At 64.0% G+C, this 56228-nt stretch carries 53 protein-coding genes, 1 tRNA gene and 2 rRNA genes (2 of these 56 cut by a window edge); 20 read left to right on the top strand and 36 right to left on the bottom strand.

Features of this window, described 5'->3' with window-relative positions; genetic code table 11:
- The 5 genes from LOS78_RS08450 to LOS78_RS08430 all read left to right on the top strand — a co-directional run.
- Positions 1 to 2046: the 3' portion of a hypothetical protein gene (locus LOS78_RS08450; RefSeq protein WP_230377941.1), read on the top strand. 210 nt of this gene lie to the left of the window's left edge; only the last 2046 of its 2256 coding nucleotides appear in the window; its start codon lies beyond the left edge, outside the window; the stop codon is at positions 2044 to 2046.
- Positions 2047 to 2539: 493 nt separating this feature from the next.
- Entirely contained in the window at positions 2540 to 3184 is a 645-nt protein-coding gene (locus tag LOS78_RS08445; protein ID WP_024845824.1) for a ceramidase domain-containing protein, read from the top strand.
- 138 nt (positions 3185 to 3322) lie between these two features.
- Positions 3323 to 3550, top strand: coding sequence for a hypothetical protein (locus tag LOS78_RS08440; protein WP_220180867.1), 228 nt, complete (start codon positions 3323 to 3325; stop codon positions 3548 to 3550).
- 19 nt (positions 3551 to 3569) lie between these two features.
- Entirely contained in the window at positions 3570 to 5228 is a 1659-nt protein-coding gene (locus LOS78_RS08435) for a recombinase family protein (protein ID WP_230377940.1), read from the top strand.
- Positions 5229 to 5417: 189 nt separating this feature from the next.
- The gene (locus LOS78_RS08430) at positions 5418 to 6599 is read left to right on the top strand and encodes a site-specific integrase (protein ID WP_179921932.1); all 1182 of its coding nucleotides are present in this window, start codon (positions 5418 to 5420) and stop codon (positions 6597 to 6599) included.
- A 10-nt stretch (positions 6600 to 6609) separates the two neighbouring features.
- Here the strand turns inward: LOS78_RS08430 and LOS78_RS08425 are convergent, their stop codons facing one another.
- Genes LOS78_RS08425 through LOS78_RS08415 form a run of 3 tightly spaced genes read right to left on the bottom strand, consistent with a single transcriptional unit; the run spans position 6610 to position 8609 of the window.
- A complete protein-coding gene (locus LOS78_RS08425) occupies positions 6610 to 7281 on the bottom strand; it encodes a class I SAM-dependent methyltransferase (RefSeq protein ID WP_230377939.1) in 672 nt (223 codons plus the stop codon).
- The gene (locus LOS78_RS08420; RefSeq protein ID WP_011749388.1) at positions 7278 to 8162 is read right to left on the bottom strand and encodes an NAD(P)/FAD-dependent oxidoreductase; all 885 of its coding nucleotides are present in this window, start codon (positions 8160 to 8162) and stop codon (positions 7278 to 7280) included. The genes LOS78_RS08425 and LOS78_RS08420 overlap by 4 nt, the downstream gene beginning before the upstream one ends.
- Before the next feature lie 3 nt (positions 8163 to 8165).
- Positions 8166 to 8609 carry an Rrf2 family transcriptional regulator gene (locus LOS78_RS08415; protein WP_028710141.1) on the bottom strand — a complete coding sequence of 148 codons (444 nt, stop codon included), beginning with the start codon at positions 8607 to 8609 and terminating at the stop codon, positions 8166 to 8168.
- Positions 8610 to 8721: 112 nt separating this feature from the next.
- Here LOS78_RS08415 and map point away from each other — a divergent pair, with 112 nt between their 5' ends.
- Entirely contained in the window at positions 8722 to 9471 is a 750-nt protein-coding gene (gene map, locus LOS78_RS08410) for a type I methionyl aminopeptidase (RefSeq protein WP_011749386.1), read from the top strand.
- 32 nt (positions 9472 to 9503) lie between these two features.
- Here the strand turns inward: map and LOS78_RS08405 are convergent, their stop codons facing one another.
- Positions 9504 to 9977: an SDR family NAD(P)-dependent oxidoreductase gene (locus tag LOS78_RS08405; protein ID WP_230377938.1), complete on the bottom strand. Its 474-nt coding sequence runs from the start codon at positions 9975 to 9977 to the stop codon at positions 9504 to 9506.
- Positions 9978 to 10164: 187 nt separating this feature from the next.
- On the opposite strand from LOS78_RS08405, the gene LOS78_RS08400 reads away from it, so the two are divergent.
- The 11 genes from LOS78_RS08400 to LOS78_RS08350 all read left to right on the top strand — a co-directional run bounded on the left by LOS78_RS08400 (position 10165) and on the right by LOS78_RS08350 (position 23892).
- Positions 10165 to 11394: a putative DNA modification/repair radical SAM protein gene (locus LOS78_RS08400; protein WP_230377937.1), complete on the top strand. Its 1230-nt coding sequence runs from the start codon at positions 10165 to 10167 to the stop codon at positions 11392 to 11394.
- Positions 11391 to 12818 (top strand): UdgX family uracil-DNA binding protein, encoded by a 1428-nt coding sequence (locus LOS78_RS08395; RefSeq protein ID WP_230377936.1) that lies wholly within the window; start codon positions 11391 to 11393, stop codon positions 12816 to 12818. The genes LOS78_RS08400 and LOS78_RS08395 overlap by 4 nt, the downstream gene beginning before the upstream one ends.
- A 553-nt stretch (positions 12819 to 13371) precedes the next feature.
- Positions 13372 to 14436, top strand: coding sequence for a hypothetical protein (locus LOS78_RS08390; RefSeq protein ID WP_230377935.1), 1065 nt, complete (start codon positions 13372 to 13374; stop codon positions 14434 to 14436).
- A 124-nt stretch (positions 14437 to 14560) separates the two neighbouring features.
- Positions 14561 to 16609 carry a catalase gene (locus tag LOS78_RS08385; RefSeq protein ID WP_230377934.1) on the top strand — a complete coding sequence of 683 codons (2049 nt, stop codon included), beginning with the start codon at positions 14561 to 14563 and terminating at the stop codon, positions 16607 to 16609.
- Between the two features lie 332 nt (positions 16610 to 16941).
- Entirely contained in the window at positions 16942 to 18486 is a 1545-nt protein-coding gene (locus tag LOS78_RS08380; RefSeq protein WP_179921942.1) for a glycosyltransferase family 2 protein, read from the top strand.
- A gap of 1 nt (position 18487) precedes the next feature.
- Complete coding sequence (locus tag LOS78_RS08375; protein WP_179921944.1) at positions 18488 to 19429, top strand: glycosyltransferase family A protein; 942 nt, start codon at positions 18488 to 18490, stop codon at positions 19427 to 19429.
- On the top strand, positions 19422 to 20456 hold the full coding sequence (locus tag LOS78_RS08370) for a glycosyltransferase (protein ID WP_179921946.1): 1035 nt from the start codon (positions 19422 to 19424) through the stop codon (positions 20454 to 20456). The genes LOS78_RS08375 and LOS78_RS08370 overlap by 8 nt, the downstream gene beginning before the upstream one ends.
- Positions 20453 to 21550 carry a glycosyltransferase family 2 protein gene (locus LOS78_RS08365; protein WP_230377933.1) on the top strand — a complete coding sequence of 366 codons (1098 nt, stop codon included), beginning with the start codon at positions 20453 to 20455 and terminating at the stop codon, positions 21548 to 21550. Before LOS78_RS08370 ends, LOS78_RS08365 begins: the two co-directional genes overlap by 4 nt.
- On the top strand, positions 21547 to 22581 hold the full coding sequence (locus tag LOS78_RS08360; RefSeq protein ID WP_179921950.1) for an acyl-CoA dehydrogenase family protein: 1035 nt from the start codon (positions 21547 to 21549) through the stop codon (positions 22579 to 22581). Before LOS78_RS08365 ends, LOS78_RS08360 begins: the two co-directional genes overlap by 4 nt.
- 65 nt (positions 22582 to 22646) lie before the next feature.
- The gene (locus LOS78_RS08355) at positions 22647 to 23315 is read left to right on the top strand and encodes a PIG-L deacetylase family protein (protein WP_179921952.1); all 669 of its coding nucleotides are present in this window, start codon (positions 22647 to 22649) and stop codon (positions 23313 to 23315) included.
- Positions 23305 to 23892, top strand: coding sequence for a class I SAM-dependent methyltransferase (locus tag LOS78_RS08350; protein WP_179921954.1), 588 nt, complete (start codon positions 23305 to 23307; stop codon positions 23890 to 23892). Before LOS78_RS08355 ends, LOS78_RS08350 begins: the two co-directional genes overlap by 11 nt.
- 29 nt (positions 23893 to 23921) lie before the next feature.
- Here LOS78_RS08350 and LOS78_RS08345 read toward each other — a convergent pair whose 3' ends face one another.
- The 8 genes from LOS78_RS08345 to LOS78_RS08305 all read right to left on the bottom strand — a co-directional run bounded on the left by LOS78_RS08345 (position 23922) and on the right by LOS78_RS08305 (position 29934).
- Complete coding sequence (locus LOS78_RS08345) at positions 23922 to 25826, bottom strand: PAS domain-containing protein (RefSeq protein WP_179921956.1); 1905 nt, start codon at positions 25824 to 25826, stop codon at positions 23922 to 23924.
- Positions 25827 to 26075: 249 nt separating this feature from the next.
- Positions 26076 to 26912, bottom strand: coding sequence for a class I mannose-6-phosphate isomerase (locus LOS78_RS08340; protein ID WP_179921958.1), 837 nt, complete (start codon positions 26910 to 26912; stop codon positions 26076 to 26078).
- A 217-nt stretch (positions 26913 to 27129) separates the two neighbouring features.
- Positions 27130 to 27324, bottom strand: coding sequence for a hypothetical protein (locus LOS78_RS08330; RefSeq protein WP_152367792.1), 195 nt, complete (start codon positions 27322 to 27324; stop codon positions 27130 to 27132).
- 52 nt (positions 27325 to 27376) lie between these two features.
- Positions 27377 to 27751: a hypothetical protein gene (locus tag LOS78_RS08325; RefSeq protein ID WP_179921960.1), complete on the bottom strand. Its 375-nt coding sequence runs from the start codon at positions 27749 to 27751 to the stop codon at positions 27377 to 27379.
- A gap of 25 nt (positions 27752 to 27776) precedes the next feature.
- Positions 27777 to 27980, bottom strand: coding sequence for a DNA-directed RNA polymerase subunit omega (locus tag LOS78_RS08320; protein WP_218927436.1), 204 nt, complete (start codon positions 27978 to 27980; stop codon positions 27777 to 27779).
- A gap of 48 nt (positions 27981 to 28028) precedes the next feature.
- The gene (locus LOS78_RS08315; RefSeq protein WP_152367795.1) at positions 28029 to 28748 is read right to left on the bottom strand and encodes an NADH dehydrogenase ubiquinone Fe-S protein 4; all 720 of its coding nucleotides are present in this window, start codon (positions 28746 to 28748) and stop codon (positions 28029 to 28031) included.
- 61 nt (positions 28749 to 28809) lie between these two features.
- Complete coding sequence (locus LOS78_RS08310; RefSeq protein ID WP_152367796.1) at positions 28810 to 29334, bottom strand: Hsp20/alpha crystallin family protein; 525 nt, start codon at positions 29332 to 29334, stop codon at positions 28810 to 28812.
- 96 nt (positions 29335 to 29430) lie between these two features.
- The gene (locus tag LOS78_RS08305) at positions 29431 to 29934 is read right to left on the bottom strand and encodes an Hsp20 family protein (protein ID WP_152367797.1); all 504 of its coding nucleotides are present in this window, start codon (positions 29932 to 29934) and stop codon (positions 29431 to 29433) included.
- A gap of 1016 nt (positions 29935 to 30950) precedes the next feature.
- Here LOS78_RS08305 and LOS78_RS08300 point away from each other — a divergent pair.
- The 3 genes from LOS78_RS08300 (at position 30951) to istB (ending at position 33465) form a co-directional block, all read left to right on the top strand.
- Positions 30951 to 31157: a hypothetical protein gene (locus LOS78_RS08300; RefSeq protein ID WP_230377932.1), complete on the top strand. Its 207-nt coding sequence runs from the start codon at positions 30951 to 30953 to the stop codon at positions 31155 to 31157.
- An 81-nt stretch (positions 31158 to 31238) separates the two neighbouring features.
- Positions 31239 to 32807, top strand: coding sequence for an IS21 family transposase (gene istA, locus LOS78_RS08295; protein WP_230377931.1), 1569 nt, complete (start codon positions 31239 to 31241; stop codon positions 32805 to 32807).
- Positions 32737 to 33465, top strand: coding sequence for an IS21-like element ISPkr1 family helper ATPase IstB (istB, locus tag LOS78_RS08290; RefSeq protein WP_024843951.1), 729 nt, complete (start codon positions 32737 to 32739; stop codon positions 33463 to 33465). Before istA ends, istB begins: the two co-directional genes overlap by 71 nt.
- On the opposite strand, the gene LOS78_RS08285 is transcribed toward istB, so the two are convergent.
- From LOS78_RS08285 to LOS78_RS08170, 24 genes are all read right to left on the bottom strand, one after another.
- On the bottom strand, positions 33449 to 33808 hold the full coding sequence (locus LOS78_RS08285) for a helix-turn-helix domain-containing protein (RefSeq protein WP_230377930.1): 360 nt from the start codon (positions 33806 to 33808) through the stop codon (positions 33449 to 33451). The two genes, istB and LOS78_RS08285, sit on opposite strands and share 17 nt — an antisense overlap.
- An 889-nt stretch (positions 33809 to 34697) precedes the next feature.
- Positions 34698 to 35753, bottom strand: a complete 1056-nt coding sequence (gene hypE / locus LOS78_RS08280) for a hydrogenase expression/formation protein HypE (protein WP_230377929.1) — start codon at positions 35751 to 35753, stop codon at positions 34698 to 34700.
- Positions 35754 to 35768: 15 nt separating this feature from the next.
- Positions 35769 to 36905, bottom strand: a complete 1137-nt coding sequence (gene hypD / locus LOS78_RS08275; RefSeq protein WP_230377928.1) for a hydrogenase formation protein HypD — start codon at positions 36903 to 36905, stop codon at positions 35769 to 35771.
- Entirely contained in the window at positions 36902 to 37186 is a 285-nt protein-coding gene (gene hypC / locus LOS78_RS08270) for a HypC/HybG/HupF family hydrogenase formation chaperone (protein ID WP_230377927.1), read from the bottom strand. Before hypC ends, hypD begins: the two co-directional genes overlap by 4 nt.
- A gap of 2 nt (positions 37187 to 37188) precedes the next feature.
- Positions 37189 to 38670: a sigma-54 dependent transcriptional regulator gene (locus LOS78_RS08265; RefSeq protein ID WP_230377926.1), complete on the bottom strand. Its 1482-nt coding sequence runs from the start codon at positions 38668 to 38670 to the stop codon at positions 37189 to 37191.
- Positions 38671 to 38673: 3 nt separating this feature from the next.
- Positions 38674 to 39597 carry a hydrogenase nickel incorporation protein HypB gene (gene hypB, locus LOS78_RS08260; RefSeq protein WP_152367888.1) on the bottom strand — a complete coding sequence of 308 codons (924 nt, stop codon included), beginning with the start codon at positions 39595 to 39597 and terminating at the stop codon, positions 38674 to 38676.
- Positions 39597 to 39938 carry a hydrogenase maturation nickel metallochaperone HypA gene (gene hypA / locus LOS78_RS08255; RefSeq protein WP_230377925.1) on the bottom strand — a complete coding sequence of 114 codons (342 nt, stop codon included), beginning with the start codon at positions 39936 to 39938 and terminating at the stop codon, positions 39597 to 39599. The genes hypB and hypA overlap by 1 nt, the downstream gene beginning before the upstream one ends.
- The gene (locus tag LOS78_RS08250) at positions 39931 to 40833 is read right to left on the bottom strand and encodes a hydrogenase expression/formation protein HupK (RefSeq protein ID WP_230377924.1); all 903 of its coding nucleotides are present in this window, start codon (positions 40831 to 40833) and stop codon (positions 39931 to 39933) included. Before LOS78_RS08250 ends, hypA begins: the two co-directional genes overlap by 8 nt.
- A complete protein-coding gene (gene hybE / locus LOS78_RS08245; protein WP_230377923.1) occupies positions 40830 to 41693 on the bottom strand; it encodes a [NiFe]-hydrogenase assembly chaperone HybE in 864 nt (287 codons plus the stop codon). The genes LOS78_RS08250 and hybE overlap by 4 nt, the downstream gene beginning before the upstream one ends.
- Positions 41690 to 42523: a hydrogenase expression/formation protein gene (locus tag LOS78_RS08240; protein ID WP_230377922.1), complete on the bottom strand. Its 834-nt coding sequence runs from the start codon at positions 42521 to 42523 to the stop codon at positions 41690 to 41692. Before LOS78_RS08240 ends, hybE begins: the two co-directional genes overlap by 4 nt.
- Positions 42524 to 42535: 12 nt before the next feature.
- On the bottom strand, positions 42536 to 42955 hold the full coding sequence (locus LOS78_RS08235; protein ID WP_152367892.1) for a hydrogenase accessory protein: 420 nt from the start codon (positions 42953 to 42955) through the stop codon (positions 42536 to 42538).
- Between the two features lie 3 nt (positions 42956 to 42958).
- Positions 42959 to 43270: a HypC/HybG/HupF family hydrogenase formation chaperone gene (locus tag LOS78_RS08230; RefSeq protein WP_011749370.1), complete on the bottom strand. Its 312-nt coding sequence runs from the start codon at positions 43268 to 43270 to the stop codon at positions 42959 to 42961.
- Positions 43270 to 43887 carry a HyaD/HybD family hydrogenase maturation endopeptidase gene (locus LOS78_RS08225; protein ID WP_028714008.1) on the bottom strand — a complete coding sequence of 206 codons (618 nt, stop codon included), beginning with the start codon at positions 43885 to 43887 and terminating at the stop codon, positions 43270 to 43272. The genes LOS78_RS08230 and LOS78_RS08225 overlap by 1 nt, the downstream gene beginning before the upstream one ends.
- Before the next feature lie 247 nt (positions 43888 to 44134).
- Positions 44135 to 44881, bottom strand: a complete 747-nt coding sequence (gene cybH / locus LOS78_RS08220; RefSeq protein WP_152367893.1) for a Ni/Fe-hydrogenase, b-type cytochrome subunit — start codon at positions 44879 to 44881, stop codon at positions 44135 to 44137.
- Between the two features lie 4 nt (positions 44882 to 44885).
- Entirely contained in the window at positions 44886 to 45470 is a 585-nt protein-coding gene (locus tag LOS78_RS08215; protein WP_230377921.1) for a HupE/UreJ family protein, read from the bottom strand.
- Between the two features lie 15 nt (positions 45471 to 45485).
- A complete protein-coding gene (locus LOS78_RS08210; RefSeq protein WP_152367895.1) occupies positions 45486 to 47279 on the bottom strand; it encodes a nickel-dependent hydrogenase large subunit in 1794 nt (597 codons plus the stop codon).
- 3 nt (positions 47280 to 47282) lie between these two features.
- Positions 47283 to 48368 carry a hydrogenase small subunit gene (locus tag LOS78_RS08205; RefSeq protein WP_147428525.1) on the bottom strand — a complete coding sequence of 362 codons (1086 nt, stop codon included), beginning with the start codon at positions 48366 to 48368 and terminating at the stop codon, positions 47283 to 47285.
- A gap of 202 nt (positions 48369 to 48570) precedes the next feature.
- Positions 48571 to 50817 carry a carbamoyltransferase HypF gene (hypF, locus tag LOS78_RS08200; RefSeq protein WP_371824719.1) on the bottom strand — a complete coding sequence of 749 codons (2247 nt, stop codon included), beginning with the start codon at positions 50815 to 50817 and terminating at the stop codon, positions 48571 to 48573.
- 20 nt (positions 50818 to 50837) lie between these two features.
- A complete protein-coding gene (locus tag LOS78_RS08195; protein ID WP_152367897.1) occupies positions 50838 to 52298 on the bottom strand; it encodes a nickel-dependent hydrogenase large subunit in 1461 nt (486 codons plus the stop codon).
- Positions 52295 to 53284, bottom strand: a complete 990-nt coding sequence (locus LOS78_RS08190; RefSeq protein WP_147428530.1) for a HupU protein — start codon at positions 53282 to 53284, stop codon at positions 52295 to 52297. Before LOS78_RS08190 ends, LOS78_RS08195 begins: the two co-directional genes overlap by 4 nt.
- Positions 53281 to 54615, bottom strand: a complete 1335-nt coding sequence (locus LOS78_RS08185; protein WP_147428532.1) for an ATP-binding protein — start codon at positions 54613 to 54615, stop codon at positions 53281 to 53283. Before LOS78_RS08185 ends, LOS78_RS08190 begins: the two co-directional genes overlap by 4 nt.
- Positions 54616 to 54946: 331 nt before the next feature.
- Positions 54947 to 55023 (bottom strand) — tRNA-Met (locus LOS78_RS08180).
- A gap of 66 nt (positions 55024 to 55089) precedes the next feature.
- Positions 55090 to 55204: ribosomal RNA gene (gene rrf / locus LOS78_RS08175) — 5S ribosomal RNA — on the bottom strand.
- 97 nt (positions 55205 to 55301) lie between these two features.
- Positions 55302 to 56228: ribosomal RNA gene (locus tag LOS78_RS08170) — 23S ribosomal RNA — on the bottom strand; it runs 1910 nt beyond the window's last position.

Genomic DNA, 56228 nt, shown 5'->3' with positions numbered 1-56228 from the left:
ACTCCAGACACAATCGGGAAAATACGAAGGACGGTTAGGCGACTTCGCGCCTTTGGAAGGGACCCTCGTAGTCTCGTGTATGCGACCAGTCAGCGTGTTCCCGTGATTGATAAGCTGGAGAACGACCTATCAGAGGAGTTTGACGTACGCATAACTATTCGAGATGGCGCGTATTTCTCCGCTCACATCAATGACTCGCCTGGTACAAAACAGGCATTTTCTTCATACCTTGCTCCATCGGTTTCTTTTCTCAAAGAGATCGGGAGCTCGCGACTCGTAGACGAGCTTTCGAGCCTTCCGGCAAGAACACTTTGTGTTTTTATTGGTCAGGAGCTGGATCGTAGGAGGGGAAAAACTGAACTTCTAGAGGCCGTGACTGACAGCCTCATCCTGTGGTCGTTAGAGGGCACTGATCCAGACAAAGGACTGTTCTTATCCCAACAACAGATCGAAGACAAAGTCATCGAGACGCTCCCGGCGGCGAAGAAGTTTTTCCGTGGTGTTTTTCCTCATCGGCTAGATTTCCTTTGTTCAAAGACGGGCAACAGTCGCCAAATTAATTTTCACAAGAAAGCCAAAGGATACTGCCTTCCGTTTGAGACACGAAAACTTATCCGGGAAGAAAACGTTGAGGATGAGACGCTTAGGCTTAAAGTCAGTGACATATTTCGGCAGAGGGCATCCAAGTCTCTGATCGGAGACACAGATAATTTGCCCCACACAGAGCAAGTGGTCGAGGTTTGCCATAAGGCAATTCACCAGACGTTCCACGCGCAGGGACTCGAGATGGCAATGTTCATGGAGAATGAGCTGGAGAGCCGACGCGAATCCGAGCTCCCGGCAATTCAGGATCACATTCATCGGGCCATGGAGAAGCTGAGTGTAAAACCCAAGGTGGCGAGTCTTATCGGCGGAACCGCACTTTCTGTTCTACCTGGAGCATTCTACGAGAGCACAGCAGAAGAACGACAGTATTTTCGGAAGTTGTGTCGAACCTATATTTTGCTCTTCATGCTTAAAAATGAGCCGAGAATTGTTGAATACTTTCGAGGGATGAGCTCGAATTTCAACCTCTATATCGGGTCCGATCTGATTGTAAGATGTCTTTCAGAGCATTTGCTCTCCAAAGATGATCAGATGACGAAGAACGCCCTCAGGATAATGAAAGACTCTGGGTCAAATCTGATTCTCACAGAGAAAGCGCTGGACGAGGTATGGCATCATCTAAAGGGAACGAACCTAGAGTATCGAAACAATTATCAAGAAATTCACAACCACCTCACTCCAGACTTGGTCAGTCAGATTGGCAAGATTCTGATTCGGGCATACTTCTATGCGCGTTTTTCTGACTTGGACGCCGGACGGAAGCCTCTGGATTGGTCGAGGTACCTCGGAAGCTTCATTACAGTTTCTGATCTTGGTAACGACAGATCGAGAGACGAACTGAGAGCGTACCTTGTTAATGAATTTGGGTTCAAGTTTGAAGATGAAAAGGAGATGCTAGCAGGAATAGACCCGAGTGAGGTTGCCCAACTTGGCGACGCCATTTTTGATGCCCGAGGCAAAGTTGGACGAGAGGAGGAAAGCGAACGTATCCTTTCTCGCAATGCTGCCGCTACCGTTCTGCGCGTCTATCAGCGGCGGTCTGTGAGCCATGAGCGCGCTGGCGAGAACCCATTTGGATATAAAACTTGGTGGCTGACGCAACAATCCCGGCTTCAAGGGGCCACAGGCAGCCTGGTTGCGCAAAAGCGAGCTCGCTATATGATGCGGCCCGAGTTTATTCTGCATTTTCTGGCGAACCTTCCATCCGCGACACAAGTCCAGATCAGCTACGATCAAGTATTCCCGTCGATTCTCGGCGTCCGACTTGGCAACCGAATGGATGAGCGGGCGTTCAAGGAAATTGTGGGCAAGGCGCTCGATGTTTATGATCAGATGGATGAATCACGCGCCAAGGTCTTCTTGTCACGAGCCTCCGAGCAACTTCAGTCTGACTTTGCAAAGCGTTACGAAGATAGTGATTTCTTTCGGCCAATTGGTTAGCGCGACAGGGCGTTTCATTGGTTTGTCAGCGGTCCGAAGGCATTTTTGATTGTAGCTTAAATAGATTTCATGGCGGCACCTCAACGCCATCTCAACCTTTGTGTGCTGCCGAGTGTGGTTTAAAATCGCTTTAACCCCATAAGATCAACCAAATAGAACGACAACTGCCTCGTTGTTTCAAAGCCGTGGAGGCTAAATATTGAAATCCGGGGAAAAAATGAAACTTCTTGCTTCTGGGCTCACAACCCGAAAGCTCGACCTGATCAGTTCTTGCGCGGGTACTACGCCCCACTGCCGACCGTCCGCTTTCCGCCCTGTGTGGCGATCCACCTTCACAACAGCGCAGCACTTACCTTCCTTCGCCTGGGTCCGTATCCTGCACGGGGACGATGAGCCTGGATGGACGACAATGGATGATCACGGATATCGCCCCGGCCTCGCGGGCACTGCGCCCCGCACAGCTGCATCCTGACCTTTGTCCGGAAGCATTCCGATGACTTGGCTTTCCCCTGTCGACGCCTATTGCGAACGGACCGGCCCGGATTACTGGTCCGAGCCGATCAATGCGCTGACCAACATGGCCTTCCTGATCGCCGCCCTGGTCCTGTGGCCGCGGCTGCGCGGGCCGGAAATGGCGATGGGCCGGGCACTGGCGGCGGTCCTGTTCGTGATCGGCCTCGGCTCCTGGCTGTTCCACACCCATGCCAACCGGCTGACCGGGCTGATGGACGTGCTGCCAATCCTCGGCTTCATCCTGCTCTATGTCTTCGCCGCCACACGCGACTATTTCGGTGCGCGTCCCTGGATCGCCGCCCTGGTGACGGCGGGCTTCATCCCCTATGCCGCCGCGACGGTGCCGATCTTCGCGATGATCCCCGGCCTCGGCTCCTCGGCAAGCTATGCGCCGGTGCCATTGCTGATCCTGGTCTATGCGGTGCTGCTGCGCAATCGCCTGCCGGAAACGGCGCGCGGCCTCGCCATCGGCGCCGGCATCCTGATCGTCTCGCTGACCTTCCGCACGCTGGATCAGCCCCTGTGCGGCACCCTGCCCTTCGGCACGCATTTCCTGTGGCATGTGCTGAACGCGGTGATGCTGGGCTGGATGATCGAGGTCTGGCGCCGGCATCGGTTGCGCTGATCCCGGATTCCGGCAAGTCATTGCACGACGCCGGAACGCGCCGCTCTACGCCACCCTGCCCTGTCGCATCCCGGCCCATGCCATTCACCGCCGATTATTCCACAGCGATTTCCATTGCTTAAGCGGATCTCTGTGCCGATGCTGGCGATTATGACCTTGCCAGCTTCCCGAACCCAGGCCACGATGACGCGGAGCGAACGCGAGGCGCTGCTCGACGCCCTGCTGCTCGGCGAGCCGGAACTCGGCTTCACGCCGCGCGGCAATCCCGACCCGCGCCTCGTCAGACTGGTGCGCCTGCTGGGCAGACAGGCCGCCAGAGACAATTTCGAGGCGCAGCGGAAAGCAAGCGAACCCGGCGCCTCCTGATCCGACAGGGAGAGCCGCCATGAAGGTTGCCGTCTACGCCCGCTATTCCTCCGACCAACAGCGCGAGGCCTCGATCGCCGATCAGTTCCGCATGTGCCGCTTGCGGGCCGAGAAGGAGGGCTGGCAGGTGGTCGAGGAATATTCCGACCATTCCATCTCCGGCGCCAGCATGATCCGGCGTCCCGGCATCCAGGCGCTTGTCATGGATTCGACGCGCGGCCGCTTCGACCTGGTGCTGGCCGAGGCGCTGGACCGGATCAGCCGCGACCAGGAAGACATCGCCGGCATCTACAAGCGCATGCGCTATGCCGACGTGAGGATGTTCACGCTGTCCGAGGGCGAGATCAGCGAGTTGCATGTCGGCCTCAAGGGCACGATGAACGCGCTGTTCCTGAAGGATCTGGCGGACAAGACCCGGCGCGGGCAGCGCGGGCGCGTCGAGGCGGGCAAGTCCGGCGGCGGCAATTCCTACGGCTACGACGTGGTGAAGACGTTCGATGGCAACGGCGAGCCGATCCGCGGCGACCGGATGATCAACGCGGCGCAGGCCGAGGTGGTGCGCCAAATCTTCCGCGACTATGCCGCCGGCAAATCGGCCAAGGCCATCGCCGTCGCCCTGAACAGGGACGGCATCCCCGCCCCCTCGGGCGGAGACTGGGGCTTCAGCACCATCAACGGCAACCCGAAGCGCGGCAACGGCATCCTCAACAACGAGATGTATGTCGGCAGGATCGTCTGGAACCGCCAGCGCTTCGTCAAGGATCCCGATACCGGCAAGCGCCAAGCCCGGCTCAATCCGGAAGAGGACTGGGTGATCCAGGAGGTGCCGGAACTGCGCATCCTCGACGACGATCTCTGGAACGCCGTGAAGGCGCGGCAGAAGACCAATACCGTCGCGCGGGACGCGCGCGGCAACGCCGACGTGCGCAAGGTGAACTACCGGCGGCGGCCCAAATACCTGTTTTCGGGGCTGACGAAGTGCGCCTGCTGCGGCGGCGGCTATTCGGCGATCTCGAAGGACTTGATCGGCTGCTCGACCGCGCGCAACAAGGGCACCTGCGACAACCGGATGAACATCCGCCGCGACGAGCTGGAGGCGCGGGTGCTGAACGCGCTGCGCACCCGCCTTGTCGATCCCGATCTCTTCGCCGAGTTCTGCGACGCCTATACGAGGGAGACCAACCGGCTGCGCATGGAAAGCGGCGCTGGCATCGACAAGGCCGAGGCCGAGTTGAAGCGGATCGCCCGCGAGGAAGAGAAGTTGATGGACCTCTATATGCGGGACGCCATCTCGATCGAGGCCGTCAAGGAGCGCGGCGACAAGCTGCGCGCCCGCAAGGTGGAGTTGCAGGATTTCCTGGCCAGTGCCGACGAGCCCCCGCCCCTGCTGCACCCCTCGATGGCGCTGCAATACCGCAAGCGGGTCCAGCAGCTCTATGAAGCCTTGCAGGACGAAGAGGAAGAGAAGCGGATCGAGGCGGCGGACATCCTGCGCTCATTGGTGGACAAGATCGTGCTGACGCCCGTCGACGGCAAGGTTGAGATCGACGTTCAGGGCGATCTTGCTGGAATCCTTGAGATTTCCGCGCAAACGAAAAACCCCGCCGGAGAGCGGGGTGGATCGCAAGTAAAGATGGTTGCGGGGGCAGGATTTGAACCTGCGGCCTTCAGGTTATGAGTTTTGGTCAGGGCGTTTTCGCCACCTTTCGCCACGGTGCGAAAAAGGCGCCAATACTCGCATAACCATCTGTTAATATTGATTTATAGCGTAGACGACCCTACCCTTCTCTTCGCCACAGCAGCACAGTGATTTGCTTCCTGTTGCTTCCGATTTGCTTCCGGAGCTTCCGGAACTGGAGGGGTGAAGATGACAAAGATCACGAAACGTTCCGTCGACGCGGCGGTGCCAACCGGGCAGGAGTTCTTCCTCTGGGACGAAGAGCTGAAAGGCTTCGGATTGCGCGTCTATCCATCGGGGCGAAAGATGTATCTGGCCCAGTACCGCGCCGGCGGCCGTTCGCGCCGTGTCAACATCGGGCTGCATGGTGCGATGACGCCGGAAATGGCCCGCACTGAGGCGATGAAATATCTGTCAGATGTGCGGCTCGGCGCCGATCCCGCCGGTGAGCGCGACCGCCGAAAGGCCTCCCCGACCATCAAAGAGTTCAGCAAACGCTTCCTTTCGGATCACGTCGCGCTGCACTGCAAAGCTTCGACTTATGGCGAGTACGAGCGATCCATCGATCTGTTCATCAATCCGAGGTTCGGCAGTCATCGCATCATCGACATCACCCGGGCCGACGTCGTCGGACTACACCAGTCCATGAAGCATATCCCCTATCAGGCGAACCGGACCCTCGGCGTCCTCTCGGTGATGTTCACCGTGGCCCATACCTGGGGCGTGCGCACCGACGGAGTGAACCCCTGCTGGAAGGTGAAGCGATACCGGGAGGAAAAGCGCGAGCGCTATCTCACCCCGGACGAGTTGGCACGCCTCGGCAAGGTGCTGAATGAGGCGAAAGACGAACCCGAGGCCGCATCCTGCATCCGGCTGTTGCTGCTGACCGGATGCCGCCTCAGCGAGATTCAGACCCTGAAATGGCGCTATGTCGATGACCGCAACGGTCTTCTCCGCCTGCCGGATTCCAAGACCGGCGCCAAGCTGGTCCCGATCGGCAAGGCGGCCATCGAGGTTCTCAAGGCGATCCCGAAGATCGACGGGAACCCCTATGTCATCACCGGCCGCAAAGAAGGTCAGCATCTCACCGACATGCAGAAGCCATGGCGGCGGTTGCGCAAGCGCGCCGGGCTGGATGATCTCCGCATCCACGATCTTCGCCATTCCTTCGCCTCGGATGCCCTGCAGCTCGGGCAGGACCTGACGATGATCGGGCGGCTCCTCGGACACACGCAGGTGCAGACCACGGCGCGTTATGCTCACCTGAAGACCGATCCGGTCCGCTCGGCGGCGGACGCCGTCTCCGATGCTGTGGCGCAGGCACTGGCGCAACCGGTCACTGAGGACGGTGATGAAATTTCCGCAGCATGATCTGGCACTGTCACGCCCGGGCAACCCATCCCTTGAAGGTGAGAGCGGCATAGAACAGCTGGACGTGGCGGAAGCCCGCCGCCGCCAGAAGCGCGGCATCCTCCTCGGGCGTCAGCACCGGCAGGCGCTCTTTCATCCTGGCCATGCCAGCGATGGCCTGCGCTTGGGGCATTCCGCCCGAGACCAACCAGGCCGCATTGCGCCGCAGCCACAGATCCTGCTGCCCGTCCGCCTTCGGAAAGCTGTGATGGGCCATGACGAAGGGCGCCGCGGGGCGCAGACGGCGATGCAGCTGGCGCAGGGTGCGCAGGCGTTCCTCGCGCGGCAGGAAATGCAGGGTCAGCAGGCAGGTCGCGCCGTCGAAGGGGCCTTCGGGGGCATCATCGATATAGCCCTGATGGAAGGTGACGCGGTAGCCCGCCGGGCCCAGGATGTCCAGCGCCTGGGCGATCATCTGAGGCGAAGGATCGACGCCGTCGAAGCGCCAGCCGGGATGGGCCGCGGCGAAGGCGCGCAGCTCCAGCCCGCCGCCGGCGCCGAGGACCAGGACGTGGCCCGTCTCGGGCACGCGCTCGGCCAGCAGCAGCCCGGCCATGCGGTGCAGGTCCTTGAGGCCCGGCACATGGCGCGCGACGCGGCCGGCATAGCTGGCACCGTCGCCCGGATGGGCCGCGCCGCTCATTCCGGCCAGACCAGCGAGCGGTGCAGTTGCGCCCCGGCCCATGCCCCGTCCCCCACCGCCAGTGACACCGAATGCGGTGCCCGCGCGACGTCGCCGCAGGCAAAGATGCCGGGAAGGCTGGTTTCCTTCGTCTCATCCGTCACGATCTGGCGGCCCATCGGCGTCTCGATCAACTCGCAGCCGGCGGCCTCGGCCAGCGGGCTGGCCGGCTCGGTCCCGGTCGCGGTGAACAGACCGGCGAAGGGCAGCACCCGGCCGTCGCGCAGTTCCACCTCGGCCTCGCCCGCGATCCGGGCGACGGGGGTTTCCTCAATGGCAACGCCGCGGCTGCGCAAGTCGTCGCGCTGCTCCGGCTCCAGTGTCAGGGCGCCGTTGGTCAGGAAGGTGACCTCGCCCCATTCCGGCAGCAGCTGCGCCTGATGAAGCGACATCGCGCCGGTGGCGATGACCCCGATCCGGCCCTGGTCCAGCTCGTAACCGTGGCAATAGGGGCAGTGGAACACCGTCCGGCCCCAGCGGTCGGCGAGACCCGGAATGTCGGGAAGCCGGTCGGCGACGCCTGTGGCCAGCAGGATGCGGCGGCCCGCGAATGTGTCGCCGGCTGCCGTGGAAACACGGAATTCGTCCTTGCCGCCGGCGATGGTGCTGGCAGAGCCCTCAACCCAGGTCACCGTCGGATAGGCCAGCAGCTGCCGGCACGCCTCGGCCCAGATGCGGGCCGGGTCCACCCCGTCCTGGCCAAGGAAGCCGTGTGAATAGCTGGCGAAACGGTTGCGCCGCTGGCCGGCATCAATCACCAGCACCTTGCGGCGCGCACGCGCCAGCTGCAGGGCGGCGGCCATCCCGGCATAGCTGCCCCCGATCACGATCACGTCCTGCATGTCCTACTCCTTCGCCGCCCGCCTCTGCGCATGGCGGCGGGCAAAATCCTCGGCCAGATCGGCCAGCGTCACCTCGGCGAAACGTTCCAGCAGCAGCGCCTCGGCCTCGGCAAAGGCACCCTCCAGCGCGGCATTGACCGATTGCTCGACCAGGCATTCCGGCGTCTCGTTGCGGTTGCCGATCGCGAAGATCGCCGGTTCCCCCAAGGCCTCGTGCAGCCGGCGCAGGCTGACCGCCGCCAGGTCGGCCGAGATGCGCCAGCCCCCGGCGTGCCCTCGCTCGGCCGTGACAAGCCCGGCCTCGCGCAAGAGGCCCATGGTGCGGCGCACCACGACCGGATTGGTGCCGAGGCACCGGCCAAGCGCCTCGGAGGTCACAGGTCCGTCCTGTTCCGCCATGTGCAGCAGGGCATGAAGGACCGAGGAAAGGCGACTGTCACGTTTCATGTAACTATATATGTTACGATTCGGAGCGGCGGTCAAGACAGTGATGCGGGACATCGCCACGCATCACCGCTATGATGTCGGTTACAGCATCAGATCAAAGCGGGCACAGGCGATGACGATCACCAATCAGGACGAACTCGACGGGTTGAAGGAGATCGGCCGGATCGTCGCCAACACCATGCAGGCCATGGCGAAGGCGATGGAACCCGGCATGACCACGCGCGAACTGGACGAAATCGGCCGCGCGCTGCTGGAGCGCGAGGGCGCCCTTTCGGCGCCGCAATCCACCTATGATTTTCCCGGCGCGACCTGCATCAGCGTCAACGAGGAAATCGCCCATGGCATCCCCGGCGACAGGGTGATCGCGGCGGACGATCTGGTGAATATCGACGTGTCGGCCTCGAAGAACGGCTATTTCGCCGATACCGGCGCCACATATCGCGTCGCGCCCGTGCGCCCCTCGCTGGATCGGCTGTGCCGCGATGGCAGGCAGGCGATGCAGATCGGTATTGCCCAGGTCGGCAGTGGCCGCCCGCTTGCGGGCATCGGCCGCGCCATCGGCAAGTTTGCAGAGCGGCGCGGCTATACGCTGATCCGCAACCTTGCCAGCCATGGCATCGGCCGGGCGCTGCACGAGGAGCCCGCGGAAATCCCGACCTGGCCCGCGCGCGGCGAAAAACGCCGTATCCACAGGGGGCTTGTACTGACGGTCGAACCGTTCTTGTCCAGAGGCGGCCTCTGGGCGACGGAGGCGGACGACGGCTGGACGCTTTACAGCGAACCGCGCGCCCCGGTGGTGCAATACGAGCATACGGTCGTCGCGACGGATCGCGGTGCCATGGTGGTCACGCTGCCGGGCTGAACCTGGCGGTCCTTCCCCCCGCCGACAATGGGTCAGGCCGCCAGCGCCACCGCATCGGGTCCGGCCGGATAGCGCAGCCGGTCGGAAGTGTCATTCGCCGCCAGGAACACCGCCTCGGCCACGTCGGTTTCCCTGGTGGTCAGGGCCGGGCTGGCGAAGGCGGCAAAGATCGGCGCAGCGAAATCGGCATAGGCTTCGGGGATCATGTCCTCAATGGCAAAGTCGATGTTCTGTGAAAACCGCGTGGTCGGGGCATAGCCCGGTTCGACCAGCTTTGCCCGCACACCGAAGGCCGCAAGCTCATGCGCCAACGATCCGGTAAAGCCCTCTATCGCCTGCTTGCTGGCGGTATAGGCAGCGGCAAGCGGCATCGGTGCCAGCGTCACGCTGGAGGTGACGTTGACGACCACGCCCGACCGCCGCGCCCGCATCTGGGGGATCACCGCCTGCACCATGACCATGGTGCCGAAGGTGTTGGTGTCGAACAGCTTGCGGACATAATCCATCGGCGCGGCCTCGAAGGCGCGAACAGTTCTGACAGCTTGCGGGTTCCCTTCAAGGAGAGGCGCTGCCATCCTATACCGCCGCACGAAAGGCAGTGGGAGGCAGTCATGTTAGAAACCGGTATTCACGTCTCAGTTAACTTCCATCACGCCAATTGAAGAACATAACAAGAACAACTATCGTGCCAGCATGGCACGGACTCTTCAGGACAAGCTGGCAATCCTTTCAGACGCCGCGAAATACGACGCCTCATGCGCCTCGTCAGGCGGAGAAAGGCGCGATGCACGCAAAGGCGGCATCGGCTCGTCCGGTGGCAGCGGCATCTGCCACGCCTATACGCCCGACGGGCGCTGTATCAGCCTGCTCAAGATCCTGATGACCAACTTCTGCATCTTTGACTGCGCCTATTGCATCAACCGGGTCTCCTCGAGTGTCGAGCGTGCCCGCTTCTCGGTCGAAGAGGTCGTCACACTGACGCTGGAGTTCTATCGGCGCAACTATATCGAAGGGCTGTTTCTGTCCTCGGGCATCATCCGTTCGCCCGATCAGACCATGGCGGATATGGCGCGCATTGCCCGCACCTTGCGTCAGGATCACGGCTTCAGGGGCTATATCCACTTGAAGACCATTCCCGACGCATCGCCCGACCTGATCCGCGAGGCGGCGCTTTACGCCGACCGTCTTTCGATCAACGTCGAATTGCCGCAAGATTCCAGCCTGCGCCGCTTCGCCCCCGAAAAGCGACCCGAAACGATCCGTTCCGCCATGGCGCAGGTGCGGCTTGAGGGCGAGGCCGCGAAAGACCGCAGCCATGGCGGAAAGCGTCCGCCGCGCTTTGCCCCGGCCGGGCAAAGCACGCAGATGATTATTGGCGCGGATGGCACCGATGACGTGACAATCCTGAAAGCCTCGACCCGGCTCTACAGCGGCTATCGGCTGCGAAGGGTCTATTATTCAGCCTTTTCGCCCATTCCGGATGCCTCGAAGGCACTGCCGCTGATTCAGCCGCCCTTGCTGCGTGAGCACCGGCTCTATCAGGCGGACTGGCTGCTGCGCTTTTACGGCTTCAGCGCCGAGGAAATCGCCACCGGCACGAAGGCCGGTCATCTTGATCTGGAGATCGACCCGAAGCCGGCCTGGGCCTTGCAACATCGCGGGCTCTTCCCGCTGGATGTGAACCGGGCGACGCGGGAAATGCTGTTGCGCGTGCCCGGCTTTGGCACGCGCACGGTGGACCGCATCCTTGTAGCCCGCCGCGCGCACGGCCTGCGATACGAAGACCTGACCCGGATGGGCGCCCTGATGAAAAAGGCGCGGCCCTTCATCACACTGCCGGGCTGGACCCCCAGTGGGCTGACTGACAGCCCCGACCTGCGGGCACGCTTCGCACCGCCCCCGCAACAGCTTTCCCTGCTGTGATCCATCGCGTCCGCCTGCCCGAAAGGGGCCTGTTCGAGGCATGGCGCAGTGCGGCCCGCATCGCCATCAGCCATCGCATCGCCCCCGAAGACATCGACTGGAGCGACACTTTCGGCCTGTTCGAAGCGGCCCCCCTGCCAGATCAGGCCGGCCCGCATCAGGCACGGGTGCCTCCGGCCTTCCTGCGGCTGGCAGGCTCGGTGATCTGGCATTCCGCACCCGAACGTCTGGGGCTGCTTTATCAGGCGCTGTGGCGCATCGACCGGCAGCAGGGCGATCCGCTGAGCCAGGCCGATCCGCTGGGCCGACGACTGAACCTGATGGCAAAATCCGTCGGTCGCGATATTCACAAGATGCACGCCTTCGTGCGTTTTCGCGAATTGCCCCGGACATCCCGCCGGCGCTTCGCCGCCTGGTTCGAGCCCGAACATGACACGCTGGAGCCGGGAAGCGCCTTCTTTGTCAAGCGTTTCGCCGATATGGACTGGATCATTGCCTCGCCGCGCCTGACCGCCCGCTACGAGGCAGGCAAGTTAAGCTTTCATCCGGGCAGCATACGCCCCGATCTGCCCAAGGATGCGTCCCAAGAGCTTTGGGCCACCTATTATGCCAATATCTTCAACCCGGCGCGGGTCAAGCTGGCTGCCATGCGCGCCGAAATGCCAAAGAAATACTGGAAGAACCTGCCCGAGACCCGGCTGATCCCAGATATGCTGAAAGACGCCGAAGCGAGGGTGGCACGGATGCACGCGGCGGCAGCTGGCACCCCGCGCCCCGGCGCTTTGCCGGTGTCCACCCGCTATCGGGCGGCGATGCCCGTCCCTGCCGATCTGCCCGACAGCCTTGATGCCGCCGGCAAAGCGGCGCTGCAATGCCGGCGCTGCCAGTTGTGCGAGGCGGCGACCCAAACCGTCTGGGGCGAAGGTGCTCCCTCGGCCCGCCTGATGCTGGTCGGGGAACAGCCGGGCGACCGCGAGGATCTGGAGGGACGGCCCTTTGTCGGCCCGGCAGGTCTGCTGCTACGCGAGGTCATGTCGGATGCAGGCATCAACCCGCACGAGGTGTGGCTGACCAATGCGGTTAAGCATTTCAAGTTTACGCCACGCGGCAAGAAACGCCTGCACCAGAACCCCGACCGGCAGGAAATCCTGCATTGTCGCTGGTGGTTAAGACTGGAGCTGTCCTTCATCCGCCCGGAGCTGGTGGTCGCGTTCGGCGCCTCAGCGGCATTCGCCCTGACCGGCAATGCGGCACCTCTCACCCCACGGCGCGGCCGGATCGAAACCGGACTGCATGGCGGCCCGGTGCTGATCACCTGGCACCCTTCGGCCATATTGCGGCAAAAGAGCGAAGCGGCAATGCAGTTGCGGCGCGAACTGGCAGGGGACCTCGCGAGTGCTGCCTCTTTTGCGCCCGCCATATGACGGGAAAGAACATCGCAGCGCATTTTCTTAAACAGAGAGCATAGCCCGGGCAGCCACGTCAAGGGCTGGGCCATGACCGGGTTTGCAAGCGATGCCGGCACCACTCCTGAAAGGCAGAACGCCAATCTGAAAACAGCAATACCCACATACGACAAGACACTGATATTGTTTTATTGCATATAAAGACCGACGCCCGGAAGATATTTCCGAATGGGAGGGAGCGCATCCGCAAGGGAACTTCCCGCGCTGCGAGATATCAAAACCTGGTGCATCAGCTGAATGCGATACTCAGTCTTGGGTAACGTAGCTTCGAACCGGCTCTTAATGGACATAACACCCAAGCACGACATGGAACCGTCACAGATGTTTTTGCGTTCCCCTGTCGGTGCGGCACATGACGCCCCCGCCGCATCTCTGGTGTTTCCTTTAGTCACCTGATCAGGCGCTTTCGGGAGGGACGTTCTTCATGCACAGCATCATCTATCTGGTCGGCCTTGTGGTCGTGGTTCTTGCCATATTGTCATTTTTTGGTCTGCGCTGAGGAGGAAAACAGATGGAACGTACGGAAACCATGACTGCCGCATCTGCACCGCGCCGCGAGACCGGTGGCGCCTATATCGACTGGGCCGCCATACTTGGCGGCGCAATTGTGGCAGCTGCCATCGGCGGTCTGTTTACCGCATTCGGGGCAGCCCTTGGCCTTTCAACGATTTCCGCCGAGCCGGGAGAAGGATCATTCAACCTCTGGATTATCGTCACGGCACTGTGGTTGGTCATTTCACTTGCGGCAAGTTATTGGGCCGGCGGCTATATTGCCGGTCGGATGCGGCGGCGTGAGGATGACTCCTCGACCGACGAGGTGACGGCACGCGATGGCATCAACGGCCTGGTCGTCTGGGGTCTTGGTATTCTGGTGACTGCCTGGATGGCGGCGGGCGCGATCAGCGGCACGGCCTCTGCCGTCGGCACGGCCGCAACGGCAGCCGGATCGGCCGTAGGCGGCGTGGTCCAGGGAGTTGGCGCCGCTGCGGGCAGCACGGTCCAGGGCGTGGCGCAGGCCGTGGGCGCCGCAATCCCCAAGGATGCCGACGAAGGGCTGATGGACTATATCAACAGCACCTTGATGCGTCCCGAGGTCGATGCCATGCGCCAGGGCGTGCAGCAGGCGGACGGCACCACCTCGCCCGGCACGCCCTCCATGGACGACGCCGAACTCGCGCGCCAAAGCGGCGTGGTGCTTGGCAACATTCTGCGCACGGGCGAAATCGCGCAGGAGGACCGCGACTTCCTTGTTGCGGCAGTCGCGCGCCGCACCGGCCAAAGCGAAGCCGAGGTCGAAACCCGTGTGGATCAGGCGGTTTCAGCCGTTCAGGACGCCCGCGCCAAGGCCGAGACCGCAGCCGCCGAAGCGAAAGCCGAGGCAGAACGCCTGGCACAAGAAGCCGAAGACGCAGCCATCGCCACAGCCGAAACGGCCCGCAAAAGCGGGATCCTGACGGCTTTCTTGCTGACTGCCGCAGCCTTGATCGCTGGCGCCGCGGCGGTTTCGGGTGCGGTGCGCGGCGGACGCCATCGTGACGAGGGCCGGATCTGGGGCGGGTTCAGCTACCGCTCATAAACGCACGGCATGAAGGGCCGGGACGCATCCATGGACGTGTCCTGGCCGATCGAAGGAACCGGCGTCACGCCTGGAGATTCCACGCCCGGCGCCATCCGCTTCCCACCTTTGAAAGGCAGGACAGATGACAACCAAAACTCCCGAGACCACCACCGGAAACGGCGGCGAAACGCAGCAGCGCGGCGGTGCGGTTCTGACCACCAATCACGGCATTCCCTTTTCCGACAACCAGAATTCGCTGCGCGCCGGAATGCGCGGCCCGACGCTTCTGGAAGACTTCTTGCTGCGCGAAAAGATTTTCCACTTCGATCATGAACGCATCCCCGAGCGGATCGTCCATGCCCGCGGATCGGCTGCGCATGGGGTGTTCACCTGCACCGATCCCATCCCCGAGTTGACCCGCGCCAGCCTGTTTGCGCAAAAGGGCAAGGAGACGCCGGTTTTTGCCAGGCTCTCGACCGTGGCGGGCGGCGCCGGTTCGGTCGACACGCCGCGCGATGTGCGCGGATTTGCGGTGAAGTTCTATACCGACGAAGGAAACTGGGATCTGGTCGGCAACAATATCCCGGTATTCTTCATCCAGGACGCGATCAAATTCCCCGACCTCGTGCATTCGGTCAAGATGGAGGCCGACCGTGGCTATCCTCAGGCGGCCTCGGCGCATGACACGTTCTGGGATTTCGTCTCGCTGATGCCGGAAAGCCTGCATACCGTCATCTGGGCGATGTCGGACCGGGCGATCCCGCGCAGCCTGCGGATGATGGAGGGTTTCGGCGTCCACACCTTCAAGTTCGTGAATGCCAAAGGCGCCGCCAGCTTCGTCAAGTTCCACTGGAAGCCGGTGCTGGGGGTGCAATCGCTGGTCTGGGACGAAAGCGCCAAGCTGCAATGGGCCGACAACGATTTCCACCGCAAGGACCTGTTCGAGGCGATTGCGGCGGGCGACTATCCCGAATGGGATCTGGCGGTGCAGGTTTTCGACCAGAAACTGGCCGACGGCCTGCCCTATGATGTGCTGGACCCGACCAAGATCATCCCCGAAGAGGTGGTCCCCTTGCGGGTGATCGGGCGTATGCAGCTGAACCGCAACCCGGACAACTTCTTTGCCGAAACGGAACAGGCTGCCTTCCTGCCCTCGAACGTGGTGCCGGGGATCGACTTTACCGATGACCCGCTGCTGCAAGGGCGGCTGTTCAGCTATCTTGACACCCAGAAGTCGCGGTTGGGCACGACGAATTTCCACCAGATCCCGATCAACGCGCCGAAATGCCCCTATGCCAACATGATGCGCGACGGGATGATGCAGACCACCGTGCCCAGGGGCCGCGCGAATTTCGAGCCGAACAGCCTTGATAACGCGGGCGAGGATCCCGGCCCCCGTGCCGATGCGCAGGGCTTTGCCACCGCGCCGCGCGAGGTCACGGGCGAGTCGCTGCGCATCCGGTCGGAAACCTTCGGCGACCACTACAGCCAGCCACGGATGTACTGGAAATCGCTTACGGAAAATGAACAGGCCCATACCGCCTCGGCCTTTGTGTTCGAGCTGTCCAAGGTGAACCTCGCCCATATCCGCAAGCGCACGGTCAGCCATCTGCGGGTGATCGACGAGGATCTGGGCGCGCGCGTGGCCGCAGGTCTGGGGATCGACCTGCCCGAGCGTGCCAGTCCTTTCCGCGAGCCTATCGACCTTGAGCCTTCGGATGCGCTGTCGATCCAGAAAAACTGGCCGGCAACGCTCAAGGGCCGCAAGATCGGGCTGCTGTTCGCGGAAGGCTCGGACAAGGCCGAAATCGACGCGCTGATCGAAGCGGTCGAGGCCGAGGGCGGCACGGTGTTCACCGTCGCGCCCAAGGTCGGGCCGCTGAAGCTGAAGGGTGGCACGATGGAGGCAGACGGGCAGCTTGCCGGCAGCCCCTCGGTGCTGTTCGATGCGGTGGCGATGGTGCTCGCGCCCCAGCAGGCTGAAAAGCTGACGAAAGAGGCCGCCGCCGTGGGCTTTGTCATGGATGCCTGGGCACATCTGAAGGCGATCGGCCATTGCAAGGCCTCAAAGGCGCTGCTCGACCGCGCCGGGATCAAGCCGGACGAAGGTGTCGGCCCCAATGACAGCCTGCCCGGGCGCGCAAAGCGACGCTATTGGGAACGCGAGCCGAGCCTGCGCGATCTGGCATGAATTTGGGGGCGGGGCGGTCACTGATCCCGTTGAGGCAGGTCTCTGCTGCGGATCCGGGGGGCGCCCTGTCGCGCCACTCCGCCCCGTTCCCCGCGCCCGGCCCACCGGTGCGCATGCCAGCCACGCCGTGACCGGACAGGGCGTCGTCATGGGCATCCGTTCCCTGCGGTCGCCGCCATTGCCGGTCCGATATAGATCGCGCGGAACGATATTGGCGATCCGGGCGTTATTTTGGAGCTCCGAGCGGCAATGCCTCTCTGCGATCAGCATAGAAAACGTCGAGGAATCTCGATCTCGTTTTTACGGGGTCGCACCGTGTATGGGAGTAAGGAATGGTTTACAGGGACACGGGTTTGCAACTCGCCATGCCGCCGGTCAGGCGGGTTCTGTTGATTGCCGTGAGTGCGGTTCTGGTAATTGTTTTCATTCTGTATCCGCTCGCGCTCGCAATAACGGCTCTTGCCGCCCAAAGCCTTCTATACGTCCTCAATGTCCTGGCTTGCGCTCTTGCGCGCGGAACCTCTGAATCTCCGGGCCAGTCGGAAATCGCGAAGATGACAGGGCCGACGATATTTTCGGTTCATGTGCCGACACATAATGAGCCGCCGGAGGTAGTCATCGAAACCCTGAAATCGCTTCGCCGTCAGGTCGGCGCTCCTGCACATGAGATCATCGTCATCGACAACAACACGGAGGACCCGACCCTTTGGCAACCTGTTGCCGAATGGTGTGCAGCCAATCCCGGCTTTCGCTTTCTGCATCGCGAGGGTGTCAAAGGTGCAAAGGCAGGCGCCTTGAATATCGCGCTGGCCGAGACGCGCCCGGATGCGACCCATATCGTCACAGTCGATGCCGATTATCAGGTGGTGCCCGGGTTCCTGTCGACAGCAGAAAAGGAACTGATCGCACGCAAGGCGGACTTCATCCAGTTCCCGCAGGCCTATCGCATGCCAAAAGCCGGTGCCGGAGAATCTGGTGGTGGAATCGCGCTCGAACTGGCGGATTATTTCGACCGACATGCCAGTGCCGCCAATCATGCCGGAGCAATGCTGCTGACCGGAACGCTCAGCGTGATCGGCAAGCCCGCGCTTGAGGCCGTCGGCGGATGGTCCTCGCGCACGGCGACGGAAGACGCCGAACTCGGGCTACGGCTGGCCGAGGCCGGATACCGGGGTGCCTACGTCCATAAAACCGTCGGATATGGCCTGCTTCCGCTGTCATCGCAGGCCCTTCACCATCAGCGCCATCGCTGGGCATCGGGAAACATGCGGACGCTGACCCTCTGGATCGCCGAACACTGGAGCGGCAGAGCCAAGCCGAAGGCCAGAAACCTGACGCGCAAAGTCCTTGTCATGGCCCAGTTGACGGCCTGGGCCAACTTTGCCCTGCCTGCCGTGATCGCGCTGACACTGGCAACTGTTTACAGCGCCGTCGGAATATCGGTTCCTGCCGATCTGATAAACGGCACGACGCTGCTGACGCTGTGCCTTGTCCTGCTCTCGGCCGCGCTGCCCCTGTGGTTTGGACGAAAACACGCGCGCTCCAGCTTGCCTGCGGCGATTTGCAGCCGGATATTCCTGCTGCCGACAGCCGCGACCGCGACCATTCGGGGCCTGATGCCGCTGCGTCAGACCTTCAGGGTCACCCCCAAGTCACCGGCCGGCGACAGCCCTGCCCCCGGCGACGGTCTTGCCGGCGCGCGGCTGACGATGATCTGGGGCTGCGCGCTTGGCGCGGCGGGGATGGACCTTGCCTGCCTGCCGGTCCTTCTGAGCGGCGCATTGCTCGCGCTGCCGCTGCTCGCCGGGCAATACGCCGCACGCGCGCTCGACAATTATTCCGCCTTCGTGTCGGCGATGCAGCGTCAGGGGGTCTGAGATGCCATTCCCTGCGGCGATCATCATCCCCACGTGGAACCGCGCCCATCTGATCGCAAGGGCGGTCGAGGCGGCGCTTGCGCAGTCCCACCCGGACAGAATCGTCATCGTTGTCGATGACGGATCACGCGATGCCACGGCGGATACGCTTGGCCCCTACATGTCGCAACCGGATTTCGTCTATGCAAGGCTGGCACGGAACAGCGGAACCGCCATGGCGAAAAACGTCGGCATCCTGCTGGCCGGGGACAGGGCGGTGACGTTTCACGACTCCGACGACCTTCCCCACCGCGACAAGGTGCTGCGTCAGGCGATGGTGCTGGATCAGGATGACATCGGCGCGCATCCCTGCCTGAACTGGGCACTGGCTGGCCAGACGCCCGGCAGCCGCCTGCGGATCGGCGCCGTGCTGAGCCATCACGATCTGATCCTGCCCGACGGGCGCCGGGTGACCATCAGCCGCGAGCTGTCGCTGGTCGACGACATGTTTCCCAACCTCCAGATGGGCTCGGACGTTCCCGGCGACTGGACGCATGTGAATTCGGGGCTGTTTCATCCCGCGCTTTTCGCACGCCTTGGCGGCTTTCTCGACTGCATCGAGGAGGATCGCGAATTCCGCAACCGGATCATCCTGTCCGGCGAGATCGTCTGGATAATCCGCGAACCGCTGCTGACCAAGATCGAAACAGCGGATTCGCTGACGCAGTCGCGCGCCACCGACTATGACAGCGACAAGCGCCGGGCCGACCGGCACCTTGTCTGGCAACGCGCCGAGGACTGGCTGCGCAACCGCGAGGTGCAGCCCGTCGCCATCGACCTGGGCGATCTGGCCATTGCCGGGATATCGAACCCTGCGCGCCTTGCGCCGTCGCCTGCACTGGCGACCGCGCAGACGCGCGACATGATCCGTCACGCCATCCGGCATGGGGGACGCGATGCCTGATCTGCGCATCGTCGACCCCTGCGCCCCGCGCGCCTATGACACGGCGCAATCGCTGAAAGGCCTTGGCGGCACCGAGGCCACCATCCTGCGCATCGCCCATGCGCTGTCCGCCGGGGCCGCGATCGTGATCGAGCAGGCCGGGCGAACGGGCATGTGCCGGATCGACGGCATCAGCTTTCGGCCGATGGACCTGTCGCGGCAAAGCGGTGGCCTGATCGTGGTCATCAACGCATGGAAGGTTGCGCTGAAGCTGCGCCGGGCCAATCCGGATGCGCGGATCGTTTTGTGGCTGCACGTCCATCCGGGGCGCCATAACCGCCAGATGGGCGCGCGCCTGCGCGAGGCCGGAATCGGGGTGATCTGCGTATCACGCAGCCACGCGCTGGCGCTGCGCGGTTTTCTGCCCGTTTCGCCGCGCATCGGCCATATCTACAACCCGGTCGCCGATGATCTGCACCCGGACGGCACGCCCCGCAAACCGAACCGGCTGGTCTTCGCCAGTTCGCCCCACAAGGGGCTGGCGCAGGTCGTCGAACTGTTCGTCCATGTCCGCCGGGCAATACCCGACATGAAGCTGGTGATCGCCAATCCCGGTTACATGCGCTGGCCCATGCCGGTCCTGCCCGAGGGCGTCATCCTGCGCGGCGCACTCGATCATCCGGCGCTGATCGCCGAGCTTCGCCGCGCGCTGTGCCTGTTCTATCCGCAGGACCGCTTCGCCGAGACCTTCGGTCTGGTCATCGCCGAGGCCAATGCCGTCGGTTGCCCGGCCCTTTTGCATGGCGCAACCGGCGCGAACCTCGAAATCGCCTCGTCGCCGGATCAATGCCTCGACACGCTGGATCCCGAGGCCGTCGTCGCGCGGCTGATGGCGTGGCGAACCGCAGGACCGCAGGTGCGGATGCGCCGCGAATTCCGGCTGGCGTCGGTCGCCGCGGTCTGGCGCGGCCTGCTGGCCGGGCAGGATGTCGCCTTGCCGGGTGAGCCAGGCGATGCCAAACCCGTCGGGCGGCGGGGCATCGCATGAGCGCGGATACCGTCCCCGGCTCGATCGAGCGATTTGGCCCGCAGGAAGGCTGGCGATATGCGGCGGTGATCCCGGCCCGGAACGAAGCGGCGCGGATCGCGGATTGCCTGTCCGCACTGGCGCAAAGCATGTCGGGTGCCCGAGGCCGGGGCGCCATCGTGGTCGTGGTGAACAACACAGGCGACGCCACGCGGCAGCTTGCCCGTCAGTGGTGGGCGGCGCGCCCGCATGTCTCCGGGCTGCTGCTGGATTGCCACATTCCCGCACGCCTCGCCTGCGTTGGACGGGCCCGAGGGCTGGGGCTTGATCTTGCGGCGGGAATGCTTGCGCCGGATGGCGTCCTGATGACATCGGACGCCGATGCAAGGGTGCATCCGGATTGGGTCGCCGCCAACCTGCGCGAACTTGGCCGGGCCGACCTGATCTGCGGAACGGTTCAGCCCGACGCCGCCGAACTGGCCGGGCTGCCCGACGCTTTCATGCGCCACGGCGCCGCCGAGGGCCGCTATATGCAGGCGCTGCTGAAGCTGATCGCCCGGCTTGACCCGGTCCCGCATGAGGGGACCGCGCATCGCAATGCCGCCGGCGCCAGCCTTGCCTTTCGCCTGCCTCTTTATACCGATATCGGCGGCATGCCCTGTCTGCCCCAACACGAGGACCGGGTCTTCGCCGCCAATGCCGAGGCCCGCGACTGGCGGATCCGCTATGCGCAAACGCCGGTCGTCCATGCCTCGTGCCGGCTGACGGGCCGCACCGGCGGCGGCATGGCTGCCGCCCTGCGCGCACGGATCACGGACGACGATCCGCCATGCGACGAGTTCCTGGAACCCGCCGGGTCCGCCATCCTGCGCTACGGCTTGCGCGGGCGGCTGCGGCAGGCATGGCCTGACCCGGAACGGATCGCTCGGCTGCTGCCCGGGGATGGTCCCTTCGATGCGGACCTGCCCCCCTGGTTCGGCACGTTCTGGCGTCAGGTCGAAGCCGCCACGCCCGCCCTGTCCCGGCGCCGCTTGCGCCAAAGCGATCTGGCGGCCGAGCAGAAACGGCTGGACCACTGGTTCGCCGCCGACACGCTGATGGAGAAACAGGCATGACCCGGCACGAGGTTCCCACCGATCCCTTCGCCACCATTGCCGCCCGCGCCGGTGCCGCCGACAGGGCCGAGCGCGACCTGTCGGACGACATCCGGCTGCTTTTTGACTGTGGGGTCATGCAGCGGCTTTGCGACTGTGCGACCGGACCGTCTGTGGCGAGAGGGGTCGATCTGCTTTGCAGGCTCGGCGCGGCAAACCTGTCCGTCGGCCGGCTGGCCGAGGGCCATGTGAACGCGCTGCGGCTGATCCGCCTTTATGGCGCGGCCGAGCAGATCGCACGGGCCGAGCATGCCGCGGCACAGGCGCAGCTTTTCGGGGTCTGGGGCGCCGATGGACCTCGGCCTGTCAGGATCGACCGGACAGCCGACGGGCAGGCCGTGCTGGCGGGGGCAAAACGCTTTTGTTCGGGACTGGGGCTGGTGCGCCATGCCGTCGTCACCGCCCGCTCGGCCCGGGGGGTGCAGCTGGTGCTGATCCGGGCGGATGACGAACGGCGCCACGACACGGCGCAATGGCGGACGGCGGGCATGCGCGCCACCCTGTCGGGCGGGCATGATATGGAGGGGCTGCGCGGCGAAGCTCTGGGCCAGGCCGACGATTACATGCGCGAGCCGTATTTCGAGGGCGGCATCTGGCGCTATGCCGCGCTGCATGCCGGCGCGCTGGAAGCCCTTGCCGACGCACTGGGCCGCCACATCCGCGACCCCTCGCCGATGCAGGCAGCGCGGCTGGTCGAGATGATCCGGCTGACACGCGGCGCGCGCCTGTGGGTCGAACATGCGGCAAACGCCGTCGAAAACAGCCCTGCCCCTGACATCACCGCATCCCTTCTGGCCCGCGAGGCGGTCGAGGAGGCCTGCCTGCGCGGGATCGCGCTGTGCGAGCGCGCCTTCGGCACGGCGGCCTTCATGGACGGCAACCCGGTCGAGCGCATCCGCCGCGACCTCGCCTTTTTCCTGCGGCAGGCCAATCTGGATGGCAAGACCCAACTGGCCGCACGGCTGATCCTTGACGGCAGAGCGACGCAATGACCAGGGCGAGCCCTCTGGACAGTGCGTTCCTTGCCGCCGCGCGCCGCGCAAAACCTGTCTTGCCCATGGACATCGCCGACGGCGGGGCCGTCGTCATCCTGGCCCCCCATGCGGATGACGAGACCCTGGGATGCGGGCAACTGATCGCGGCGCTGTCCGAGGCGGGCGTCACGGTGCAGGTGATCGTGGTGACGGATGGCGCGGCCTCGCATCGCAATTCACGGATCTGGCCACCCGCGCGACTGGCGGCGTTGCGGGCCGGGGAAGTCCGCCGCGCCGTCGCCGTTCTGGGGAACGGAAAGGCCCCGGAGCCCTGCCTGCTTGGCTATCCCGACCTCGCCGCGCCGGACGATCCGCCCGGCCGTGCCGAGGCTGTGGACAGGATCGACGCCCTGATGCCGCCCAAGACAACCGCATTGCTGGCCACATGGCAGGGCGACCCCCACCCGGATCATCAGCGCGTTGCCAGAATCGCGGCGCTGCTGTCGCGCCGCAGGCCCGCCATGCGCCACTGGGCCTATCCCGTCTGGGGGCGGTTCGAGGCGGGGGTCCCGCCGCAGCCCATGGTCAGCTTGCACGACCCGGCGCTGCTTCCCCGCAAGGCCGCTGCGCTGGCCGCCCATCGCAGCCAGATGAGTCCGTTGATCGCCGACGATCCCGCAGGCTTCACCATGCCCGCGACGCTTCAACAGCATTTCATCGACCACCCGGAGTTGTTCATCGATGTCGGATGATGTCGCCGCCCGGCGCGCCGCGCATTTCGAGGCGCTTTACCGGGCCAACCCCGACCCCTGGCGCTATCGGACCAGCAGCTACGAGCAGCGGAAATACCAGGCCACGATCGACGCGCTGCCCGGGCGCCGCTTTCGCGCGGCACTTGAGGTCGGCTGCTCTATCGGAGTGCTGACAGGAATGATCGCAGAACGGGCCGAGGAGGTCACCGGGATCGATCTCTCGGCCGAGGCGATCCGGCTGGCGCGCGCACATTTGCGGAATATCTCGCACGTAAAGCTGCTGCACGGCACGGTGCCGCGCGACTGGCCGCCGGGGCCGTTCGATCTGATGATCCTGTCCGAGGTGGTCTACTATCTGACCGCGGCCGAGATCGGGGAACTGAGCCGGGAAATCGCCCGCACCGCCCGGCCCGGGGCGCATTGTGTTCTTGTCAACTGGACAGGCCCCACGGGAAGTCCCTGGCGCGGACCCCAGGCGGCGCAGGCGCTTATCGCGGCATTGAGCTCGGCTCGGACCGTGACGTCACAGGACCGGACGGATCAGGGAGAATACGTGATGGATCACCTGATCCTGTAAGGGGCGCGGCCCTCGCTTCGCAGCCACTCTTACTCCGGGTTGGCCCTGTCCGGCGCGTCGGACTGTTCTGCGAAGAAAGCCGTTTTGGGAATGTGCAGATCAATGCGGATGCCCCCGGATGTCTGCCGTCTCTCGAAGCAGCCTCCGAATTGCCCTTCGACAATGGCCGAGAGCAGGTTTGAGCCAAAACCGCCGCCGCTGTCCTCGCGCTTGCCCATCGTCACTCCCGGCTCATACCATTCGATGGCCAGTTGCTCGCCCAGCTCTGTAACGCTCAGTTCGATACGCCCGTCGGGCCGGGAAAGGGCACCGTATTTCGCCGAATTGGTCGCAAGTTCATGCAATACCAGAGCGAATGGAGAAACCGATTCAGCTTTCAGCAGAAATGTCTCTGCTTCGCTGGAGAGCCCATCCCATTCTGCCTGCCGGTAAGGGGCCAGAATCTCGGCAAACAAGTTCCGCAGCGAAACGGCATTGTTTGCCGCTCGAGCTTTTCCGAGTTGATGAGCCTTGTGAAGCGCCAGCAGGCGGTTCTTCAACTCGTTCGCAAAGCTCGTGACATCCTCGGCATCCCGCGAGGATATCCCGATCAGCCCGTTGATGACGGCGAACAAGTTTCCGATCCTGTGATCAAGCTCCCGGTTGACGATTTCGCGTTCAGCCTCCAGGCGCTTGGCATCGTCGATATCCGTCGATGTGCCGTACCATCTTATGATATTCCCCTCTGTATCCCGTATCGGCAGTGCGATAACGCGAAGCCATCGATAACCATCCGCATGATGCCGGAAGCGATAGTCTATGTCGTAGGGCTCACCGGTGCTCAGACAATGAGACCACAGCCTGTTCACCCTGCTCCAATCTTCGGGATGAACAAGTGAGGTCCATAGCGATGGCGTGATATCGGCATGGTCGATTCCGGTGAACTCTGTCCAGCGCTGATTGAAAAAATCATGGTTGCCCTGCGCATCCGTGCTCCAGACGATCTGCGGGATCGCCTCAGCCAGCGTGTCGAACCGCAGATTGCTGGCCTCCAGCGCCGCTGTCACCTCGGACTGGCTTGTCGTATCCAGAAGGATCCCGGCAAAGCTTGTGATGTTTCCGGCCTCATCCCGAGCCGGGCGCCCGGATGCGACATACCAGTGCATGGCTCCGTCTTCGGTGAATGCCCGGAAGCGGCTATGAAATTTCTCGCCGGACTGAACCGCCTCGTCGATTGCCGCCAGAACCCGTTGGCGATCGTCATCATGCAGGGTCTCGAACAGCTTCTCGATCGCGATCCCCTTGCTCGCCTCGACCGAAGAAATGCCATGTTGCGCTGCAAGAGAGCCGTTGATGACCATCATGCGGCTCGGAACATCAAAATCCCAGGTGCCGACAATACCCCCGGCTTCAAGCGCGACCTCGACGCGCTCTTGAGCAAGTGTCAGCTCCCGTCTCGTGCGGACATGCGCCGTCGTCTCGCTCGCTGCCAGAAGGGTGCCCAGAACGACGCCGCTGTCGTCCATGATCGGTGAAAGCCCGAGGTTGAACCAGCAGGTCGTCGTCACGCCATCCCGAACAAGGCGGATCGGCTGGTCCTTCAGCCTGTGGCTTTTTCCGCGATAGGCATCGTCAATCTTCTCGCGGTAGAAACTACGCGCAACAGGAAGGGACTCGAAAACTGGCCTGCCCTGTGCGTCGCGCCAGGCATCACCGAAGATCTCTCGGGCAGCCGCGTTGCAAACCACAATGCCTTCGCGTCCAATCAGCACGGCCATGGGAGAGGCGGCGTAGAGTATTGTCCTGACAGTGGCACGCAAGGCAACAGGCCAAGCACCTATCGGACCAGCTGGAGTGTTGCCCCAGTCAACCGCGAGGATGGCGGTCCTGATCTCGCGGATGTTGTCAGCGGCTCCGATGAAATCGCCACTTCCCGAAAACAGACGCTCAGCCATGAAGCCCCGCATTTGCGACAGAGGATCGGCTCAGCCTAGAAGCGCACAGAGAATGCTGTCCAGACAAACATTGCGTCGATCCGCGGCCAAATAGAGGGCCCATTGGCTAAACCCCATCACGGCGTCGTGTGTCAATCTGCATCCAAACGTGCCCCCCGATCGGCGTCCAATCAGCCTTACGCTTCAACGCTCGTGGTGTTGCGGCGGGAAGCTCCCGGTTAGCGCGATATGGCCGATCGAGCATCTCTTTCAGTGGCGTGCTCTCCACAGATTGTCGCTGTCGGTCGTAGGGACATGTGGTTCGGCAACGATTAGCATCGTGGCCTCTGTCGCCCGCACCGGGAGTGGCCCGTTGAGCCGCCAGCATTGACCAGGGCCGTAAGTGTAGTTTCCAAACGTGCCGGAGCCCTCGACCACCGTGACGCAAGCAAGCGGATCCATCAGCATGACCCTCTGCTCGGGGGCGAGCATTTCCTGAACGATGCGGAATGGTGCGGCCTCACCCGGAAACGGCATGATAGGCTGGGGGTTGAGGGTCATCTCTTCCAGAGCCTGATCCAGATGCAGGTCATGCGAGCCGCCATCCGGTGAAAGCTGCAATGTGGTCCCCGGGGATTCCTGGATCTCGATCAGGGTGAGACCGGGGCCGAGGGCGTGAATCGTCCCAGCCTCGACATAGAACATGTCGCCAATTGCCGGCTCGATCCGGCGCAGAAGGTCCGTCAGGCGACCCGAAAGCGCAGCCTCCCGGATCTCGTCACAGGTGGCGGTCTGTTTAAGGCCCAGATGGAAATATGCGCCGGGGCCAACGTCGGCAATATACCACCACTTGTGCTTTCGGCTCACGCCACGTTGCGGATGGATCTGCACGGGAAGTGGTTCGTCGGTCTTGATCCATTTGACAATAATCCCGGTCTCCGCCGCATCGAAGGCGATTTCACCAAGCGGTTGCACTTGGCCCCGGGCCGGAACGCCATCGCACCGGGATTTGGACCGATGATCGGGGACCAGCGGCTCGGCCAAAAACGGGGGATAAGCGGTATCACGGGTGAAGTCTTTCCTGTCGTGTTGCATCTCGATCAGCATTGGCCGGGTCTCCGGAAAGGTGTTGGCAGATTGAAAGGTTTGCGCTGGCATTGGCGATGACATGGAGATTGGTCAGCACATAGCCCGCGCCCGCATCGACGATCACACCCGATCCCGCACTCATCCGGGGCTGACTTCCGGTGTCGGGTGCCAGACTGGGAGGCAGGTCGAAAAAGCGGCGGAAGAAGGGGTCGTTTAGCAGCGGGTTCGCGCTGACCTAAGTCTCGGTTCGCGTCGCGATATTGACGATGGCAGGTGTCACCCGTTCCAGCATCGGGGCTTCCGTCAGCAGGCCCCGGTTGTCGAAGGCTAAGGCCGACTCGCCCCGTGACGGCAGCGGCCTAAACAGCGCTGTTACCAACAAAACAAGCATGAGCAGCCAGCGGCTGCGGGCGGTAAGTGACAAAGACATCGGGCTCTCCTGCGATGAATGGCCGGCCCCGGAGACCGGGGCCGGCACCGGTTCAGGCGGCCTGCGCGCCGCCCCTGCCGCGCGCGGACCAGAGCCGCGCGCCGGTCCAGGCGACCAAGGCAAAGCCGCCAATCACATGCAGTGCGGCAAGCCAGACTACGAGGCCGACGGCAGTTGCCCAAGGGCTGACGGCGACCCAGAGACCGGCCAGGAACAGCAATCTGTCAGCCACCTGATCGCCCGACCACAGCAGCCAGGCGGCCAACACGACAAGGGCGGCGCCTGACAGGACGCTGCTCCAGAGGGCCGCAGCGGGCAGCGAAAGCATCAGCGGCAGGGCAGCCAGCAGGACGCCCGCAGCGATGACGGTCCCGGCGGCGATGCGGTAACCAGTATGGCAACGGTCCGAAATCCAGTTCGCAACCATGGTTTTACCTCCTCTCATCTGATCGTCAGGTGGGTTTCGCCAGCCGCCGCGGCTCTGACGGCGGCAGGAAGGGGCTCAGTTCTGCTGGCGCGAAGGCGCCGGCCGCAATTTCAGCGAGCGCGGTTTCCGTCGCGCTGTTCGAGGCATCGCCCAGTCTTGGCGCCGCGCCCTCGCGCAGGGCGCGGGTGCGGGCAGCGGCGGCCAGAACCAGTCCGAAACGGTCTGGCATGGCGGCCTGACAGTCAAGGGGAAGAAGCGGGTTCATCGCGCACCTCTGTCAGGCCACCTGCTGCGCGTGTTGCGCGCCTTCGAGTGCCCGCAATGCGGTTTCGACGTCGCTCAGCCGCGACTGGCGATGATGCTCGGGCATCCCCTCAGAGGTCGCCAGATCCTGAAGATATTCGTTGAACGCGATGCTCATCAGGATCGAGCGGCGCGTTTCAAGCGGCAGGCTGGTATCCTGCGCCACCTCCATCGGAGTTGCTCCTTTCCCGGCGTCGCCCACTGGCGCTCCGAGCGCGCGACGATAGGCGTCCCGATGCTGCGCAAGGCCCAGCCGGTCAAGCGTCTGATCGGAAAAGCGCCGCAGACGCGCGGCATGGGCGTGGCGCTGACGCTCGAGCGCCTGCGCCTGCTGGCGCGCCTCGGCCTCGCCCGGCGGCAGATGCACCTCGTAGGCGATGCCGAGCCGTTCGGCATGCCGGACCGCGGCTTCAAGGCTGGGGAAGGATAGTTCGACCTGATGGGCTGTGTCCTTACCGGCGGTCCAGCCCATCAGCGGCTCGATCGACGGCACGGAGGCACGCTCGATCCGCAGACGCCAGTCCTTGCTGCGCGCGCGACCGGATGTCATCGCGGATCTGGCAGGTTTCCATATCCGGGCAACGCTCTTCGCGGGCAGGCTGGAATCCCAGGTGGCTTCACCCTTGCCTTGTGGCAGAATCGTCGAGATGCGGGGCGCGGCAGGGGAAATATGGTCTCCTCTTGCAAGTTCCATTTCATCCTCCGATGCTTTCTGACAGGGGAGGTGCGGGCCGGATCGCTCCAGCCCGCCAGGATCAGGTTTTCAGCGGGATGCGTTTGACCTGCGCCTGGGCCGTTTCAGTCCTGGGCAGGGTCACGGTCAGCACGCCGTTGCGGAACGCCGCCTCAACGGCAACCTCATCGATGCCGGCGGGCAGCGGAATGCGCCGCTCGAACCTGCCGTAGACCCGCTCGGAGAACTGGCGCGCGCTGTCCTCTGTGGTGCTGGTCTTTTCGCCGCGCAGTGTCAGCAGACCATCCTCGAGCAGGACTTCGACATCCTTTTCTTCAAGGCCGGGAAGCTCTGCACTGATGTTGATCGCCTTGTCCGTTTCGGTAATCTCGACGCTCGGCCAGTTCGTGCCCGGCCAGCCACTGATACCAGGGAGGACCGGCGAGCGGGTGGCGAAAGAGCGGAAAAAGTCGTCGAACAGCCGATCCACCTCCCGGAGGAAGCTGACAAAGGGGTCAGGCGTCGCCTCGACGGGCTGCGTATTGCGACCCCGCCACCACGGCAGATTTTGGGTCCAGTTCTGTGGGATAAGATCTCTTACGCTCATGTCTGTGTCTCCTGTTCTTGCATAACCCCTCCAAAGGGCGCATCGGTGTGACCGATACGCCCCGGCGTTTCGGGACTGCCAGATATGGCCCGGTGATCAGGCTGCGGCGGTTTCGGGCTGCGGCTCGGCGGTTTCCGCCGCCGGGATACGGGCCTGCTTGGCCAAAGCTGCGGCAGATGTGCCATGCACAATCTCGATACGGCGCGGCTTCTTCTCTTCAGGGATTTCGCGCACCAGCGAAATCTCCAGCAGGCCATCGGTCAGCGATGCGCTCTCGACCCGGACATGATCCGCCAGTTCGAAACGACGCTCGAAACTGCGCGCCGGGATGCCTCGATGCAGGTATCGCGCCTTATCATCGGACTCTTTTTTGCCGGCAACGACCAGCACATTGCCGTTCTGGGTCAGCGTCAGATCGCTTTCGCGGAACCCGGCAACCGCCATGGTAATACCGTAGCGGTCCTCGTCGGCACGAACGATGTCATAGGGGGGCCAGCTATCCGCAGATTCGGCGCGGGCGGCGGCCTCCAGTGAGTTCAGGAGCCGGTCGAAGCCAACGCTCGACCGAAACAGCGGTGTAAAATCAAAAGTGGTTCTCATAGCCACATCCTCCATTGAGCAACATGGTACAAGTCGGTAATTCACCGGAATTTCCGGCGGAGGACCCCCGGCAGGGCGATCCGCACGATCTTATTTGGAACGCAACTTCCGGGGTTCAAGACACAATCTCGTGGTTTGTGCGCTATCAATGTGTTCTGCATTCAGCCCGAATCTCGTCTGGATCTGCGCCTTGAGTGACGGGCGTCGCAATAATCGCAAGAGCGGAAGCTGCCGTTTGCCGGACGGGCAGGATCTCGCCGCGATCATGATCCGGGAGGGCTATTGCGGCAGGTTCTGGTGATCTGTCCGTTCACGTTGCGCAGGAAGGTACCGCCGGGTCATCTGCGCGCATGCAAATCCCGGGAACAGGCCGAACGCGAACCCATTACCTTCTGCGGTCTTGCCCAGGTCCAGGTTCCAGCCACATTGAAGGAGACCTCGGCGCCGAACTGGCCGGAATGCACCTCGGCAAAGGCGACACAGCCTGTAGGGTGCAGAATGTCGTCCTGCCTCTGGTTCTGCCTGGCGCCGCGCTGCGGGTGATGCGCCGCGGGTCAGGATAATCGCCTCGTTCTTTCCATGCCGGTCATTTCTCCGGCCGGGCATCGCCGATCCGGGTTAGCTAGGGCTGATCGCAGAGGCCGGGTTGTGCCTCTGATGCAACCGCCGGGGGCCGGAAACCTTGATTCACGGAGGCTGGCCGGTGCCGGTCACCACCGCCGCGATCCTTCCTTCATTGCCTGACACGGGACCACACCCGTCGCAGCCCCGAAGAACTGGCTGGTCTGACCGAAGACCGCCTGCGGCTCGATCCGCCGAACGCAACGTCCCGCCGGTCCTTTTTCCCCGCCCGCGAACGGGCTCCTCGCGGCCGCTGCGCTGCAAAAAGAACCGGCCATGGGCCGTCGGGCGCTGCGCTGCGCCCGTTCCGGGTGCGAGGCCGATCGCCTCCGGTCCTGCGACCGCCATCGGGGCCGCGACGGGCGCGGTCCGGTCGAGCAAAAAGGATCACGACGATGGCAACCTTCACCAACACCACCAGCACCGCTTCCTCCGGTTCCAGCCACCCCCGCCAGCCGCGCGGCGACGCCCCGGCCGCCCCGCGCGCCACGCCCCGCAACACCGTCCTGAACGGCGACTGCACCCGCCTGATGACCGGCATGGAGGCGAACTCGGTCGATTTCATCCTGACTGTGAACCGGCGTGCAAAATTGACCCCGTAACGGGGTAATCGGCTTCCAAAAATGACCCCCTTACGCTGATGGTCATGATGCCTCCGAGGCTATCGGGGGGCACAGTGTGGGATGCTGGTTGTGGAGACGATTGCGAAGATCCGCCGGGCGTATTTCCAGGACAAGAAGTCGATCAAGCATATCTGCCGAGAGCTGCGGGTATCGCGGAACACGGTTCGGAAGGTGATCCGGTCCGGCGCAACGGAGATGACTTACGAGCGAACCGTCCAACCGCAGCCGAAGATCGGTCCCTGGAAAGGCAAGCTCGACGAGATGCTGGCGGCGAATGCGCGCAAGCCGAAGCGCGAGCGGCTGACCCGCATCCGGATTTTCGAAGAGCTCAGGGCCCTCGGATATGACGGCGGCTACGACGCGGTCCGACGCTATGCGGCTTCGTGGTCGCAGGCGGAGCAGGAAGCGTCAGCCGCCGCCTATGTGCCACTGAGCTTCGATCCGGGTGAAGCCTACCAGTTCGACTGGAGTCACGAGGTCGTTCTGATCGACGGCGTGACCACCACGGTGAAGGTGGCTCACGTCCGGCTTTGTCATAGCCGGATGCTGTTCGTCCGGGCCTACCCGCGAGAGACGCAGGAAATGGTGTTCGATGCCCATGACAAGGCCTTTGCCTTCTTCGGCAGCGCCTGTGCGCGTGGGATCTACGACAACATGAAGACGGCGGTGGACACGATCTTCGTCGGCCGCGACCGCGCGTATAATCGCCGGTTCCAGCAGATGTGCGGACACTACCTTGTCGATCCCGTCGCCTGCACCCCCGCGTCCGGCTGGGAGAAGGGACAAGTAGAGAACCAGGTTGGCGTTGTCCGGCGGCGGTTCTTCGTGCCGCGGCCGCGCTTCAAGAGCTACGCGGAACTCAACGCCTGGCTTCAGGATCGCTGTATTGCCTGGGCCAAGGCCCATCCGCACCAGGAATTGCGTGATCGGACAATCTGGGACGTGTTCCAGGATGAGCGGGCGAGCCTGGTGCCCTACGTCGGCCCTTTCGACGGATTCCATGCCGTGCCGGCCTCGGTGTCCAAGACCTGCCTCGTTAGGTTCGACAAGAACCGCTACTCGGTCGATGGTCGCGCCGTCGGCCGTCCGGTCGAGATCCGCGCCTATGCCGAGCGGGTCGAGGTCTGGCAGGACGGCAAGATCGTCGGCCGGCACGACCGCGCCTTCGGGCGCGACAAGGCCATCTATGACCCGCTGCACTACATCCCGGTGCTGGCCCGCAAGCCCGGCGCCCTTCGAAACGGCGCTCCCTTCAAGGAATGGGAACTGCCGCCGGCGATACGACGCGTCCAGCGTAAGCTGGGGCGCGTGCCGAACGGTGACCGTCAGATGGTCCAGATCCTGAGCATGATCCCAACGGATGGACTGGAAGCCGTCGAGGCTGCCTGCGTCGAGGCCCTGACCGAAGGCGCCCCGGCGGCATCGGTCGTTCTGAACATCCTGGCCCGACATCGCGAGCCACCACCTCCGTTGACCATCGCCACGCCGGACGCGTTGCGCCTGACCTGCGAGCCCGTGGCCGACTGCAAACGCTACGACAGCCTCAGGAGACCCCGCCATGGAAAGATCACAGGTGCTGGACGCGATGGGCCAGTTGAAGCTCTACGGCATGAAGGCCGCCTACGATGAGATCATCGCCACGGCGGTGAAGCGACAGCACGAACCGCAGCAAATCGTGGGCGACCTGCTGAACGCCGAGATCAGCGAGAAACAAGCTCGCTCGATCAAATACCAGATGACCATCGCCAAGCTGCCCTTGGCCAAGGAAGTCGACGAGTTCAGCTTCGAAGACACGCCCGTAAACGAAACGCTGGTGCGCGATCTGGCCTCCGGAGAGTTCCTCGAGCATCAGCGTAACGTCGTCCTCATCGGCGGCACCGGGACCGGCAAATCCCACCTTGCCGTCAGCATCGCCCGGGCCTGCATCCGCCGTGGCAAGCGCGGCCGCTTCTTCAACGTCGTGGACCTGGTGAACAAGCTGGACGCCGAAGCCCGCGCCGACCGACAGGGACGCACTGCGGATCTCCTGTGCCGCCTCGACTTCCTGATCCTCGACGAGTTGGGATATCTGCCGTTCGCCCAGACGGGTGGCCAGCTCCTGTTCCACCTCATCAGTCGCCTTTACGAACGCACCTCGATCATCGTGACGACGAACCTCGACTTCGGCGAATGGCCGACCGTCTTCGGAGACGCGAAGATGACAACGGCGCTCCTCGACCGACTGACCCATCACTGTGACATCGTCGAGACCGGCAACGAGAGCTGGCGCTTCAAGACGCGGGAATGACCGAGACGCCGCTGGCCCGATCCGGTTGCGCTGTATGGAGGCTACACCGCATCGGGCCAGCTACCCGTGCTGACCAAGCGGGGTCATTATTGGGCGCCGAAAGGGGGTCAAAGTTGCGTGCCGATTGACAATCAAGCAACGTGCTGAAATTAACCCCCAGTGCATCAGCGAGATTCCAGAGGGTTTGCACACGTGGGTTACCATTACCCTGTTCGAGCGCTGAAATTGCTGCGCGGCTGACCAGACTGAGTTCGGCCAGGCCATCAAGGGTCAGACCCCGTTTGCGACGAAGTTGTGAAAGCTTGCTTCCGAGCGCACTCGATAAGGAAGGATTAAACGTCATTGCCTCGCGCCCTTGCGACCATCATCACTTTTCCATTATGGCAGAAAATCTTGTATGATGGAACCCTGTCAACGGCGGCGCAAAAGTCGGCCATTGCGGCGGTTCAAAACCAGGCCAGTTGGTGAGGATGTGCGCCATGGCGCGCGCGCTTGCCACATAGCTGGCGCGTGCCAGGGCGCACTGGCGAACAAGAACGCCCGGGTCGTGTGGTCGCTTCTTGCAGGTGACGAAGACTATCGACCGGCGCAAGTCGCCGCGGCTGGCTGAACCGGCTGCGCGATCGTCACGGGACGGAGGCTAACGGAACATTGCAGCAACATGGCTGGAGATGGTGAAAGAGTCGCTCCCATCGCTTCCAGAACCTGATGTGTGGACCGGCACGGCGGAGGCCGATGTCACGGGGGCATTGAGGAGGAAGCGCGCGGAAATCCATCGGGGCTCGCGGCGACGAAGGATCGGGCCGTTCACAGAAGCCGGATATACGTCCGCAATGGCGAGTTCTGAACCAGAGCCAACCAGACCGTTGCAATCAGGCGGGGGCCATATACATCCATACACGCCCCGACCACCCCCGGCCACTGCAATGACGTGGTTATTCTTCGAAACATTCAATCCGATGGAATGTTCGCTATTCCCCTGCATGGTTAATCCTCCTGGCTTGAGGCGGAGCCTATCGAGTAGCTCTCTTTGAAAGCAGCCAATGCAGGGCGACCACCCGCCACAGTTCAGCCGAAGAAGGACATACGGTTTTACGCCTATGTTGATGCAGGTTTACGCCTATGTTGATGCAGGATTTTCTCCTCCGTGCAAAAGCAGCCAAATATGACAAAAAAGCTCGCTGTTCCCCATCCGGACCGCTGAGGCCACGCAAAGGCGGCAAGGGCCCGTTTCAGCAGATCCGCGGCAGTTGTTCACCCACGAGGCGGTCGACGATACGGCGCCCGCCGAAGGAGGTCACCATCTGCACACGGGCCGTATGGGCGCCCCCCTCGGATGCGGCGACGGCGCGGCCGATGATTGCGGCGCCCTGCCCTTCGGGGCGGGAACGCATCGCGGTCAGCGCGGCCTCAGCCTCGGCCTCGGGCACGAACAGGACCAGGGTTCCCTCATTGGCAAGATAGAGCGGATCAAGGCCAAGAATTTCGCAGACCCCGCGCACCTCGGGGCGCAGGGGCAACGCCTCTTCGCTGATCTCGATGCCGCATCCTGCCGCCAGCGCCATTTCATTCAGCGCCGCGGCAAGCCCTCCGCGGGTCGCATCGCGGGCGGCGCGGGTGCCGGGGGCGGCGGCCAGCACCGTCTCCATCAGATGCCCAAGCCCCTGACAGTCCGAGACCAGATCCGTCGACAGCGCCAGATCGCCGCGCGCCGCCAGAATGGCCGCGCCATGATCGCCCAGCACGCCATTGACCAGCACGACATCGCCCGGCCTGATCCGCGCCGCAGCCAGATCGCGCCCTGCCGGGATCACGCCGACGCCCGAGGTGGTGACGAACAGCCCATCCGCCGATCCGCGCCCGACGACCTTGGTGTCGCCGGTCACGATCCGCACCCCGGCAAGCGCCGCCTCGCGCGCCATCGAGGCGACCACGCGCTGCAACAGCGCGATCTCGCAGCCTTCCTCGAGAATGAACGCCGCCGACAGCCACAGCGGCCGCGCCCCGCCGACGGCCAGATCGTTCACCGTGCCGCAGACCGCCAGCTTGCCGATATCGCCGCCGGGAAATTCCAGCGGCGTGACCACGAAACTGTCGGTGGTCAAGGCCAGCCGTGCACCGGGTTCACACAGCGCATCCGCCGTCAGCCGCGCCTGATCCTCGCCCGAACTGGGCCCGAAGGCGGGAAGAAAGACGGTCTCGATCAGATCGGCCATCGCCTTGCCGCCACCGCCATGCGACAGGGTCACATGGCTGTCGCGCAGCGCTCCGAAAGCAATTGCGTTCATGGTCTGGCCCGCCTCCTATTCCGCCGCGACCCGCGCGCCTCCATATTGCCAATAGGCCGCGCAAGCCCCTTCCGAGCTGACCATCAGCGCCCCCAGCGGCATGTCCGGCGTGCAGCCCTTGCCGAAATGCGGGCAGGCTGTCGGCTTGAGCCGCCCCGTCATGACCGCACCACAGGCGCAGCCCTCGGGTTCCGGCGCCGGGTTGCGCGCCACTGCATAGCCGATGCCGAATTTTTCCTCGGCGTCGAAGGCTGCGTATTTCGGGCGGATGCGCAATCCGCTGGCGTCGATCTCGCCCAGACCGCGCCATTCAAAGCTGGGGCGCCGTTCATAGACATCGGCAATGGCGGCCAGACTGACCGGATTGCCCTCCTCGGGGACCACGCGGGCATATTGGTTTTCGACCTCGGCGCGCCCTTCGGCGATCTGGTCCAGCACCATCAGCACCGATTGCAGAAGATCGGTCGGCTCGAATCCTGCGACGACAAGCGGTTTCTGGAAATCCCGGGCAATGAAATCATAGGGATGCACGCCGATGACCATCGAGACATGACCCGGCCCGATGAACCCGTCCAGCACCATATGCGGATCCTTCAGCAGGGCGTGGATGGGTTCGGGCACGGTGATATGGTTGCAGAAGACGCTGAAATTGCCCAACCCTTCCCGCGCGGCCTGCTGGATGGCCAGCGCGGTCGAAGGGGTCGTCGTCTCGAAGCCCAGACCAAAGAACACCACGTCGCGTTCGGGGTATTTCCGGGCCAGAGCCAGGGCATCCAGTGGCGAATAGACCATGCGGATATCCGCCCCCGCCGCCCGCGCCTGTAACAGCGATTGCGACCGGCCCGGCACCCGCATCGCATCGCCAAAGGTGGTGAAGATCACGCCCGGACGCCTGGCGATCTCGATACATTCGTCGATCCGCGCACGCGGCAGAACGCAGACCGGACAGCCGGGGCCATGGATGAATTCCACGCCTTCATGCACCAGTTTGTCCAGACCATAGCGAAAGATCGAATGAGTGTGGCCGCCGCAGATCTCCATGATATGCACCGGCTTTTCGCGGCTGGTGCCGATCTGCTCGGCGCGGCGGGCAATCGCGGCCAGCAGCGCGCGCGCCGCTTTGGGATCGCGGAATTCCGAAGCGAATTTCATCGTGCCATCTCCCGGTCGGCTTCGGCCATCTGCTCAAGCGCCTCCTGCGCCTCGCCCAGTTCATGCAGCGCGGCCAGCGTGCGCGCCGCCTCGTCCTCGTCGATCAGGCTCATGGCGAAACCGACATGGATCAGCACCCAGCGGTCGATCAGCCCCTCGGGCGGCCCCTCGGCCACGCAGGCGATATTGACCTCGCGGCGCACGCCCGAGACCTCGGCCATGGCCATCATCCGCGCGGGATCGGTCATGGCGATGATGCGACCGGGAATTCCCAGACACATGGCTATTCCTCCTCTTCCGGGGTGGCCTGACGCTCGGCCGGGTCCTTGACGCCATAGCGGTCCAGCTTGGCGCGCAGGCCCACCCGCGACACACCCAGCTCGGCTGCCGCCCGGCTTTTGTTCCAGCGATGGCGGGTCAGCGTCTCGCGCAAGATACGCATTTCGATCAGTTCGACCCGCTCTTTCAGGCTGCCGGCGCCGGCAAGCACCGCCTGGGTCAGACGGCCGGCGCCATCCTCACCCGGCGGACCCTGCAGGATCGGGCGAGAGATCAGATCGGCGCCCAGAACGCTGTCTTGCGCAAGGATCAGCATCCGGGTGATCTCGTTCGACAATTCGCGCAGATTGCCGGGCCAGTCGTAACTTTCCAGAAATTCCAGCGCGGGCCCGTCAAAACCATGCACCAGCTTGCCATGACGGGCCGCCAGCTCGGCCAGCATGTGCTGGGCCAGCATGGCGATATCGCCGCGCCGCGCGCGCAGGGGCGGCACCGCAATTTCGGCCACCGCCAGAGCGTAATAGAGGTCGGCGCGAAACCGCCCTTCGGTCACCAGAGCCGCCAAATCCGTGCCGGCGCCGGCGATCAGGCGCAGATTGCTGGTCAGCGTCTCTTGCCCGCCGACCGGCGTGAAGCCGCGCCCGGACAGGATGCGCAAAAGCACAAGCTGCAATTCGGGCGGGATGGTCTCGATCCCCGACAGATACAGCGTCCCGCGATCCGCCTTTTGAATCAGGCCGATCCGGCTGGTTCCCCCGGCCACCGCCCCGCGCCGCGCGCCCAGCAGTTCGACCATGACCAGCTCATCGGGCATTCCGGTCAGGTCCAGCGCGTAAAAGGGCCGGTCCGCCCTCAGCGAGGCCAGATGCATCGCTTGCGCAAGCTGCTCCTTGCCGGTGCCCTGCTCGCCCGTCAGCAGCACCGGCACATCGAAGGCCGCATAGTGCCGCGCCGCATCAACCGTGGCGTTCATGGGCGAGTTGGGCGCACGCAGCACGCTGTCGAAGCCCTGCCCCTGACGCAGCGCCCGCCGGCGCTTTTCCAGCCGGGTTTCGGAGGTCGAGGCAAGACGGCGCATCTCCAGCGCCAGACGTTCATTCTCGCGCGCAAGATGGAAGAGCTGCGCCGCATTGCGCACCGCCATCAGCAACTGGTCGGGATGCCAGGGCTTGGCGATGAACTGGTGGATGCCGGCAAGATTGATCGCATCGACGATGGCCGAGGGATCGGTATAGCCGGTTATCAGAAGCCGCACCGTTTCCGGCCAGCGCTCGCGCAGCCCGGTCAGGAACTCCACCCCGGTCTGGCCGGGCATCCGCTGGTCGCAGACCACCACCTGCACCCATTCCTCCTCCATCAGCCGGGCGGCGGCGGCGGCATCCGGGGCGGTCAGGATTTCAAACTCATCCTCAAGCGCCATGCGCATCGCCGAAAGCGAATGCGGCTCGTCATCCACCAGCAGGACAAAGGGGCGCGGCGTGGGCATGGCTCAGGCCTTTGTCGCCAGACCGGCGCGCAGCCAGTCGATCCAGGCCTGCATCCCCTCGCCGGTGCGGGCCGAAAGGCGCAGGATGTCTATGCCGGGGTTCACCCGCCGCAGATTGGCCTCATAGACCTCGGGATCGGCATCGCAATGGGGGGCAAGGTCGATCTTGTTCAGGATGGCAAGCCTTGCGGCCGTAAACATATCCGGGTATTTCAAGGGCTTGTCTTCACCCTCGGTCACCGACAGGATCGCGACCTTGGCATCCTCGCCCAGATCAAAAGCCGCGGGGCAGACCAGATTGCCGACATTTTCGATGAACAGCAGCGAGGCCGGTTCCAGCCGCAGCGCATCCATCGCACCGCCCACCATCTGCGCATCCAGATGGCAGCCCTTGCCGGTATTGACCTGCACCGCCCGCGCGCCGGTGGCGCGGATCCGGTCGGCATCGTTCTCGGTCTGCTGGTCGCCCTCGATCACCGCCAGCGGTTGGCCTTCCAGCATCGAGATGGTCCGGCACAGCAACGTGGTCTTGCCCGAACCGGGCGATGAGACAAGGTTGACCGCAAAGGCTCGCAGCGCCGAAAGCACCCGCCGGTTGCCCGCAGCCAACCCGTCATTGCGGGCCAGAAGCGAGGTCTCGACTTCGATCAGCCGCTGCTGGGTCAGGCCCGGCACCGACAGACCCGCCGCGCCCGCGCCGTAGTCGTGATGGTGACCATGGCCCGGCGCATGGTCGTGATGATGATGGTGGTGGTGATCGCCGGAACCATGGTCATGCGCGTGACCATTCGCGGCATGGCTGTGCCCGTGGCCATGCCTCTGATCCTGCGCGTGCTCATGGGCCAGGCGCAGCCGGTGCGCCTCGTCATGGCTGATCTCGCGCCCGTCCACCGTCACCGTACTGCCGCAACCGCAAATCCCACACATCAGATCACCTCCATATCCCTGATCCGCATTTCGTCCCCCGTCTCGGGCATCAGCCTGCCACCGCCACAGAGGGGGCAGGGCGACAGGCGGTCGTCCAATTCCACCTGTTCGGCACAGTCGAAACACATTGCCCGGCCCGGCAGGTCGATCATTTCCAGGGCCGCGCCCTCGGCCGGGCTGCCGCGCATGACCACGTCAAAGGCAAAGCTCAGCGCGGCCTTTTCCACCCCGGCAAAGCGCCCGATTTCCAGCCGCATCCGGGTCACGCGGGAAAAACCGTGGCGGCGGGCCTGATCCTCGATAATGCCGCGGATCCCTTCGCAAAGCGACATCTCATGCATGGGGTCCGGCCTCCAGATGCAGAGGGATACAGGGATCAAGGATCATGGCAAGCAAAGGCGCCCGATCCGCCTTGTGCGGCGGAAGTGTCGCAAGGCTGGCCGCCAGCAGCCCGCCCGACATCAGCAGGTGATCGGTGGGCGTGCGGCGCGAAAAGCGGGTCACGATGCCGCCGGCCGCGCGCAGTTCAAGCGCGCAGAGACCACGCGAACAGGGCACCAGCGCCGCCCCTTGTGCCATCCGGCGGGGCGGCGGGAAAGCCCCGCGCGACAGGGTGTCGAGATCGACCAGCCGGGCCAGCAGATGCACCAGAGGCCCGTGACCATATGCGCCCCGCACCGCCATCAGCAGCGGATGTCCGGCATGGCGTGTGGCAAGGCTGTTCTCGACAGGGCCGTCGCCGAACGGATCCGTCATCGCCGGCAGATCGCTGACCGCCTCGCCCGGCGCGAAATGCCCCTGAACCGCCGCGACAAGGCGCGCAAACGGCGCGGGGCCCGCGCTCCATGCGGCCAGATCACCGGGTCCGGGCAGGCCATCCTGCCCGAAAAGCGCCACCCGCAGCGCGCGCCCCCCCGCCTGCCAGCCCTGCGGCAACGCCAGGGGCGCAAGCCCAAGCTGCGGCGGCAGATGCAGGCACAGCCTGGCCAGATGGTCGCGGATCATGTCGCGGCGCAGATCGTCCAGGGGCGGCAGCGGCAGCCCAAGCGCCAGCGCCATAGCCCATTCCTGCACGGACCGGCACAGGCCGAACAGGGCAGGCAGCATCTGCCTGACCTCATCCACCCTGCGCCCCGTCATCAGCGCATCCACCGCCAGCCCCGCCTGCGCCCCCGGCGCAAGGGCAAGCCCTCCGTCGCGGGGCAAAAGGCGAAAGCTGACGGCGGCAGAGATCATTCCACGCCCCCGGATATCTCCGGATCGTCGCCCTCTGCCGGAGCAGCGGCCAGCCCGCCGGTCAGCAGCGCCCGGCGCGTGGGGCGCGGATCGGGGATCGGTGCATCCGATGCCGGTCCGGCCTCGGATGCGGCCTCGGGCGGCGGCGCAAGCTCGGCCTCGCGGGCGGCGCGAATCTCGGCGGCGCGGTCGGTCCCGTCGCGGTTTTCGGGTTTGAACAGCTCGACCATCACCGCGCGCGCGACCTCGACGGCCTGCAACTGGCTGGTGAAATCCGCCATCGGCGAGAACAGCGAACAGGCCTTGTAAGGGCCGGTCATCTCACGGCTGTTATGGATGAATTCATATTCGCCCGAGGGAAAGGCGACCACCTCTTTCTCGCCCGCCTTCAGGGCCGACCAGTCGTGATCCTCGCCCGGCAGCCAGATCAGGTTCATGAACCAGGGCGCGATCAGCACCCCCAGAAAGCCGCCCTGCCAGGGACGAAAGGCCAGCGCCTCGACATGCAGCGCCTGATTGATGATCGGCACGTCGCGCATCTTTGCGTTGAAGACCTCGCGGAAGTCGGCGACCAGCCGAGCGCAGCGCCGCTCGATCTCGGCCGCGATCCGCATCTCGTCAGAGCCGGGATCCTCGCGCACGATGAACTGTTCCTTCGGCGCGTCGCAGCCGGGACATTTCCAGTCGGCGGGCAAGGCCGCGAACGGCGTGCCGGGCAGAACCTGCCGGTATTCATCCCCCTCGGCCGGGTCATAGCTGGTCCAGCAGATCTTGCATTCCATGATCGCCTGCGGGCTGATCCGATCATTGGCGCCCAGATAAGACCCCTCGAACCCGCCCCGTGCGGTCTCGACGCTCATCGGATCGCCCCCAGCACTTCACGAATGCGGCCCGCGCTATCCGCCAGATCCTCGGACGCGGCCAGCACCACCTCGGGCATGGCGGTCACCTCGAAGGTATCGAGGATCAGCACATCCATCGAGTTGAAGAACTGCACCCGCCACAGACGATCCTGCGCGGTCGCGGTGATGCGGCAATTGCCATAGCCGCGCGACAGGATGGTCACCGACCCCTCGCCCAGAGCCTGATCGAGCCAGAGCAGATCCTCTTCGGTATGCGGAAGCAGGGTCAGGTTCACCACATGCAGATCACCGGGGCTGCGCCATGACAGGGATTTGTCCATCAGTTCAGCCAGCAAGGCAGGGGCGTTCACCACCCCCGGCGCGCGCGGGGCCAGAGCCCCGATCGCCGGGCGCTGCGCATGGAACGCCCGCGTCAGGGCAAGCTGCGGCACGGGCGCGACCTCGACCCGGTCGATCCCCTCGGCCTTCAGCACCCAGACCCCGGCAAAGACGCTTTCCTGCACGGCCACCGCCGGCACGCCGCGCGCGCGCAGCGACACCTCGCCCTGACCCAGCGTTTCCGCCATCAGCGCCCGGTTGGCCACATCCAGCGCGGACAGATCGAACGACACCGGCGCCGCCCCCTGGGCCACACGATCGCAGGCCGCGGCGATTTCGACCAGCATCGCCAGCGCGGGCGCCAGAGGCGCGACATTCCCGACCTCGGGCAGATGCATGTCATAGGTGCGCATCCCGGAGGGCAGCGGCAGCCACTCCAGCCCCTCGCCATCGTCGGGCTGCGATCCGGGGCCGAAACCAACAGGGGGCAGGTGAAAATTCTGGGCCATTGTCTTTGCCTTTCAACCCGGCAGCGAGAGGATGTGGCTGGTGCGGGCGATGTAATCGTCCCAGTCGCGGATCTTCTCGATCGAGCCAAGATAAGAGGCATCGCGGAAGAACAGAAACCCCGGCGTTTTCAGCGCCCTGTGGGTTTCGCGGACCGTTGCTTCGATGGCGTCATCCACCACGGCGCAATCAAAGGCGTTCTGAAAGGCCATGCGCAGTTCCGGCAGGATCACCGCCGCGTCCACCGTCTCCAGATTGCGGGCGGGGTCGCCCGGAACGAACAGGCAATGCAGACCGGGGCGGGCGGTAAACTCTGCGACGTCATGCAACGAATGCAGGCGTGGCCAGCCGAATTCGGCCTCCAGCCGCGCCAGCAGCGGGTGCAGGGCGCCCCCGCCGGGGCTGTGCAGAATGTCGTGGGAATGGTCATGCATGGGTCAACCCGTTTTGCGGCCTGCGGCCAGCGCCGCCTGAAGATGGGACGGAAGCGCCGGGGTGCGACCCTCGAGATCGGCAAAGGCGCCCGAAGCGTCGCCCCCCGCCATGACCGCCCGTAACCCCTGCAATGCCGCCGCGATCCGTGCGGCGCGGTCAGCGTCGATCACCTCATGCGCCGTGCCGAGGAAGGTCAGCACCCAGTCGCCGGCTTGCGCATCGGCGGTCAGGCTGAGGTCGATCAGATCGCCGCCCTCGCTTTGCCCGGCGATGCCGTCGACCTGCGCCAGCCGCATCGGGATGCCCATGCACATCAGCCGGCCCCCGGGAAAAAGCGCGCATCGCCCTCGCGGCAGGCATCAGAGGCGGCGGGGCGGCCCGTCTCATAGGCCTCGCGCCGGATCGCCGGATCCGCAAGCTGGCCCGAGGTCGCACCCTCGCCGGCCTGAACGCCCCATTCGGCCAGCTTCGCCAGCGCAATCCCGATGGCAGGGTCGATCTGCGCGGCCACTTCGGGGCGGAGCCCTCCTCCGTAATCCTCCAGTTCGACCGGCTGGCAGCCAATCAGCATCAGCTGCGCCGGGCAACGCCCCAGCAGCTGGGCGGTGGCGATCACCTCTTGAAAGCCGGTCTGGTGCAGGCTCATTTTTTTGGCGCCCAGAAAGGCCGGAACCTCTGCCCCTTCGACCAGCTTCAGCGTGCCGGGGGGCAGTCCGTAATCCACCGCGTCAAAGACGATCAGCGCATCGGCTTCTTCCAGAAAGGGCAGCAGATACAGCCCCTGCGTGCCGCCATCAAGCAGCCTCACCCGTTCGGGCAAGGCATGGCGCGCGGCCATCTCTTCGACGCAGCGCACCCCGAAGCCCTCATCGGCCCAAAGCACATTGCCGATCCCCAGAACAAGGATATTTGCAGGCGCTTCCGCTGGCATCTGCCCCCTCCCCGAAGCATTGCTGGCAGGCGGTGCGGTCATGTGCCCCACCCCTATGGGCCGAAAGTATAGCCACCAGTTCCGAAAGCAGAGACAAAAAGTCGCAACCCTCGAAATTCCTTGCAAGATGATGATATAAAAATGAAATCCCGCCACTGCGGGCGGGATTTCTGGATATGGTGCGGCAAGTGACCTGCCGCCTTGCTCTGAAACCGGAAACGATCCTTCCAGTTGCTGCCAGCCGCGTTCAGTCGGGGCGATCATCCTTGAAGGTGCGGTGCCCCGAGATCATCGTCGAGACCATCGACTGGCGCGACATGATGTCTTCGCGGATCGCCACATAGATATGGATGATCATGAAGATCACGATCCACCACATGCCGATATGGTGCAGCGTGTGCAGGCGCTGGGTGTTCTGAACAAGGTCCTGGACCCAGCCGAAGACGGCATGGAACATGCTGTCCTTACCCGCCCCTTCGGCATACAGCGCAAATCCGGTGACGATCATGAAGGTCAGACCGACCGTCATGAACAGAAACATCGCAAGCTGCGCCAGCGGGTTGTGGCCGACATATTTCTTTGGCTCTTTTTCCAGAAAGAAATACCAGCGCAGCTCGAACAGCAGCTCTGCCCAGAACCGGCGCGAGAAGATCGGCACATAGAAAAGCTGCTTTGCATGGTGGTTGCCGATCAACGCCCAGTAGAGACGGCCGAAAAAGCCGACCGTCAGGATCATCGCGGCCGCGAAATGTGCAAAGCGGATATAGCCGAAGACAAACTGGTCATAGGCTTCGGCGATCTGCATCGAGGGCGGCGGGCTGCCGATCAGCCAGCCGGTCACGCACAGGACCATGATGCAGGCCGCGTTGATCCAGTGCCAGATGCGGACCGGCGCCTCGTAGACATAGACCGAGGTTTGCCGGCTGGCCCGATCAGGGGCGCCCAGAGGGCGACCCTCGAAGACAGGATCATCGCCGGAATGGATGTCGCTCATGGCATCACCCGGCGGCCATCAGGGCAAGGCCCGCCATGGCGATCCCGGTGCCGGTTGCCGCCTGCACCATTCTGGCCGCCGTGGCGTTCGAGATCGTGCGGGCGATGAAAATGCCGACGATATGCAGCGCCGCCGTCGAGATCAGGAAGCCAAGCATATAGCCTGCCGCATTGCCATGCGCCTCGGTCGCGTGGGCATGGCCATGGCACATGGCGAACAGGGCGATCGCGGCCAGCGAGGCAAAGGTGATCTGGTCGGATTGCCCGCGGCGCGAAAGCGCGGTCAACAGACCGAACGCCACGACCGACAGCACGATCCAGGTTTCCACCATCGGAATCGGGATCCCGGCCCAAGAAATCAACGCCCCCACGGCCATCGCGCCCATGAAGGTCGCCGCCCCCAGCCAGAAGCGATGCGGCAGGACAAAGCCCGACCACAGCCCCACCGCCAGCATTGCCAGCAGGTGATCCGGCCCAAAGATCGGATGCGAGAGCCCGGCCATGAAGCCCGAGGTCTCTCCGACCCCGGTATGGGCCAGAACTGGCGAGCCCATGAGTGCGGCCAGCGCGGCCAGCGTCAGTTTTTTCATTGGATCGTCCCTTTCTCAGCGAATTTTGACGGTGGCAAGCTCGTCGCCATCCGGTGACATGACATGGGTCGAGCAGGCAAGGCAGGGGTCGAAACTGTGCAGCGTGCGCAGGATTTCGACCGGCTCGTCCGGGCGTTCCATCGGCGTGTTCATCAGGCTGGCCTCGAAGGCCCCGATATTGCCCTGACTGTCGCGGGGCGAGCCGTTCCAGGTGGTCGGCACCACGCATTGATAATTCTCGATCCGGCCATCCTTGATGCGGATCCAGTGGCCAAGCGCGCCTCGCGGCGCCTCGGTCATGCCGACACCCTTGGCCTCTTTCGGCCATGTCGAGGGGTCCCATTTCTCGACATTGGCGGTGCTTTGATCGCCATTCTTGATGTTCCGCACCATCTTGTCGAAGAAATGCCGCTGCAGGCGCCCGCAATATTCCGATTCCAGCGCCCGCGCCGCCGTGCGCCCCAAAGTCGAGAACAGCGCCTCGAAGGGCAGATCCATGGTTCTCAGCAGGCCATCGACCTGATCCCTGATATCCTCGTGCCCCTTGGCATAGCCGACGATATAGCGCGCAAGCGGGCCGACCTCCATCGCGTGCCCCCGCCAGCGCGGCGCCTTGATCCAAGAATATTTCGCGGATTCATCCAGTTGTTCGATGCGGGTTTTCGTGCCCTTGTGGTTCGGCCCCAGCTCGAATTTCGGATTGGTTTCCCCGTCCCAGGGGTGCAGGCCGCGCCCCGGCTCGCCATAGGAATACCAGGAATGATCGACGAATTCCTGCACCTGCTCGGGGTCGCGCGGATCGACGTCATGCACCTCGTTGAGGTTGCCGTTGATGATCGCGCCGCGCGGCAGGTGCAGCTGCTCGGGCGAAAAATCGTTCGGGTTTTCGGGGATGTCGCCATAGGCCATGACCGCCTGCGACGACAGCCCACCCCCGTAAAGCCAGCTTTTGTAAAAGCCGCCAATGGCGATCACATCGGGAATATAGACGTTCTTGTTGAACTGGTCGCACAGGTCGATGATCGAGGAAACGAGGTTCAGCCGTTCCATATTGATCGCGCCGACCGATCCGGTGCCGTCGATATTGATCGGACAGGGCACCCCGCCCACCAGCCAGTTGGGATGCGGGTTCTTGCCGCCAAAGATCGTGTGGACCTTGACAATTTCCTTTTGAAGATCAAGCGCTTCCAGGTAATGCGTCGTCGCCATCAGATCGGCTTCGGGCGGCAGAAGATAGGCCGGATTGTCCCAATAGCCGTTCTTGAACAGCCCCAGCTGCCCGGATTCGACGAATTTCTTCAGCCGGTTCTGCACATCGCGGAAATAGCCCGGCGATGACATCGGATGCGAGGGCGAGACCATCTGCTGCAATTCGCTGGTCGCCTTGGGGTCGGCGCGCAGGGCATTGACCGGGTTCACCCAGTCCAGTGCATGCAGGTGATAGAAATGCACGACATGATCGTGTATCTCCAGCGCCAGCTGCATCATGTTGCGGATCGAATTGGCATTGTCGGGGATCATGATCCCAAGCGCATCCTCGACCGCACGCACCGAGGTCAGCGCATGGGTGCCGGTGCAGACGCCGCAGATCCGTTCGACAAAGGCCCAGGCGTCACGCGGATCGCGCCCTTTCAGGATCACCTCCAGCCCGCGCCACATCGTGCCGGTCGAGACCGCATTGCGGATGACCCCCTGATCGTCCACGTTGACCTCGCAGCGCATGTGCCCTTCGATCCGGGTGACCGGATCCACCACGATCCGGCGCCCGGAATTGTCGAGGGTAAAGCCATTCGGCGTGTTGATCGTCATGGCCTAGGCCTCCACCTTGTCCTGGGTCTTTTTCTGCGCCCGTTTCAGCGCCGAAATCGCGGCATGGACCGCAACGGCCCCACCGACCGCACCCGCCGCAACGCCGCCCAGCTTGTCAGCATTGGCCTCGACTCCGAAAGCCTTGATATTGGTCAGCCGGTCATAGAACGAACCCTGATCCCAGAACCCGTCTTCCGAGCAGCCGATGCAGCCATGGCCCGACTGGATCGGGAACGAGACACCCTCGTTCCAGCGCACGGTCGAGCAGGCGTTATAGGTGGTCGGGCCCTTGCACCCCATCTTGTAAAGGCAATAGCCCTTCTTGGCGTTTTCATCGTCCCAATGCTCGACGAACTGGCCGGCGTCGAAATGCGGGCGGCGATAGCATTTGTCGTGGATGCGCTGGCTGTAGAACATCTTTGGCCGGCCCTGGCGGTCAAGCTCGGGCATGCGGTCGAAGGTCAGCATATAGGTGATGACGCCGGTCATCACCTCGGCGATGGGCGGGCAGCCCGGCACCTTGATGATCGGCTTGTCCAGAATGACCTTGTGGACCGGCGTCGCCCGCGTCGGATTCGGCGCGGCGGCCTGAACGCAGCCATAGGACGCGCATGCCCCCCATGAAATAATCGCCTTGGCGTCCCTGGCCGCATGGCGCAGCTTTTCGACGAAGGGCTTGCCCCCGGTGATGCAATACATCCCGTCTTCGTTCAGCGGCGGGTTACCCTCGACGGCAAGGATATACTGGCCCTTGTATTTCTGGATGGTGTCCTCGAAGGCGGCCTCGGCGGCATGGCCGGCGGCGGCCATCAGCGTGTCGTCATAATCAAGGCTGATCATCGACAGCACGACATCCTTGGCCAGCGGATGGGCCGAGCGGATGAAGCTTTCCGAACAGCAGGTGCATTCCAGACCATGCACCCAGATCACCGGCGTGCGGGGCTTGGTTTCCATCGCATGGGCGATTTTGGGCACGAAGGCCGGGCCGAGGCCAAGCGCCGCCGCGGTCAGCGAGCAATATTTCATGAAACTGCGGCGGGTGATCCCCTGCCGGCGCATGACATCGTAGAAAGTCTCGATTTGCGACAAGACGTCCTCCTCCTCTCAGCCTGGCGGCCCGGCAGCGCGGACCTTCGCGTGGTCTTTCAACGCATGCCAAGGCAGGGGGGCGCAGGGCAATGACAGAATGTCGCAGATGAGGAATTGCATTTTATGGCGTCTTTTCAATCGACTGCCACAAATCCCGCGTGGCCCGGATGGTCAGGGTTCAGCCAGAGGACGCGCCCGCCGGTTACAAGCTTTTCGCCGCAGCCATGTGCTGCGCCGCAGCAACCAGCGCCTGACCGAAAGCAAGCCCGCCGTCATTGGCGGGGATCTGGCGATGCAGCAGGACCGGCAGACCGTCCAGCGCCGCCAGACATTCGCGCAACAGGAATGCGTTCTGTAACACGCCGCCCGACAGGGCCACCGCCCGCGCCCGGCCGCCCTGGACCAGCGCGCGGGCCGGCGCACAGAAGGCACGCGCCAGCCCGACATGAAAGGCCCCCGCCATGTCGCCCCGATCGCGCCCGGCCGCCAGATCGGCCGCGGCAGCGCGAAACATCGGCGCGGGGTCGATGATCCCATCCCGGCAGTCAAAGGGATAGGGCGCAGCAGGGCGCGCCATGGCCTCCAGCCGCATCGCGGCCTCGCCCTCGTAACTCTGCGCCCCGGCAAAGCCCGCCAGCGCCGCAAAGGCATCGAACAGCCGCCCGGCCGAGGATGATCGCGGCGCATTCACCCCCGCACCGACCGCCTGCCGCAGAAGGTCGCGGGGCGCGTCGGGGAACAGCCGGTCCGCCACGGCGGAAAGCCCCGCCTGATCCAGACGGGCCAGCGCATTGCGCCAGGGCTCTCGGCTGGCGCGGTCGCCGCCCGGCAGGGGGGCGGGGGCCAGATGGGCGAGGCGCTCGAACCCGGTGTAATCGCCCAGCAACAGCTCTCCGCCCCAGATCGTGCCATCCGGTCCAAGGCCAAGCCCGTCCATCACGATCCCGGCCACCGTGCCCCCGTCCAGCGGCCACAGATTATCGCCAAGACACGAGGCCAGATGCGCATGATGATGCCAGACCCGGATCAGCGGCGGGCCTGCGCCTTCGGCGGTGACCGTCGCGCGATAGCCCGGATGCGGGTCGCAGGCAGCCAGTTCGGGGACATGGTCGAACAGGGCCGCCAGATCGCGCAGCGTGCGGTCGTATTCCAGCGCGGTCTCGGCATCGTCCAGATCGCCCAGATGCTGCGACACCATCGCCTGACCGTTCTTGGTCAGGCAGATCGCCGCCTTCATCTGACCACCAAAGGCCAGCACCCGCGGCGCTGCGTCAAACCCCGGCGGCAAGGGCAGCGTGCCCGGCACCCGCCCACGGGCGCGGCGGATCACCATCGGCGGCTCGGCGCGCTCGACCCCGTCATCCAGCCGCCGCGCAATCTCGCGGTTGTGCATCAGGAAACCATCGGCAAAGCGCGCCAGCGCCTTGCGCGCCTCGTCATTGCCGGTGACCTGCGGGGCGCCCGAAAGATTGCCCGAGGTCATCACCAGCATCCCCCCGAAAGCGGTAATCAGCAGGTGATGCAGGGGCGTATAGGGCAGCATGACGCCAAGCGCGCGCATCCCCGGCGCCACATCCTCGGGCAATGTGCCCCGGGCGGGCACCAGCACCACCGGCGCCGCCGGGTCGCGCAACAATCGCCAGCAAGCCTCGGACGGCGTCGCATGGGCGCGGATCATCGCCTCGGTCCCCATCAGGGCAAAGGGCTTCGACGGCCGCCTTTTGCGCGCCCGCAACAGCGCCACGGCCCTGGCATTGGCCGCATCGCAGGCAAGGTGAAAGCCGCCCAGCCCCTTGACCGCGACGACCTGCCCCGCCTTCAGCGCCGCCACCGCCAATGCGACCGGATCGCCCGCGACCTCTTTTCCCCCGGCCTCATACCACAGGTTTGGGCCGCAGGCCGGACAGGCGATAGGTTGCGCGTGAAAGCGGCGGTCGGCGGGATCGGCATATTCGGCGGCACAATCGGGGCAAAGATCAAAGCCCGCCATCGTGGTACGCGCCCGGTCATAGGGCAGTTCGCGCAGGATCGTATAGCGCGGCCCGCAATGGGTGCAGTTGGTAAAGGCATAGCCCTGCCGCCTGCCGGGCGCAAAGATCTCGGCCCGGCATTCCGGGCAGGTCGCGGCATCGGGCGTGACCCGCGTTTCGGCGCCTGTGCCCGCGCTGGCCGCGATGGAAAACCCCTCGGGCATCGCGGCAAAAACCTGTGGCACGGCCTCGATCGCGTCGATTCTGGCCAGAGGCGGCCCATCCGCGCGCAAGGCCGCGATGAAATCGCCGCAATCCTGCGCGACCAGACGGATCAGGACCCCTTCGGCATCGTTCAGAACGTCGCCGCGCAACCCCGCCGCCCGCGCCAGCCGCCAGACAAAGGGCCGGAAGCCGACCCCCTGCACCTGCCCGCGCACCCGGATGGCGAAGCCCTGTTCCATGGTCGGCAAAGTCATATCCGGCGGGCGCTCCTTCCTCAATGCACCGTGCACACCATGCACGGGTCAAAGCTGCGCACCACATGCTGCACGCTGAGCGGGGTCGTCTCGCCCGGCTGGACCGCAAGCCCCTCAAGCGCCGCCTCGACCGGGCCGGGCACGCCGCCGGCATCGCGCGGACTGAAGTTCCAGGTGGTCGGAGCGACGATCTGATACGAGGCGATCCGCCCGCCTTCGATCCTCAGCCAATGGCCAAGCGCACCGCGCGCGGCCTCGACCAGCCCTTCGCCGATCCCGTCGCTGATTTTCAGGGGGCCGGCCATGAAGCGGGCCTCGGGCACGATCCCGCGCGCCAGATCCTCCATCAGAATCTGACTGCGCGCCAGTTCCAGCAGACGCCCCGCCACCCGCGCCAGCACCCCGCCGCCGCCGTTACCATCGCGGACCAGATCCAGCGCCAGCGGATGACCGTCAATCACCTGCCGGGCCAGCGCGCCGGTTTCCATGGTGCGCCCGGCCAGTCTGGGGGCCTTGCACCAGCTATAGGCGGTGTCGCGCATATCCTCGTCGGGATCGGTCACACCCTGGGCCGGATGCGCCGCAGGCCCCAGCATCCAGCTATGTGACAAATCCTCGCTGATCGCCGCGATGTCGAGAGGCTGCGCCCCGCCATCCCAGATGCCGGGGGCAAAGCCGTGGCCGCCCTCCAGCGGATAGGCGCCAAAGGACAGATAGCGCCCCGAGCCGCGCCCCAGATCCGCCAGATCCAGATCGGCGGCGATGCGCAGGAACAGGCCGGCATCGCCCCCTTGCCATCCCATCAGCGCCGGGACCGAGGAAAGGGCCGCGAAATCCTCGACCGCTGCCCCGAAGACCGTATCTTCCAGATAGCGGCGAAAGGCCGTCAGGCTGGCCAGAATACGCAGCCGGTCGCGTTCGGACGGGGCGCGCGTGACACCACCGGGCTGGATCGCCAGGGTATGCGGCCATTTCCCGGCCATCAGCCCAAGGACATGCAACAACCCGGCCCGCGCCTCGACCGCGCGTTTCAGGGCCGATCCCTCCATCGCCGTGAACCGGGCCACCGCCCGATCATACCAGCCCCGCGCCTGATATTGGGGTCTGGTGAAATCAGGCATGAAGAACAGGTTGAAATGCATCAGATGGTCCGAGACATTCTCGACCGCGTGGATCAGCGCGGCCATCCGCTCTCCCTGCGGTTCGGGAACCTCACCCACCGCCATGGCCAGCGCCCGCGCCGCCGCCGCCGACTGGCTGATCGAGCAGATGCCGCAAATCCGCGGCACGATGGTCAGCGCATCGCGCGGATCCTTGCCGGGCAGCATTCGCTCGAACCCGCGATAAAGCGGCGAGTTGATCCGCGCCGCGCTGACCCGCCCCTCTGCGATGTCCAGCCGGATCTCCAGATCGCCCTCGACCCGGTTGAACGGACCGACGATCAACTGCCCCTGCCCCGTTTCGCCCCCTGCCCCGCTCATCGGGGTTTTCTCAGCGTCGGTGGGGTGACGATACGATCAGCCACGGCATTCTTCGCGATCCGCTCGGGCGTGGCGGCCTTGGACAGCGAGGCCAGCGCCATGAACCAGGCCTTGGGCATATCGGTCGGCAGGCCAACCGGAATGCCGGCGATCTTGGGCGTGGCGGTGAACAGGTGGCGCGGCTCTTCAAATTCCGGCGCGGTGCAGTTGATGCAGGGATATCCGCCGCGCGTGCAACTGCCCTGACCATTCCAGGGCCGGATATTGCAATCGCCCACCGCCTGTGTGCCGATACAGCCCAGATGCTCCATCATGCAGCCCATTTCCGACAATGCGCGCGCGCTGGCCTTGTATTCGTAGAACTCGTTCTTCGGGCAGGCATGATGGACCAGATGATCGGCATAGAACCGGGGCCGGCCAAGCGCATCCAGATCCGAGGCCCCCAGCCTGCCCGCCGCCAGCATCAAAAGCGTCTCGGTCACCCAATCGGGATGGGTCGGGCAGCCGGCGATGTTGATGACCGGCAGACCGGCACGGGCGCGGAACGTGGCCGGCAGGGCGCCGCCGGGATGGGCGCCGTCATATTGCACCCCCACCGCATCCGAGGGGTTGCCCCCTGCCGTGGTCACGCCGCCATAGGTCGCACAGGTGCCCACCGCCACCACATGGGCCGCCAGCGGCGCCAGGTCCCGCAACCAGTCCAGCAACGGACGCCCGGTGCCCGACAGGATCTGATAGCGTCCGGTACCACGCGGCCCGCGCGCGATCGCGCCCTCGACGCAGAGAATATCCAGTGGCACCTCGCCCGAAACAAGGCTGGCCAGAATCCCGCGCACCTCGGCGCCGCTTTCAAGGCTCAGCGCCGGATGCCACAGAAAGGTCAGCCCCGCCCCGGCAAGCAGGTCAAAGACATTCGGCCCCTCGGCACACAGCAGCGACATGGTGCAGCCACCGCAACCGGCGCTTTGCAGCCACAGAATGTTCATGCGTCCTCTCCTGCCAGCGGCAGCTCCAGCCGAAACAGCGCGCCACCACCGGAGGCGGGGCTGTAACTCAGCCTGCCGCCATGATCCTCGGCGATCTTGAGGCTGATCGACAGGCCAAGTCCGGTGCCTTTTCCCACGGGTTTCGTGGTGAAGAACGGGTCAAAGATCATCGCGGCCGTCGCCTCGTCGATGCCCGGACCGTTGTCGTGGATGTCCAGCACGCCACGGCCTTCCTCGCGCATGATCCGCAGGGCGATCTGCGGGGCTGCGGTTTCCGAAACCGCATCCAGCGCGTTCTGCACCAGATTCATCACCACCTGCTGAATATGGCCCGTATGCCCCAGAACCATCACCGGCCCTTCGGCATGGATCTCGGGCACGGTGCTGTGGCCGGCCCCGCGCATGATCCAGAAGGCGGCGGTGCGGGCGGTCTCGACCAGGTCGAAGGCCGCCATCTCTCCGCCCCCGTCCGAGGACAGGCGGCGCAGATCCTCGACGATATCGCGCACTCTTTCGGCCCCCTCGCGCGCGCCCTGCACCGCCTCGCGCAGGTTGCGCAACTCGCGGTCCAGCCGCAATTCCTCCCGCAGGCGGACCAGTTCATCCCTGTCTGCCCCGGCCTGAACCCGCTCGAAATAGGTCTCGAACTTGGCGGCATAGCGTTCCAGCGCATGGGCATTGGCATAGACAAAGCTGATCGGATTGTTCAGCTCATGCGCCACCCCGGCCAGCAAACGCCCCAATGAGGCCAGCTTCTCGCCATGGACCAGCTGCGCCTGAGCGGCCTTCATCTCGGCATGGCTGCGTTCAAGCTGGGCATAGGCGCGGCGCAATTCCCCCACCGGACGCCCCGTCAGCACCAGCCCCTCGATCCGGCCGCGATCATCGAGGCGCGGCGACAGGACCGCCTCGACCGGGGCCGGCTCACGCGAACTCACAAGCGAAAGCTCCATCCGCCCCGGCGCCCGCGTGCGCGCAATCTCCGCAATCAGGGCCGAAAGACCCGCGCGATCCTCTTCGCGCACCAGATCCGCCACGCTCCGGCCGACCAGGGCCGCGACAGGCAGCCCGGTGCAGACACAGGTCGAGGCATTGACCTCATCCACCCGCCCGTCGCGATCCAGCACGATCAGCACATCGGAAACCGAGGTGATGACCGAGGACAGGAACTGACGCAGCGCCTCAAGCTCGCGGTTCTGGGCCTCAAGCCGCTCCTGATGTTCGATCAGCTCGGCATAGGTGCGATCCACCGCAATCAGCACATCGGACCAGGCCGCATCCGTCAGCGCAGCACCCGCCCTGTCGTCCTTTGCGTCCATTGCCCGTGGCATCTGCAATCCTCTTCCCCTCCTTGCGCATCTTTCCATCCTGCATGTCAAGCCTGGTAGTATCCCAAGCCTATGCTGCACCCGGGCGGCGGACTACGACTTATCTGCGCTCGCTGGCCTTCTCGCGGACGCATCAAGCGTCAGGAACCCATCAATTCAATGAAGTGGGGTCATCAATTACCCGTCGACGACTTCCATCACGTTAATGTGACCCCGCCGATCTTGCGACGTGGTTTCCGCGCAACTGCTTCCGATATGCTTCCGGAGTGTTTTTTGCTCAAATGCAAAAGACCTCCCGAAGGAGGCCTAATGCACTGATATCTATCAGTAATTTTGGTTGCGGGGGCAGGATTTGAACCTGCGGCCTTCAGGTTATGAGCCTGACGAGCTACCGGGCTGCTCTACCCCGCGGCATTTTTTGCGGATCGTTCTGATACGCTCTGCTTCGTTCATGAGAGACGGATCGCTTCTTTTCAGGTCTGGCGGTGACCTACTCTCCCACGTCTTTTGACGCAGTACCATTGGCGCGACGGCACTTAACGGCCGAGTTCGGGATGGGATCGGGTGTTTTGCTCGTGCTTTGGCCACCAGACCGGAAAAGGAGCGATCGGCGTTTTCCGGTTCTTCTGGGAACCTGGAAAGACATTGTCCAAGGATGCTTTTGGAAGAAGGTCTGCCTTCTTCCGGATCAAATCAAGCCAATCGAGCCATTAGTACCGGTCAACTGAACGCATTGCTGCGCTTACATCTCCGGCCTATCGACGTGGTGGTCTTCCACGGCTCTCAAGGGATACCTTGTTTTGAGGGGGGCTTCACGCTTAGATGCCTTCAGCGTTTATCCTGTCCGTTCATAGCTACCCAGCACTGCCGTTGGCACGACAACTGGTCCACCAGTGGAACGTTCACCCCGGTCCTCTCGTACTAGGGGCAACTCCTCTCAAGTATCCTACACCCACGGCAGATAGGGACCGAACTGTCTCACGACGTTCTAAACCCAGCTCACGTACCTCTTTAAATGGCGAACAGCCATACCCTTGGGACCTGCTCCAGCCCCAGGATGAGATGAGCCGACATCGAGGTGCCAAACGATGCCGTCGATATGGACTCTTGGGCATCATCAGCCTGTTATCCCCAGCGTACCTTTTATCCGTTGAGCGATGGCCCTTCCACTCGGGACCACCGGATCACTATGGCCGACTTTCGTCTCTGCTCGACTTGTCAGTCTTGCAGTCAGGCTGGCTTCTGCCATTGCACTCAACGAGCGATTTCCGACCGCTCTGAGCCAACCTTCGCGCGCCTCCGTTACTCTTTGGGAGGCGACCGCCCCAGTCAAACTACCCACCACGCAGGGTCCCGGACCCGGATAACGGGCCGCGGTTAGACATCAAGAGTGCGAAGGGTGGTATCTCAAGGATGGCTCCACGGGAACTGGCGTCCCCGCTTCGATGCCTACCACCTATCCTGCACATCGCAATCCTGATGCCAGTGCGAAGCTATAGTAAAGGTGCATGGGGTCTTTCCGTCTAACCGCGGGAAGTCTGCATCTTCACAGACAATTCAATTTCGCTGAGTCCACATTTGAGACAGCGGGGAAGTCGTTACGCCATTCGTGCAGG

It is taken from the genome of Paracoccus sp. MA (assembly GCF_020990385.1).
Lineage (GTDB): Bacteria > Pseudomonadota > Alphaproteobacteria > Rhodobacterales > Rhodobacteraceae > Paracoccus.
The sequence above is the reverse complement of the archived record's forward strand: the minus strand, read 5'-3'. Positions and strand labels throughout refer to the sequence as shown.

What these genes read in the sequence shown, in the direction of transcription:
- LOS78_RS08445 (WP_024845824.1), top strand. Translation starts at nt 2,540, where the DNA reads ATGACTTGGCTTTCCCCTGTCGACGCCTATTGCGAACGGACCGGCCCG.
- LOS78_RS08440 (WP_220180867.1), top strand. Translation starts at nt 3,323, where the DNA reads ATGCTGGCGATTATGACCTTGCCAGCTTCCCGAACCCAGGCCACGATG.
- LOS78_RS08435 (WP_230377940.1), top strand. Translation starts at nt 3,570, where the DNA reads ATGAAGGTTGCCGTCTACGCCCGCTATTCCTCCGACCAACAGCGCGAG.
- LOS78_RS08430 (WP_179921932.1), top strand. Translation starts at nt 5,418, where the DNA reads ATGACAAAGATCACGAAACGTTCCGTCGACGCGGCGGTGCCAACCGGG.
- LOS78_RS08425 (WP_230377939.1), bottom strand. Translation starts at nt 7,281, where the DNA reads ATGAGCGGCGCGGCCCATCCGGGCGACGGTGCCAGCTATGCCGGCCGC.
- LOS78_RS08420 (WP_011749388.1), bottom strand. Translation starts at nt 8,162, where the DNA reads ATGCAGGACGTGATCGTGATCGGGGGCAGCTATGCCGGGATGGCCGCC.
- LOS78_RS08415 (WP_028710141.1), bottom strand. Translation starts at nt 8,609, where the DNA reads ATGAAACGTGACAGTCGCCTTTCCTCGGTCCTTCATGCCCTGCTGCAC.
- map (WP_011749386.1), top strand. Translation starts at nt 8,722, where the DNA reads ATGACGATCACCAATCAGGACGAACTCGACGGGTTGAAGGAGATCGGC.
- LOS78_RS08405 (WP_230377938.1), bottom strand. Translation starts at nt 9,977, where the DNA reads ATGGATTATGTCCGCAAGCTGTTCGACACCAACACCTTCGGCACCATG.
- LOS78_RS08400 (WP_230377937.1), top strand. Translation starts at nt 10,165, where the DNA reads ATGGCACGGACTCTTCAGGACAAGCTGGCAATCCTTTCAGACGCCGCG.
- LOS78_RS08390 (WP_230377935.1), top strand. Translation starts at nt 13,372, where the DNA reads ATGGAACGTACGGAAACCATGACTGCCGCATCTGCACCGCGCCGCGAG.
- LOS78_RS08385 (WP_230377934.1), top strand. Translation starts at nt 14,561, where the DNA reads ATGACAACCAAAACTCCCGAGACCACCACCGGAAACGGCGGCGAAACG.
- LOS78_RS08380 (WP_179921942.1), top strand. Translation starts at nt 16,942, where the DNA reads ATGGTTTACAGGGACACGGGTTTGCAACTCGCCATGCCGCCGGTCAGG.
- LOS78_RS08375 (WP_179921944.1), top strand. Translation starts at nt 18,488, where the DNA reads ATGCCATTCCCTGCGGCGATCATCATCCCCACGTGGAACCGCGCCCAT.
- LOS78_RS08370 (WP_179921946.1), top strand. Translation starts at nt 19,422, where the DNA reads ATGCCTGATCTGCGCATCGTCGACCCCTGCGCCCCGCGCGCCTATGAC.
- LOS78_RS08365 (WP_230377933.1), top strand. Translation starts at nt 20,453, where the DNA reads ATGAGCGCGGATACCGTCCCCGGCTCGATCGAGCGATTTGGCCCGCAG.
- LOS78_RS08360 (WP_179921950.1), top strand. Translation starts at nt 21,547, where the DNA reads ATGACCCGGCACGAGGTTCCCACCGATCCCTTCGCCACCATTGCCGCC.
- LOS78_RS08355 (WP_179921952.1), top strand. Translation starts at nt 22,647, where the DNA reads ATGGACATCGCCGACGGCGGGGCCGTCGTCATCCTGGCCCCCCATGCG.
- LOS78_RS08350 (WP_179921954.1), top strand. Translation starts at nt 23,305, where the DNA reads ATGTCGGATGATGTCGCCGCCCGGCGCGCCGCGCATTTCGAGGCGCTT.
- LOS78_RS08345 (WP_179921956.1), bottom strand. Translation starts at nt 25,826, where the DNA reads ATGGCTGAGCGTCTGTTTTCGGGAAGTGGCGATTTCATCGGAGCCGCT.
- LOS78_RS08340 (WP_179921958.1), bottom strand. Translation starts at nt 26,912, where the DNA reads ATGCTGATCGAGATGCAACACGACAGGAAAGACTTCACCCGTGATACC.
- LOS78_RS08330 (WP_152367792.1), bottom strand. Translation starts at nt 27,324, where the DNA reads ATGTCTTTGTCACTTACCGCCCGCAGCCGCTGGCTGCTCATGCTTGTT.
- LOS78_RS08325 (WP_179921960.1), bottom strand. Translation starts at nt 27,751, where the DNA reads ATGGTTGCGAACTGGATTTCGGACCGTTGCCATACTGGTTACCGCATC.
- LOS78_RS08320 (WP_218927436.1), bottom strand. Translation starts at nt 27,980, where the DNA reads ATGCCAGACCGTTTCGGACTGGTTCTGGCCGCCGCTGCCCGCACCCGC.
- LOS78_RS08315 (WP_152367795.1), bottom strand. Translation starts at nt 28,748, where the DNA reads ATGGAACTTGCAAGAGGAGACCATATTTCCCCTGCCGCGCCCCGCATC.
- LOS78_RS08310 (WP_152367796.1), bottom strand. Translation starts at nt 29,334, where the DNA reads ATGAGCGTAAGAGATCTTATCCCACAGAACTGGACCCAAAATCTGCCG.
- LOS78_RS08305 (WP_152367797.1), bottom strand. Translation starts at nt 29,934, where the DNA reads ATGAGAACCACTTTTGATTTTACACCGCTGTTTCGGTCGAGCGTTGGC.
- LOS78_RS08300 (WP_230377932.1), top strand. Translation starts at nt 30,951, where the DNA reads ATGGCAACCTTCACCAACACCACCAGCACCGCTTCCTCCGGTTCCAGC.
- istA (WP_230377931.1), top strand. Translation starts at nt 31,239, where the DNA reads ATGCTGGTTGTGGAGACGATTGCGAAGATCCGCCGGGCGTATTTCCAG.
- istB (WP_024843951.1), top strand. Translation starts at nt 32,737, where the DNA reads ATGGAAAGATCACAGGTGCTGGACGCGATGGGCCAGTTGAAGCTCTAC.
- LOS78_RS08285 (WP_230377930.1), bottom strand. Translation starts at nt 33,808, where the DNA reads ATGACGTTTAATCCTTCCTTATCGAGTGCGCTCGGAAGCAAGCTTTCA.
- hypE (WP_230377929.1), bottom strand. Translation starts at nt 35,753, where the DNA reads ATGAACGCAATTGCTTTCGGAGCGCTGCGCGACAGCCATGTGACCCTG.
- hypD (WP_230377928.1), bottom strand. Translation starts at nt 36,905, where the DNA reads ATGAAATTCGCTTCGGAATTCCGCGATCCCAAAGCGGCGCGCGCGCTG.
- hypC (WP_230377927.1), bottom strand. Translation starts at nt 37,186, where the DNA reads ATGTGTCTGGGAATTCCCGGTCGCATCATCGCCATGACCGATCCCGCG.
- LOS78_RS08265 (WP_230377926.1), bottom strand. Translation starts at nt 38,670, where the DNA reads ATGCCCACGCCGCGCCCCTTTGTCCTGCTGGTGGATGACGAGCCGCAT.
- hypB (WP_152367888.1), bottom strand. Translation starts at nt 39,597, where the DNA reads ATGTGTGGGATTTGCGGTTGCGGCAGTACGGTGACGGTGGACGGGCGC.
- hypA (WP_230377925.1), bottom strand. Translation starts at nt 39,938, where the DNA reads ATGCATGAGATGTCGCTTTGCGAAGGGATCCGCGGCATTATCGAGGAT.
- LOS78_RS08250 (WP_230377924.1), bottom strand. Translation starts at nt 40,833, where the DNA reads ATGATCTCTGCCGCCGTCAGCTTTCGCCTTTTGCCCCGCGACGGAGGG.
- hybE (WP_230377923.1), bottom strand. Translation starts at nt 41,693, where the DNA reads ATGAGCGTCGAGACCGCACGGGGCGGGTTCGAGGGGTCTTATCTGGGC.
- LOS78_RS08240 (WP_230377922.1), bottom strand. Translation starts at nt 42,523, where the DNA reads ATGGCCCAGAATTTTCACCTGCCCCCTGTTGGTTTCGGCCCCGGATCG.
- LOS78_RS08235 (WP_152367892.1), bottom strand. Translation starts at nt 42,955, where the DNA reads ATGCATGACCATTCCCACGACATTCTGCACAGCCCCGGCGGGGGCGCC.
- LOS78_RS08230 (WP_011749370.1), bottom strand. Translation starts at nt 43,270, where the DNA reads ATGTGCATGGGCATCCCGATGCGGCTGGCGCAGGTCGACGGCATCGCC.
- LOS78_RS08225 (WP_028714008.1), bottom strand. Translation starts at nt 43,887, where the DNA reads ATGCCAGCGGAAGCGCCTGCAAATATCCTTGTTCTGGGGATCGGCAAT.
- cybH (WP_152367893.1), bottom strand. Translation starts at nt 44,881, where the DNA reads ATGAGCGACATCCATTCCGGCGATGATCCTGTCTTCGAGGGTCGCCCT.
- LOS78_RS08215 (WP_230377921.1), bottom strand. Translation starts at nt 45,470, where the DNA reads ATGAAAAAACTGACGCTGGCCGCGCTGGCCGCACTCATGGGCTCGCCA.
- LOS78_RS08210 (WP_152367895.1), bottom strand. Translation starts at nt 47,279, where the DNA reads ATGACGATCAACACGCCGAATGGCTTTACCCTCGACAATTCCGGGCGC.
- hypF (WP_371824719.1), bottom strand. Translation starts at nt 50,817, where the DNA reads ATGACTTTGCCGACCATGGAACAGGGCTTCGCCATCCGGGTGCGCGGG.
- LOS78_RS08195 (WP_152367897.1), bottom strand. Translation starts at nt 52,298, where the DNA reads ATGAGCGGGGCAGGGGGCGAAACGGGGCAGGGGCAGTTGATCGTCGGT.
- LOS78_RS08190 (WP_147428530.1), bottom strand. Translation starts at nt 53,284, where the DNA reads ATGAACATTCTGTGGCTGCAAAGCGCCGGTTGCGGTGGCTGCACCATG.
- LOS78_RS08185 (WP_147428532.1), bottom strand. Translation starts at nt 54,615, where the DNA reads ATGCCACGGGCAATGGACGCAAAGGACGACAGGGCGGGTGCTGCGCTG.